Origin of the sequence: Sphingobium xenophagum NBRC 107872 (assembly GCF_000367345.1) — a bacterium.
In the GTDB taxonomy this organism is placed as follows: Bacteria; Pseudomonadota; Alphaproteobacteria; order Sphingomonadales; family Sphingomonadaceae; genus Sphingobium; species Sphingobium xenophagum.
This window is the reverse complement of record NZ_BARE01000016.1, coordinates 113765-171435: the sequence shown is the minus strand read 5'-3', so window position 1 is coordinate 171435 and position 57671 is coordinate 113765. Positions and strand designations below refer to the sequence as shown.

Sequence of the window (57671 nt, the reverse complement as noted above, 5' to 3'; positions counted from 1 at the left end):
TGGTGCTGAACCGGCCCAGCATCGTCGATGTGACCATCCGCGAATATCTGAACATGGCGGCGGGGGGCGATGCCGACAGCGCCGTCATCATCAAGGTGCTCGACATTGTCGGCCTCACGACGCGCATTTCGAGCCTGCCCAAAGGTCTGGACACGCAACTGGCAAGTTCCGGGTCGCCGCTCTCCATCTTGGAGGTGATGCAGCTCAAGGCCGCCACCGCGCTGATCAGCCGGCCCAAAGTATTGCTGCTGTCGCAGCTGTACGACATGATGCCCGACGGCCCCCTTCAGGCGACGTTACGGATGTTGCGCGAACAGGGCACGACGGTACTCTTGTTTACCGGAAGGCCCGAAGCCGTGCATCTCGACAGCTGCTATTGGCTGGGCGCGACGACGCAACATCGCTTTACCGACACGGCCGCCCTGTCACGGTTCCTGGTTGAGAAGGAGGCACAAGCGTGATGATCAGCGCGAGCCACCTGACGCATTTCCGCTCCCTTGCCAGCCTCAACCCGCCACGCTTGGTCATCGTCGTGGCCTGGCTGATATTCGTTGGCCTGTGCCTTGCCATCGCGATCCTCTTCGTTCCCTGGCGGCAGACTGCGCAGGGCGGCGGACAGGTCATTTCGCTCGACCCGGACGACCGGCCGCAGCAAGTGTCGTCGCTGGTGGAAGGCCGGGTGGACCGCTTCTTCGTTCAGGACGGGCAACTGGTCAAGGCGGGCGATCCGATCGTCAAGGTCGTTGATCTCGACCCCAACTTTCTGGAGCGACTGGCAGCGGAAAAGGCCGAAGTGCAGGCGCAGATTGCAGCGGTCGAACAGGCCCGCGCGGTCGCCTCGATCGACGTTGGACGCACCGGCCAGCTATTTTCCGAAGGGTTGGCCGCGCGGCGCGACTATGAACAGACGCAGATCAAGGTTGCGGACGCTAACGCCAAGCTTGCTGAAGCGCGGGCGAAGCTCAAGCAGATTGAAGTCCGGCAAATGCGGCAATCGGCGCAGATCGTCACCGCGCCGCGGGGCGGACGCATCCAAAATCTGAACGCGCAAGCCGGCGGCGCTCTGATTTCTGCGGGGACGGTGCTGGCAACCATCGCGCCAGAACAGATTGAGCGGGCCGTCGAACTGTTCGTCGACGGACGCGACATCCCCCTCGTCGACAGAGGGCGCCTCGTGCGACTTGAATTCGAAGGCTTCCCCGCATTCCAGTTCAGCGGATGGCCCGCCTTCGCGGTCGGCATCTACGATGGTCAAGTCCGCTCTGTGGACCCGACCCCGCGCACCGATGGACTGTACCGAGTTCTGGTCGAACCGCGGCCCGGAAAGCCGGCCTGGCCGGACCGCCGTTTCGTCCGCCAGGGCGGCAAGGTGCTGGGCTGGATACAGGGTGACAATGTAACGGTCGGCTACGAACTATGGCGCCAACTCAACGATTTCCCCTTGAACTTCGGGCAGGATCAGGTCGCGCAGAAGGCGCAGGAAACATCTGGCAAAAGCTCGATCGAAAAGAAGAAGTGACGATGCGGATCGTGATCGGCATGGCAGCGTTGCTAAGCGCTGCCGTACCTGCGACTGTGCATGGCCAAGAGAATGCAGCGCAGTCGTCGGTGAACGAAGCGGCCCGGCCGCTAACGCTGCAAGAAGTATTGCGGTCGTCAGCCCGTTCCGCGCCAGAAATCATCGCGGCACTGGCACGCAACCGTCAGGCCGAGGCGCGCGCGCTGACCGCCCAGGGCGCGTTCGACACTGTCTTTGCGGTCGAGGCGCGCAGCCGGACTCTGGGCTATTATGACGGCACGGAAATTGCCGGCAAGACCGAACAGCCGCTCAGCAACAATGGCGGCTATGTCTATGGGCAATACCGCGCGTCGCGCGGCGACTTTCCCATCTATGAAGACAAATCCTACACCAACCGGCTAGGCGAACTGAAAGTCGGCGGGCTCTATTCGCTGCTGCGCGATCGGCTGATCGACGAACGGCGTTCCGAGTTCAGGCTGGCCGCCAATGATATCGACATCGCTCGCTTCGAAACCAGAGCGACGAGCATCGGGGTCCAGGCCCGCGCGGTTGAAGCCTATCAGAAATGGGTCGCCGCCGGATTGAAGCTCAAGGCTTACGAAGCGCTGCTGGCGCTGGCGGGGGGACGTACCGACGGAATCGAGCGGCAAGTGCAGCTTGGCGCCAAACCCGACATCCTGCTGACGGAGAATGAGGCCAACCTGGTCAGGCGGCAGGCTTTCGTGGTCGAAGCCCGGCAGGATTTCCGGGCCGCTGCGGTAAAGCTGTCGCTCTATTACCGCAGCGCCGATGGCACGCCGGTTGTTGTCGACGAAGCGCGGCTGCCAGCCGATGCTAACGCGCTCGATGGCATCAGGTCAGATCCCGCCTTCAATCTGGAGGGCCGTCCCGACTTTGCAATCATGCTTGAGGAGATTGACAAGGCGACGGTCAAGCTCGCGCTCGCCCGCAACGACCTGATACCCCGGCTTGACCTTGGCGGAGAGGTCGCCAAGGATGTCGGACCGGCGGGCCTTGGCGGCACGAACCGGACGCCGCTTGAAATGATCGTCGGTATCACGTTCAAGATTCCGCTCCAGAACCGCAAGGCCAAGGGCAAATTGGCCGAAACACGGGCAAAGATCGATGAACTGTCGGTCAAGCAACAGTTTCTGGCCGAGAAAATCCGCGCCGAAGTCACCGCAATCGGGATAGAAGTGGACACGGCAAACCAGTTGGTCGCGACGACCGAAAAAGAGCTCGTGCTGGCGCAGCGGTTGGCAAGCGCTGAACGCCGCCGCTTCGCGCTTGGATCAAGCGACTTTTTCCTGGTCAATCAGCGCGAGGAAAGCGCGACGAACGCCGAGGTGAAGCTGATAGAAGCCCAAGCCCGCATCGCCGCAGCGCGCGCTGAACTCGCCGCGGCGACTGCCGATGAAGACGCGCTCGGCCTGGCCGTCATTTCAGAGTGATGAGGCAATATTAGCAATCGACCAATCGCTGCTGTGATGTCCTCCAGCAGGTCATGCAGCCCTCCGCGACCTTCTGGTTCCTTGCTTCAATATCTTTCATGGGATACGGACTCGAACCTAATCCGCCTGTTAGCTATGCCGCTAATCGGCAAATAATCTGTGGACATTGCGATAGGTTATGAAATCCACCCATGCCTCCAGCCTCGCGGAACTGGCAAAGATCGCTGGGGTCTCTGTATCCACAGTGTCGCGGTCCTTGTCGGGCAACCCGATGATCGCTCGCGCCACCCGCGAACGGATTGAGGCGCTGGCGCAGGAACATGGGTTTCAGATCAACCGCGCGGCACGGAACCTGCGGCTTGGACGCACCGGCGCGATCGGTGTGATCCTGCCCCTTGGCCATGAAACGCAGCAGCATCTGTCCGATCCTTTCTTCATGAGCCTGATCGGGCCGCTGGCCGATGCGCTGGCCGACCGCGGCTATGACCTGCTGCTCACACGCGTCATTCCCACCGACGGTCAGTGGCTGGACCGGATCGTCGATGGCGGGCGGGTAGATGGCGCGCTGCTGATCGGTCAATCAGACCAGATCGACGTGATCGAACGGGTAGCAGCGCGCTATCAACCGCTCGTCGTCTGGGGTGCGGCGGTCGATGGCTATGCCCAACTGACCGTAGGGTCGGACAATGTTGCGGGTGGCCGGATGGCGGCGGACCATCTGCTGGCGCAGGGCCGCAGCCATCTTGCCTTTTTCGGCAATCCCGACGTCCCCGAATTCGCCGCTCGCCATGCCGGTTTTCGCGCGGCGCTGGCGCAAGCTGGCAAGGGCGAAGGCCTGCTCCTTCCCGCCCATCTGACCACCCAGGCATCCTATGACGCCATCCGCGCCTTCCTGGCCGATCATCCGCCCGTTGACGGGATCGTCGCGGCGTCGGACGTGATCGCCATGAGTGCATTGCGCGCGCTGGGCGACGCGGGACTGCGGGTGCCGCACGACGTTTCGGTTGTCGGCTATGACGATGTGATGGTCGCGTCCCAGACCAACCCGCCGCTCACCACGATCCGGCAGGATGTCGCGCGCGGAGCGGCGCTGATGGTACAGCTTTTGTTCGATCGGCTGGCCGGAACGCCCGCGGAATCGGTCTGTATGGCACCGACACTGGTACAGCGCGCGTCCGCCTGACGATCAGGCCGGAATAGCCGCGCGCGCAGCCGGACGCTCCCGAATAGCCAGTGTCGCGATCGCTGCCAACAGCATCAACACCCCCGCCAGCATCAGCACATGACGCGGATCGCCGCCCAGCAGCGGACGGTAGATCAGCGGCATGGTCAGGCTTTCGATCATCATCGGGATGACGATGAACATGTTGAAAATGCCCATATATATTCCAGTGCGGGCCGGCGGAATGCTGTCGGCCAGGATGATATAGGGATTGCCCATCATGCTGGCCCAGCCCAGCCCGATGCCGATCATGGGGATGAACAGCATCGCCTGGCTGGAGCAATATGGCAGCGCCAGCATCGCGATGCCCGATGCTGCCACGCTCACCGCGTGCACAGGTCTCGCGCCCATCTTGCGGGCGATCGGCACCATGGCGAAGGCCGCGATGAAGGCGATGAAATTATAGAAGCCACCAATCTGTCCGTTGACCAGCACTGCCTGACGAAAGCCGGCGCTGCCTGAATCGGCCGTATCATAAAGCGAACGGGCGATGGCGAAGGCGACGAACTGCCAATAGCAGAACATCGCATACCATTGAAACAACATGGCGATGGCAAGCTGGCGCATCGGCACGGGCATCTCGACGATCGCCTGCTTCAGGTCGCGCAGCGTGGTCCGGGCGGACAAGGGTTCGGCCCGCATCGCGGCGATTTCCTCTGCGCTCAGCGGCAATTCCGGGACACGCAGCACCGACCAGAGGATGGTCGACAAGGACAGGACCGCGCCGACGATGAAGGCGATCCGCGTGATCACCGGAATGCCCGACGGGTCGACCGCATCGGCGTTCAGCCCGCCCCAGACCAGCAAGGATGGCGCCAGATAGGAAAGCGTCTGGGCCAGCCCTGTGAACGCGCTTTGTGTCAAAAAGCCGAGCGGTCGCTGCGCCTGGTCCAGCCGATCGCTGACATAGGCGCGATAGGGCTCCATCGTCACGTTATTGGCTGCGTCCAATACCCATAACAGGCTGGCCGCCACCCACAGCGCCCGGCTGTAGGGCATGGCGAACAGGCACAGGCTGCACAATATCGCTCCGATCAGAAAATAAGGGGTACGCCGGCCAAAGCGGGTGACGGTACGATCACTCATCGCGCCGATGATCGGCTGGACAAGCAACCCCGTCATCGGCCCGGCCAGCCAGAGCAGCGGCAAGGACGCCTCGTCCGCGCCCAGATAGGAATAGATCGGCCCCATATTGCTTTGCTGCAAGCCGAAGCTGAACTGAAGCCCCAGGAAGCCCAGGTTCATCTGCACGATCCGCCCGAGCGAAAGGTGCGGCTTGCGGGGTGTCGGGTCGCTCATGCTCTTTACCTCTCCGGTCTGGCGGACTGTTGCCGTCATTACAAGTCCATCTGTATCAGTTTCTCAATCGATTGCAATTCCGCTTGCAAACGATTGAGAAAAATATCATCACAGGATCAGGCCGGATCGAATCGGCAGGGAGAGAGATGATGAAGATGCGGATCATGGGACTATTGATGACCTCCAGCATGGCAGTTACGGTGCCTGCCTATGCGCAGCAACAAACTCTAGCTGAGGATCAATCCCCTCCATCAGACGAAATCGTCGTTACCGCGGTTGCCCGCGGCCAGAACCGGCTCAACAGCAGCGTCACGGTCAGTTCGCTCAGCAACGACGACATCGCCAAAGCAGCCCCGCGTTCGGTCGCTGAAATCTTCCGCAACCTGCCTGGCATTCGCTCCGAATCTTCCGGCGGCGAAGGCAATGCGAATATCTCGGTTCGCGGCCTGCCGGTCGCGTCGGGCGGCGCGAAGTTCCTGCAGTTGCAGGAGGACGGCCTGCCCGTGCTGGAATTTGGCGACATCACCTTTGGCAATGCCGACATCTTCCTGCGCTCCGACTTCAACATCAGCCGGGTTGAATCGGTCCGCGGCGGATCGGCCTCGACCTTCGCATCCAATGCGCCCGGCGGCGTCATCAACATGATTTCAAAGACCGGGGAGCAGGAAGGCGGAGCCATTCAGGCGACAACTGGCATCGACTATCGCGACTATCGCCTGGACTTCGACTATGGCGGCAGGATCAGCGACAGCCTGCGCTTCCATTTCGGTGGCTTCTATCGCCAAGGCGAAGGCCCCCGCCAGGCAGGCTATGACGCCAACAAGGGCGGCCAGATCAAGGCGAACATCACCAAGGAATTTGCTGGCGGCTATATCCGGCTCTACGGCAAATATCTGAACGACCGCGCCATCGGCTATCTGCCCAATCCCGTGCTGGTGACGGGCAGCAACAGCAATCCCAAATATCAGGATCTGCCCGGTTTCAGCATCAACAGTGACACGCTTCATTCGCGTTACTTCCGCGACAATGTGACGCTGGACGGTCGCAACAATCTGGTCACGCGCGACATTCGCGATGGCCAGCATCCCTTGGTTTACGCAATCGGCCTGGAATCGCAGTTCGAACTGGGCGATGGCTGGAACGTCACCGAACGCTTCCGCTATTCCGACGTGTCGGGCGGCTTCAGTTCGCCCTTCCCCTCCGCCGTCGACACCGGATCGGCCATCGCGACTGCGCTGGGTGGTGCCGGATCGACCCTGACCTACGCCAATGGTCCAAAGGCTGGTCAGGCTTTTGCGGGCAGCGACTATCTGGCACAGATTGTCCTGTTCGACGTCAAGATCAACAGCATGAACAACATCACGAACGACCTGCGCGTCAGTCGGGATTTCGACACCAGCATCGGCAAGCTGACCGCGACCGCGGGCTTCTACAAATCGCGCCAGACCATCGCCACGGATTGGCTGTGGACGTCGCATCTGTTTGAAGTAGCCGGCGGCGGCAATGCGGCGCTTGTCAACCTGACCAACGCAGCGGGTCAAGCGCTCACGCAAAATGGCACCTATGGCTATGGCGCAACCTTCTTTGGCAATTGCTGCCGCCGCAGCTATGATGTCGACTATAACACCAACGCTCCTTTTGCGTCCTTGAGCCTTGCTACTGGCGCTCTGACCCTGGACGGCAGCCTGCGTTATGATTTTGGCGACGCCAAAGGCACGATTGCGGGATCGGATCTGGGCGGCGGGCGCGTCGGCGTCACCAGCCGCGACATGAATGGCGATGGCGTCATTTCGATCCCCGAAACCAATGTTGCGGTGATCCCGACGCCAAGTGCGCCGGTCGACTATAGCTATGAATATCTGTCTTATTCGTTCGGCGTCAATTATCGCCTGGCCGACGATGTCGCGCTGTTTGCACGCTATAGCCGGGGTGCGCGCGCCAATGCCGACCGGCTGCTGTTCGGTCCGGCCGTCAGCACTGTCACCGGCAAGCTCACCGATAGCAGCGCAGCGGTCGATTTCGTCAAGCAACTGGAAGGCGGCGTCAAATATCGCAATGGCGGTCTGACCCTGAACGCCACGGCTTTCCACGCCAAGACCGAGGAACAGAATTTCGAAGCGACGACCCAGACGTTCTTCAACCGCAACTATCGCGCTTATGGTCTGGAACTGGAGGGTGGCTATCGCGCCGGCCCGTTCAGCATCTCGGCAGGCGGCACCTATACCGACGCCAAGATCGCCAGCGACGTGCTGAACCCTGCGGTGGTCGGCAATCGCCCGCGCCGCCAGGCCAAATTCCTGTATCAGGTGACGCCGCAATATGACGCGGGAATCGTCACTGTCGGCGCGAATGTCATCGGGACGTCGAGCAGCTACGCACAGGACAGCAACCAGTTGAAGCTGCCCGGCTACACGCAGGTCAATGCCTTCCTGACGGTCAGGCCGATGGATCGCATCCAGCTTTCGCTCAATGCCAACAACCTGTTCGACGTAAAGGGTTTCACCGAAGCGGAGGACGCCACCATTCCCGCCAACGGCATCGTCCGGGCGCGCTCTATCAACGGTCGCACCGTCTCCGCCTCGATCCGGTTCGACTTCTGATCCCCTCTTTCCGGGGCGTTTGACGCCTGTGGAAATCATGGTCTCCGCCGGTGACTGCACGCACCGGTGGAGACCATGGCCTGACCTCCCTGTCCATGGATGCCCGACAATGACTAGCCACTGGACCGCCGCCCATGTCGCCGCGATCGATCGCGACACCATGGCTTGCGCGCCGCTCTTCCCCAAGCCGCAGCCCCTGATACCGGGGGTCGACCTTTGGGATTATTGGCCCGTGCAGGAAGAGGACGGCTCGCAGGCGGTGATAGCAGGCGGCACTTTGTTCATCCTGCTGTCCGCCCCCGCATTACTGGATCCCGAAGCCCGTCATGGCATGGCCCGGTTGCGACTGATGCACCGGGTGGGCAACGTCTGGCGCGATCTTGGCCTGTTGTTTGAAAACGGCTTTTCACCGGGTAGCCGCGAATGGTCCGGCTCCGCGATCGTATCGGGCGACCATGATCATATCACGCTCTATTACACCGTTGCCGGCACGCGCGGCGAACAGGTGCTCAGCTACAGCCAGCGCTTGTTCGAAACGCAGGCCACCTTGTCGGTAGTTGGCAACGCCATCACCCTGTCCGCCTGGTCGACCCCGGTGGAGATGCTGGTTCCCGACGGTATCGACTATATGCGCGACATGGAAGGCGGCGGGGCGATCGGCACGATCAAGGCCTTTCGCGATCCCGCCTTCTTCCGCGACCCCGCCGATGGCGCTGCTTATATTTTCTTTGCCGCGTCGCTTGCGCGATCGGCATCTTTCTGGAACGGGGCCGTCGGCATGGCTCCGCTTATGCCCGATGGCCAGTGGCAACGGCTGCCGCCCCTGATTTCGGCCGACGGCCTCAACAACGAACTGGAACGACCGCACGTCATCGTCCATGGCGGTCGCTACTATCTCTTCTGGTCCACGCAGCAAAAAGTATTCGCAGACGGCGGACCGACTGGCCCGAACGGTCTTTATGGCATGACGTCCGACAGCCTTGACGGGCCATGGCGGCCAATCAACGGCACCGGCCTTGCCTTCGCCAATCCTCCACGGGCACCCTTTCAAGCCTATAGCTGGTTCGTGCTGCCAGACCTGACAGTCCAGAGTTTCGCTGATATGACCGGGATCGCGCATGTCCCGGTCGATCCGGCGGAGGCTCGCCATCATTTCGGCGGCGCTCCTGCACCCGACTTGCGGTTGCAGATAGAGGGGGACCGAGTATGGCTGGCATGATGGTGGGCGAACCGCTGATCGCGGGGATCGAGTTGGGCGGCACCAAATGCATCGCCACGCTGGCGCAAGGCCGCGTCATCCTTCAGCAGCGACGCTGGCCCACCGGAACGCCGGACACGCTGAACTTCATATCGGACGCGCTGGCGCAATGGGCCGAACAAACGCCGTTCGCCGCCATCGGCATCGCCAGCTTCGGGCCGTTGCACCTGGACGCCCGCGCGCCGAATTTCGGCCATATGGGCAATACGCCCAAGCCCGGATGGGCAGGGTGCGACATTTATGGCCACTTCGCCCGCCGCTTCGATGTCCCGATAGCCATCGATACCGATGTTGCTGGCGCCGCGCTGGCGGAGGGCATGTGGGGCGCATCGCAAGATTGCGCGGTCCACGCCTATGCCACGATTGGCACTGGCGTTGGCCTGGGGGTGGTCGTGAACGGGCAGGCTGTCCATGGCCATTTGCATCCCGAAGCAGGCCATATGCGGATTCGGCGACAGCCCGGCGACCAATTCGCGGGCGCCTGCCCCAGCCATGGCGATTGCCTGGAAGGACTGGTCGGCGGGCCGGCATTGGCTGCACGCCTGCCAATGCCCGTGGCCGAAATGGCCGATGATGATCCGCATTGGGACCAGATCGCCGGCGATATCGCTGAATGGACGACGATGCTGATCCTGGCCCTGTCGCCGGAGCGGCTTGTCATGGGCGGCGGCGTCATCCAGGCTCGCCCGAAACTGCTTCCCTTGATCGCCGGGCAATCGGCCAAGCTCCTCAACCGCTATATCGAGGATCTGGACGCGCCCGCGCTGGAACAATTGATCGTGGCGCCCGGCCTGGGCGCAGATGCCGGTCCATTGGGCGCGATCCTGCTCGGCCAGCAAGCCGCGATGGCGCGAGGCAATGGATAGGCCAGCGATATGGGTGGCATTACAGAATGCATCGGTGCGCATTTCTCAGCCCAACAGATCAGCCGCGAAAGCTGGCAGGATCAATCCCCAGCTTTTGCAGCCGATAGTAGAAGGTCTTTCGTGGCAAGCCGAGCGCGGCGCAGGCACGGGTAACGTCGCCCGCCGCCTCGCCCAGGGCCTCCTCGATGAGTTCGGTTTCGAACGCGTCTAGCCTGCTTTTAAGATCCGTCGGTCCCGCGCTGGCGCTGGCGCCCAGATCATGGTCGCCCAGGCCGAGTACGAAATTTTCAGCAAAGCGCATCAACTCGCGGACATTGCCGGGCCAGTCATGCTTTTCCAAATGTCTGAACGCGCGGGCTTCCAGCTTGGGCGGCGTCACGCCGAGCCGCGCCGCAGCCTGAAGAACGAAGCGTCGGGCCGCTCCTGCTCCCTGGCGTGCGCGGCTTTTTTTGACCGTCATCGAGTGACGGTCGAGGAAGCGCCAGATGGTGCTCGGTGCAAATACGGCTCCATACTCCGATCGCAGCATCTCGGCCAGTTCAACCAGCGTGATGTCCACCTGCTCCTCGATCGCACCGAGAATAACATCGCGATGGGCTTCAATCCGCCGTGACCGCATGTCGCCGCCCTGCGGCTTCGCCCGTGTCGATCCGGTCTCTCGCCATTCGCGAACCCAGCGAACCGCGCTCGCCGCCGCAACTCCAAAACGCTCGGCTGCCGCGCGCCGTGACAAACCGCCATCGACCGCCAAAATCACCCGCGAACGCAAATCCTCTGAGATGGACTTCGTCATGCCAGGCTGGCCTCGTCGTCCAGCTGACATGATGAATCAGATTTTCCAGTCTAAGGAAAGACCCTCGATCCAATCAGATCGGATTATGCTCTAAATGCCCAACCTCCCGCAGCATTGGCGTAAAGGTTCATCCCCAGACGGGACCAGCGCGGCACTGCGCTGGCCTGAACGAAAGAGGATAGTCAAGCGGCGGAATGTATCGGGCGTTTCGTCGTTTTTCCTACGATGACGACTGCTGTTGCGCTGGCGATTGTGAGGAAGGCTATGGGAAGCAGCGCCAGCACATAACTGCCGGTTGCCTCATGGATCAGGCCATAGACATTCACCATCAAACCGCCGCCGATCAGGTTGGATGTCGCATTGATCGCAGCGATGCCGGCGGCAGCGGTGCTGGCCGACAGCCAGGTCGACGCCATGCTCCAGAACGGTCCCTTGAAACAATAGGCTCCGACCAGAACGAAGGTCAGCAGCAATACCGTCGGGGCAAGGCCCGCCACGGCAAACGTCCCGATCGTCCCGACAGCGATCAGAAGCAGCGGCAACGCCGTGTGCCAACGCCGTTCGCCGGTCTTGTCCGAATGACGGCCCCAAAACACCATCGCCAACGCCGCGACGCCGTAAGGCACCGAATTGACCAGACCCGTCTCAAGGTCGGTAAGGCCGAAGGATTTGAGCAATTGCGGCTGCCATACGCCCAGCACGCTGCCCGCCGCCGAAGCGCCGGAACAGGCGATGACCATCGCCCAGAAGGCAGGCGTACGGATCAGGCGCCAGGCCGATCCGCTGACCAGTGGCTTGTCGTTCCCCTTTGTGACCAAAGCGTCCGTGAGCCATGCGCGCTCGTCGGCGTCCAGCCAATTTGCCTTTTCGGGCCGGTCCGTCAGCAGCTTGAGGCAGGCGAAGCCCAGAAGGACGGTGGGAATGCCTTCGCAAATGAACAGCCATTGCCATCCACGCAGCCCCGCCAGGCCGTCCATCGCCAGCAGCAAGCCGGACAGTGGCGATCCAACGAAGCTGGAAACAGGGATGGCGATGGCGAACATCGCCAATGTGCGCCCGCGATAGGCCGGGGGCATCCAGTAGGTGAGATACAGGATGACGCCGGGGAAAAAGCCCGCTTCGGCCGCGCCCAGAAGAAAACGCATGACGTAAAAACTGTGCGCGTCCCAGACGAACGCCATGCAGGTCGACACCATCCCCCATGTCACCATGATCCGGGCGATCCAGTAGCGGGCGCCGACCTTCTGCAGCATCAGGTTGCTGGGCACTTCCATCAGGAAATAGGCGACAAAGAAGAGGCTTGCGCCAAAGCCGAACACCTTGCTGCTAAGGCCAAGGTCGGCATTCATTTGCAGCGATGCCATGCCGACGTTCGCACGGTCGATGAAGGCCATCAGGTAACAGAGCATGAGAAATGGCAGGAGCCGCCACGTCACCTTCCGCATGGTTCGCATCTCAAGCGCGTTGGGACTCATCATCGTCTCTCCTGCGGCCATCGCGATCCTGTGGCCTGCTTGTTAACCCATTAGGGCGATTTCAGACGCGCGCCATCGCGGCGTTGACATGATTGCGCGGGTCCAGCCGTCCGCTATCCAGATAGTCCGCGATTTGCTCGACGCAGCTTATGCCGACACGGATGCGGGCTTGCAGCGTATTGGCGCCCACATGCGGGCTGCCTACGACATTGTCGAATGCCCAAAGCGGATGATCCGCGCCGACCGGTTCGCTGGCGAACGTATCCAGGCCCGCGCCACCGATCGCGCCAGCGCGCAGCGCCTCCACCAACGCGTCCTCGTCGATCAGTTCACCCCTCGCCGTGTTGATAAGGATGGCGCCATCCTTCATCTGCCCCAGAGCGGTCGCGCCAATCAATCCGCGATTGTCCGCGGTCAGGGGGCAATGCAGGCTAATGATGTCGCTGACCTGCAACAGCGTCTCCACGCTGTCGACGGCAATGGCACTCGCCGGCAAAGCGTCGCTAGGCAAATAGGGATCGTACACCCGCACGGTCATGCCAAATGGCGCAAGCAGGGCAAGAAAGGCGCGGCCAATAGCGCCAAGTCCGACAAGGCCGATCGCCTTGCCAGTGAGTTCCGTCCCGGCATAGGTCGACTTGTCCCAATGTCCGGCGCGAAGGCGGCGATCGAGATACGCCGTCGATCGGGCCACACTGAGCAGCAGCGCCAGCGCCTGTTCTGCGACCGACTGCGCATTTGCGCCGCCAGCGATGACGACGGGAACGCCCCGCGCAGCGGCTTCATCCAGATCGATGCCGTCCACCCCGACGCCATGCTTGGCGATGATCCGCAAACCAGGCAGGCCCTGCAGTGCTTCAGCCGGGACTTTGCCCATCCGGATAATCAGCGCCTTTGCATCGCAGGCGGTGACATGGGCAATCAGTTCGTCGACCGAAGGATATGGATCACAGGACGCCAGCATGAGCCCTCGCGCCTTGGCGACAGACATCGCCGCCGGTGAAATCTTGCCGCCGACAATCAGGGCGGTGGGGCTTGCCATTGTGACCTAAATCCTCGTCCCGGTGCACGATAATGCGCCGACTTTACTGTAGTCGACCTATTTTGCAACGACGTTTCAAAACAATGTTGCGATAATATATGAGGTTTTTCAGGCGCTGGTCGCCCTGCTACTTCGCGGTCTCAACAACCCGCCTGGGGGGCTGACCGCTCAGGATCGGATTCAGGCTCCCCGGCGCGGCCTTGAACACCGCCTCGTCGATGTCCGCGCTGAGGCAGGCACGCCACTCAGCGTCATAGCGCACCACGCCCTCGCGACCGACGACATAGGGGTTGGGATCGCCAGCCTTGCGTTTCTGCAACGCTGCGACCCTCACCAGACCGTCATCGCCCACAGTATGGTTCGACAGCACGACATCGGCCTGCATCAGGTCGGTATAGTCAGCGAAATGATTGAGAGAGCGCCGAAATTCCAGCAGCGACGCCACGTCGCGCGGCGAACCCTGGCCGCCAAACAACGACGCCATGTGCGGTACGCCCTTGTCCTTGACCGGGAACAGCAACGATACCGTGCCCGGCGTATGACCGGGGGTCAAAAGCACCGTCAGCGTCTGGTCGCCCAGCGTGATTGTCTGGCCATCGGTCAGGTAGAAGTCGTCCGCAGCCTTCACCGGCAACGTCCCCCACTTCACCTCGGCGGTCCAGTCCGCCTCGCTCATCGCCAGTTTCGCGCCGGACAATGCCTTCAGATAGGCCGCCCCGCCAAAATGATCGAGATGATTGTGGGTGATGAGAATGATGCGGATGCGCTTGGGGTCCAGGCCCAGCGTCTGCATGTTCTTGACGATGACGTTCCTGGCGTCCTCCTCGGTCGTCAGCGCATCGAGCAGAATGATCCCATCCTTGGTATCGATCGCCCAGATATTATTTTCTCCGGTCCCTATCGAATAGACGTTGTCGAACACCGCAATGGGCTTTGGCATCGCCGCCCTGACGGGCTTGCGCGTCCGCACTGCCTGGCACCGATAGTAGAGCGTGACGGGCCAGAGCTTGCCACCTGCTTCTGCGGCCATGTCTGCATAGGCGCGCGCGCCGGGCGCGGTATATCCGCCCATCTTGCGCATCTCTTCCACATTATGGATTTCCGGCCGTCCGCCATTGGGGTTGACGGAGAAGGACGATGCAGTGGGCTGCGCGACGGCGGGCGTCAGGGCCGTCGAAAGCGCGAGGAAGGCGGTAAGGGTTTGCCGGAAACGCATGGGGCTTCTCCTTTGCGGAAAGGGCTATCGGACCTGATGGCCCTCAATCTGTGCGATATGCCGGACGCGATCCGTCACGCGTTCGGCTAGCGACCGGCGCACCGGACGCCCGGCGATCAGCTTTCGCCATGTATTGTAGCTGATGCCGAACCGGTCATTGAGCGCCTCGTCGGTCTTTGCAGTCGCCAGCCTTTTCATCTGCTCGACAACCAAAGGGTCGATGAAGGTCTGGCCGACCGGAATTTGCCGATGGTCGAGGATGTCACTCATCACGCCCCCCAATCAGAACGTCGCGATCGGGTTGACCGGCACGCCGGTCCCGGTCTTGACCCGGATCGGCGCGGCGGTGAACAAAAAGCTGTAGCGCTTGAGCCGCGCTGCCTCTTTCGACAGCGGCCCCAGATCGGCATTGTCGATCAATGGCATGCCCAACGCCACCAGCGCGAAATTATGCACCGGCAGATAATCGTCGGGATTGTCGATCTTCGTCGTTTCAGGAAATGGCACGACGCTAAGCGCGGATTCGCTGCCCAGCAGGGCGATGTCCCGCTTCTTGAGCCACGGGATCACGGACGCATCGAGCCCAGCTGCCGACTTTGCGATCTCCCATGGCCCCTTGTCGGCTTCCCGTTCCCAGCGGCCGGTCCGAATAAATACAGCGTCGCCCGGCTCGATCCGTACGCCGGAGAATTTCTCCCACGCTTCCAGATCCTCGGCATAAATGGGGGTTCCCGGCTCCAGATAGGGCACGCCTTTGAGAAGCGGCATGTCCACCAGCACGCCGCGCGTAAAAACGCCATCGGCGACCGCCGCGATGCTGCCGCGCGTCAGGCCCTTGTCCATCAGCAGATGCTCGCTGGCGGCAAAGCCATTATACATCTTGCCGTCGAACAGATGGTGGCCCAGCGCGTCGAAATGCGTGAGATTATATCCATGGGCAGCGATGTTGAGCTGGTCGGTCGACCCGCTGGGCCGCTTGGGCGGGCCGGACAGCATCTTCTGCTGCACGGGCGCCCGTGTTGGCGGGGCGTCACCGTCGGGCGGCAGAAGGACGGGCACGATCTCCCGCTCCATCGACACGGCGATGCCCTGCTTCACCAGCGCCGCAGCCTTCTTGCGGACCGCGGGGGTGATGAGGTTGAGCGTACCCTTCTCGTCATCCGGGCCCCATCGGCCCCAGTTGCTCTGGCTTTTCTTCCATTGATCCATGGTCGCCTGCGTGACGCTGTGATCGGCGGCGACCGCAACAGTCGCCGCACCCATCATCAACAGTGCCAGTATGGTCTTCGAGAGAGGCGTCATGATCCGTCCTTTTTAGAAACTGGCGCGCACGCCAAAGCGGAACATCCGCCCGGTGGTGTCATAGAGGAAGGGATTGGTCACAATCACCAGATTGCCCGCCAGTGGCGCTATCCGGGGGTCGGTATCCAGGATGTTTCGGACATTCAGGTAAATCTGGCCGTTGCGACCAAGCTGCGGCAGTTTGTAGCTGATCTGTCCGTCCAGAAAGGCCTGCGCGGCGACGTCGCGGAAGCCAAGCTGGGCGGGGGAACGGGACTTGTCATAGGTTCCGCTGCCGACATAGCGGCCGATCAGCGTCAGGTTCAGGCCATCCAGCGTATAATCCAGTTGGCCCTGCGCCCGCCAGTGCGGCTGGCTGTCGACGATCGAACCCGCAACGTCGCGCGTGACCAGACCCGGTGCCGACGTGGTAAAATGGTTCACCCGGTTGGCGACCGCGCGCAGGTTGAGTTGGCCCTTCCACCAGTCAAACATGCTCGCCATCGGCACAGCGTAGGAGGCTTCGATGTCGATCCCGCTGGTCAAAAGCTGCGAATAGTTGATGGGGGACGAACGGAACCCGGTCAGGTTGCCATTCGCATCGCGGCTGCTGAGGGCGCAGAAATCGGCCGATCCCTCAAAACACTGGTCGAGCGCCACCTGATCGGTAACGGTCGCGATCGCGCCGTCGATCTTGATCCGATAATAGTCGACCGACAATTGCAGTCCCGGCGCCCAGGACGGGCTATAAACGCCGCCATAGGTCAGCGTGTTGGCGATTTCCGGCCTCAGATTGGGATTGCCCGTCGTCAGGCTCGAAATATTCGACGCGATCACATTGTTGCGGAAAGGGTCGCGAACGGTCGAAACACTCTGCCGCCCTTTCGAAAATAGCTCGTTGAGGTTGGGCGCGCGGATGTCCCGCGACCGGGTGATGCGCAACCGCAGATCCTCGATCGGCTTGTAAGTCAGGCCGCCCTTCCACGTCGTCACCGACCCGCTGGTGCTGTAATGCGTCCGGCGCACGGCAGCATTGGCTTCCACCAGGCGCAGCATCGGCATGTCATTGGCCAGAGGCACGACCGTTTCTGCATAGAATTCGCGGATGCTGTAGGCGCCGGACCAGGGTTGCTGGTTACCGATCTTGTATCCGTTCAGCAGCGACAGCGCGTCCGATTCCACGCGCGCCGTTTCGCGCCGATATTCGGCGCCAACCGCCAGAGAGACCGGCCCGGCCCAGGTCGAAAAGGGTTCGCCCGACAGGTTAAGGGCCGCCGCCTGCTGCGTGGTGCGGATATAGGCAGGGCTGTCGCCATTTACATAGGCTAGCGATGCCGAGGACGGACTGCCGACGCCGAAGGGATTGAACGGCACACAGCCATTACCGGGACTTGTCAGCGTCGAACGGCACAGGATGCTACCGTCAGGCGCCCGTACCGCGTCTGTCGCCAGATTGAAGTTGGTGATCTTGTTGGTCGTCTTGACGATGTTGGTGTTGCGGTTCTGGCCCCACTGATAATAGCCGTCGAGCTTCCAGTCGCCGATCCGCCCTTCAAAGCCGCCAACGAGCCGGGTGGTCCTGTTGCGGTTGTCGGTATGGGTTTTGCCATCTTCCAGATCCCAGCGGGTCATGGTGAGGCTGGTGACGCCCGATGCGATCATCTGGTTGCGAATGCTATCGGGCAGATAGGCATTGTCCTGACGGATCGTGATGAATGCAGTCTGCGCGGCATTGCTGTTATGGACATTGGGGCCATTGATATAGTCCGACCGCACTTCGCCATAGCTGCCTTCCCCGAACAGCGACCATTCAGGCGTGATGTCGAAACTGGCGCGGGCGAAAATGGCCTTCCGGGTCAGCGGGCGGTTGATCTGCTGGATGTTCGCATTGTCGACGCCCGATCCGCCGACCTGGGTGCCTGCCGTGGTCAGGGTGCCGAAATCAAAGGCCTGCGGCACGCCGCCGGGGCCAAAGCTGATGCCCCGGAAGCTGGCGTTCGCGGCGGCCGTTCCGCCATTGCCATTCAGGATAAGCCCGCCATAGCTGGTGACGAGGCGGACGTTGGGCGAGAGAATCTGCGTGGGATTGGCTTCCGTTCCATTGCCGGTCGGATTTGTGATGACCTGATAGCCGCTGCGCGCCCAGTCGCGTGCGTCGCCACGAATGCCCTTATTCTCGAAATATTCGCCGCTGACGACCAGATGGCCTCGACCGCCGGCAAACGCCGTTCCGCCTGTCAGCGTCGCGACAAATTCATGATTGTCGTCATGCGATGTCAGGCCATATTGCGCGCTGGCCTTGATGCCTTCGTATCGGCTGTCCAGCACGAAGTTGACCACGCCTGCCACCGCGTCCGATCCATAAGCAGCGGACGCGCCGCCGGTCACGACATCGACCCGTTGAATAAGGGCGGACGGTATGAGGTTGGCGTCCACGCTGCCGGTGATGTTCGTGGATACAAAGCGCCGTCCATCGACCAGCGTCAGCGTGCGGGTGGCGCCCAGCCCTCGCAAGTTCAGGAAGCTCTGGCCGCCCCCTGCGCTGCCTGAGTTGCGCTGCGTGCCGGACGTATTGGTGAGCGCAGGCAGCGTACGAAGCGCCTCCGACACAGTCGAGGGCGAGGATTTCGCAAGTTCGGCGCTGCTGAGCGCCGTTACAGGGGTAGGAGAGGTAAAGCCCGGACGCGCGACGCGCGATCCGGTAACAACGATGTCCGCTGCGCTAGGCCCGGCATCTGTTGCACCCGCTTCGGGGGCGCGAGGCAGCTGCATCGAGCTGTCGTCGTCCTGAGCAGGCGCGGCTGCCGACTGGGCCGATGCAGGTGCGGAGCACATGAATATGATGGCTCCGACAGCGGTCGTGGCTGCCAGTGCGCGGCGAACAGGGGTCATATTGTATCTCCTCTCCAAACGCTCGAATTCGAGTCGGCCACGATCTCTAAGCCATTTTCACTGAAACGCAACGACGTTTCAAAATATGATTGCAATCACTTTCCTGGCGATTATGAGAGCGGCAACGGCAAACGCTATCGGGAGGAGAGGTTCATGAAATCGGCAGTCATTGCGTCCAAATTTGGAAAATCCTTATTGCTCGGCTCGGTCGCCGCATTCGTGGCGGTACCCGTCGCCTACGGCCAGGCGACGCCGGAGGCCGCTGCTGTAGCCTCATCCGAACAAGGCGCGATTGACGCAGGCGACACCGCGCCCGACGCTGGAACGAGCGACATCATCGTTACCGGCTCGCGCATCGGCCGCACCGGCTTCACCACCCCCACGCCGGTCACGGTTCTCAACGCGGACCAGTTGAGCAAGGCTGCGCCGTCGACCATCGCCGATTCGCTTCGGACGCTTCCCGCACTGACCGCAACCAGCGGCCCGCAGCGCGCGACCGGCACACAGGGCGGCGGACAAAGCTTCCTCAATCTGCGCAACCTGGGCGCAGTGCGCACGCTGACTTTGCTCGATGGCCGCCGCTTCGTCGCTGCCAGCCAATTTGGCACGGTCGACGTCAACCTGCTGCCTGCCGGCCTTGTCCAGCGCGTCGATGTCGTGACCGGAGGCGCTTCGGCGGCCTATGGCTCGGACGCCGTTGCCGGCGTCGTCAATTTCGTCCTCGATACCAAGTTCGAGGGGCTGAAGGGCGAAGTTTCTACCGGCATCGCCGATGAAGGGGATAATCAGGAACTGCGTGGCTCGCTGACGGGCGGCATTGCGCTCGCCGATAGCCGGCTGCGCCTGCTCGGAAGCGCCGAATATTATCGGAACAAGGGCATTTTGGAAGGCGAACGGGCCTGGGCCCGGCGCGGGTCCAACCTCATCAACGGCCCGGCAGGCGGTCCTGCCCTGATCGCAGCGGAAGATGTGCGCGCGATCGGCAGCAACGGCGGCATGATCAGCACTGGCAACGGCGGAAGCGCGGCCCAGAATGCGCTGTTCCGCGGCATACAATTTGGTCCCGGCGGAACGGTGTTGCCCTATAATTATGGCTCATACACCACCGCGACACAGCAGATCGGCGGCGACGGCTTCAACACCGAATTCCTTCAGGAAATCAATCGTCCGCTGGAACGGGCCGCTTTCTTCGGTCGCGCCGAATATGAACTGACCGATCGGTGGTCGGTGTTCGGTGAAGCGTCCTATGGCTGGACCTATACTCGCTATTCAACCTCCGCCAATCGCCATCTCGCGACCAACCCGATAACGATTCGTCGCGATAATGCCTTCCTGCCCACGCCGCTTCGCACGCTGCTGTACGCCAACCCGCAGGTCACCTCACTGACGATGCTGCGCTGGTCGATTGAGGGCGGGCTGGCGGACGTGTCCGTGGATACCAAGACCGATCGCTACGTCACGGGCTTCGCTGGCGAGCTTGGTGGGCTCAAGGTCAATGGCTATTATCAGCATGGCCGCACCCGCCAGCAGACCGACGTCATCAACAATGAAATCACGCCCAACTTCACCCGCGCGGTGGATGCGGTCGTCAATCCCGCCAATGGCGCGATTGTCTGCCGATCGACGCTGACTGACCCCACGAATGGCTGCGCCCCGTTCAACCCGTTTGGTGTCGGTTCGCCTTCCGCCGCGGCGCTGGCCTATACGCGCGGTCTCAGCCGCACCGATTCGGTCTTCAAGGAAGATGTCGCGGCCATCAATATTTCGGGCACTTTGTTCGAAGGTTGGGCTGGCCCGATCTCCTTCGCCACCGGCGGCGAATATCGCAAGGAACAGGCACAGTTGGCCGTCGATCCGCTCTCGCAGGCCGGCACCTTCCTGTTCGCCAATCCCCAGCCTTGGTCCGGCAGCTATAATGTGAAGGAAGGCTATCTCGAAACCGTCATACCGCTGCTGAAGGATCTGCCCTTCGCCCGCGAACTCGAATTTAACGGTGCGGTTCGCTATACCGATTATTCGACCAGCGGCGGCGTCACCACCTGGAAGGCGGGCCTCAGCTGGACGCCGGTCAGCTCGCTGCGCCTGCGTGCCACCCGCTCCCGTGACATCCGCGCCCCCAATCTGTCCGAACTCTTCACCAGCGGCCGGACCCAGTCGGCGACGGTGGTGGACCCGTTCAAGAACAATGTCCGTACATCGGGCATTTTCATCACCACCACCGGCAACGCCAACCTGCAACCGGAAAGGGCGGATACGCTGACGTTGGGGGCGGTGTTCCAGCCGAGCTTCGTTCCTGGCCTCAGCATTTCGGCGGATTATTACGACATCAAGATCAACGACGCGATCGGGTCGCTGTCGGCGCAGCAGGGCGTTGACCAGTGCTTTGCCGGCAACCAACTGGCCTGTGGTTTCATCACCCGTGACGCAGCCGGAAATATCTCGGCCCTGACGGCCTATCCGATCAACCTCTCCACGCTCGTCACCAACGGCGTCGATGTCGAATTGAGCTATCGCGTGCCTTTCGCGGATATGTCCAACTCACTGTCGCTGCGCAGCATCATTTCCTATGTCGGCAAACTTGCGACGACGACACCGGGGTCGCCTTCCATCGACCGGGCGGGCGAAGTGGGTATCAATTCCAATCCGCACTGGCGCGTCAACGCCCAGGCCGATTTCACGCACGGCAATTTCAACTGGTTCAACCAGCTGCGCTTCATCGGCGGCGGGCGTTACGACAATACCAAGGGTCCGCAGGCAGTGAGCCTGCAGCACATCAAGCCGCAAGCCTATTGGGACATGCGCTTTGCTTATCGGTTCGAAGATCTGGGCAAGGGCGCGGAGATGTATTTCAACGTCCAGAACGTCCTTGATCAGGAGCCGCCCTATGCGCCGGGCGACGGATCGATCGCGGTGGCGACCAACACCCAGCTCTATGACACATTTGGCCGCGTCTATCGCGTTGGCTTCCGTTTCAAATTCTGATCGCGACTGGAGATTTTATGAGCATCGGTTTCCGAGTATTGCCCGTCGAGCGTCGCGTGCCCGCCGATCTGGTCAAGCGTGCCGCACAATTGCCGGTCGCGAATGTGAGCGACGCCATGAACCGCATGTTCGCTGGCGGCGCGGCGCTTCGCCCCATGCACGGCGGCGGCGTTCTGGCTGGACCTGCCGTCACCGTGAAGGCACGGCCCGGCGACAATCTCATGTTGCACCGCGCGCTCGATATTGCCGAACCGGGCGATGTGGTAGTGGTCGACGGCGGCGGTGACCTGAGCAACGCGCTGATCGGTGAACTGATGGTCGCCCATGCGGAAAGCCGCGGCCTTGCCGGCATTGTGATCTTCGGCGCCATTCGCGACGCCGCGGCGATCCGGGCGGGCAGCTTTCCGGTCTTTGCCGCTGGCATCACGCACCGTGGGCCTTACAAGGACGGCCCCGGCGAAGTGAATGTGCCGATCGCCATTGACGGCATGGTGATCCAGCCGGGCGACCTGATCCTTGGCGACGATGACGGCCTTATTGCCGTCACCATCGACGAAGCGGAGGCTGTGTGCGCCAAAGCAGCGGCAAAGCATGCTGCCGAAACCGAGCAGATGGCCAAGATCCGCCGGGGCGAAAATCCGCGCGCCTGGGTTGAAGAAACGCTCAAGCGTTTGGGTTGCGAAGGGATTTGATAGCCTGATCCCTGCCCGTCCGCTACAGCAGTCGAAGTTTCAGAGGGATTGCGATGGCGACGGACTTCAAGGATCGACCGGCACTGGAAGGCGTAGCCGCCCTTGAAAGAGGGCTGCTGCTGCTGACAAGCTTCAAACAGGGCGACGGCGTTCTTGGTCTTGCCGAGCTTGCCGAGCGCACTGGCCTGGTCAAAAGCACCATCATGCGCCTGGCCGTCTCACTGGAACGCTACAATCTCCTGATCAGGATGCCCGACGGCCAGTATCAGTTGGGCAGCGAGGTGGCTCGGCTCAACTCGATCTTCAGGGAAGGCAACGATCTTGAAAAGCATGTCCAGCCGATTCTCGCCAAACTCGCCTTTGAAACCGAGGAAACAGCGACATTCTATGTGCGTCAGGGAGATGTGCGGCTTTGCCTGTTTCGGGTAAATTCTCCAAGCAATCTGCGGCTCGACGTCCAGCCAGGCACACAGCGGCCGCTCGATGGATCGGCATCCGCGCAGTTGCTGCTTTTGTTCGAGAACTGGCCGGAGGTTAAACCCGCACTACCGCCCCTGCCCATTTATACCTCTGGCGTTACGACGCCGCATGTTGCCTCGCTTTCGGTGCCGGTGATCGGCCATGGCGACCGGCTCGTAGGTGCGCTCAGTATCGCAGGGCCCGAAGTGCGCCTGTCTGGGTCGCAGAAAAGACTGGCACTGCCTTTGCTACACGCTGGCCTCAACCTTTGTCGTTCCCTTGGGGGCAATGCCGAGGCAATCTATCGAGTGCCGATCGCGCTGGCGACATAGTCCAGCAGATCGGGCCGTGTCATTCCATTGATCGGACTGATCACGTTAAGCTGGGACGCCACGCCACGATGGTCGGGCCGCGAAGGCCATCTTGCCGATTCCATTGATTCACGGGTTTGGCGACGGCTTGGGCGGAGCCGCCCGGTTGCCTCCGAGGGCTGAACGCACAGCCGCTCGTCCTATATAAAGAAATCTTTATATAACTCTTGACAATTATGCCTGAATGGCGTCAAACGAGCCTGTCAAGGTTCCCCGCCTCAGGCATGATGGCGGGGCTAAGACGGGAAGCCGGTGGTGCCTTTTCGAGGCAGAGTCCGGCGCTGCCCCCGCAACTGTAAGCGGCGAGCGGCGGTTCCATTTCGCGTCACTGGGTTTTTGCAAGAAACCCGGGAAGGCCGGAACCACCGCGATGACCCGTAAGCCAGGAGACCTGCCTTCGGCGCCATAACTTTCCTCGGACGGGGGTTCCTCCGGTGGATCGCGCTTGAAGCGTTGCCCGTGCCGTAAAGCGCTATCCGGGTAATTCATGCCTTGCGCGTTCTTCTTTGGCCCTTCCGCCCGGCAAATGCAGGTGATCGGTCAATGCTTCCAATCCTGTTCCGCCTTGTTCGCTACCGACGAATGCGTCCGCGCGCCGTGCCGTCAGGCTGAGCCCTGACGGAAGCGGCGCGCCGCCAATCTCCCATCATTCAGCCCGCTAAAGACGGACGGCGTTCGCGCCGGACCGAAGGAGCCTTTGCATGCCCGCGACTTGCGCCAATCCTGCCCTTTCCCGCCACGACCACAGCACGCCGACTATCGCCACTGACAAGCAGCCATCAGGACATCGGATCATGACGGGCGAGGAGCTTACCTTTTCCATCACGCGCCTTCGCTTTGACGACGATTATCGCCCGTCGGATACCACGCGTATCACGACCAACTTCGCCAATCTGGCCAGAGGGGAGAACCGGCAGGAGAATCTGCGTGGCGTGCTGAAGATGATCGATAACCGTTTCAACGATCTAGCCGATTGGGACAATCCCGATGGGGATCGCTATGGCCTGGAACTGGATATCATTTCCGTTGCGATGAGCCTTGCCGCTGCCAACGGCCTCACGGCGTTTCCCATCATCGAAATCCTGAACACCAGCATCATCGATCGCAAGACGGACAAGCGCATCGCCGGGATCGTCGGAAACAACTTCTCCTCCTACCTGCGCGACTATGATTTCAGCGTGCTGCTGGCGGCGCACAATCGGGACCGGGCCGGTTTCGACACGCCGGACGGCTTTGGTGATCTGCACGGCTGTCTGTTCCGCCATTTCGTGCAGTCCGATACGTACAAGGCCAATTTTTCGAAGCCTCCCGTCATCTGCCTGAGCGTATCCAGCAGCAAGACCTACCATCGCACGGAAAACCGTCATCCCATTTTGGGCTTCGAATACCGGCAGAGTGAATTCTCGCCCACCGACGAATATTTCGCGAAGATGGGTCTTAAGGTTCGCTTTTTCATGCCACGGGGCAGCCGCTCGCCCATGGCCTTCTATTTTGCCGGGGATCTGCTCGGCGACTACAGCAACCTGGAACTGATCGGCACCATCAGCACGATGGAATCCTTTCAGAAGATCTACCGGCCCGAAATCTACAACGCCAATCGCACAGCGGGAACGCGCTTCCGGCCCAGCCTGACGCATCAGGACTTTTCGTCCACGCGCATTGACTACGACCGCGAGGAACGAAGCCGCCTGGGCATCGAACAGGGCCGGTTCGCAGAAGAGAATTTCATCAAGCCTTACGGCCAACTTCTCTCGCAATGGTCCGCCACACAAGCACCCAAGAACATGATCTGACCCAATAGAAAAAAAGGCCCTCCATCATGAATAGAATATTGCCCACATCGACCGCCGGCAGTCTGCCCAAGCCCTCATGGCTTGCGGAGCCGGAGAAGCTTTGGTCACCCTGGAAGCTGAAGGGTGATGAACTGGCCGTCGGCAAGCACGATGCCCTGCGCCTCGCCTTGGACGACCAGCGGCAGGCGGGGATCGACATCGTCGGCGATGGCGAACAGACCCGCCAGCATTTCGTCACGACCTTCATCGAGCATCTGAGCGGCGTCGATTTTGAAAAGCGCGAGACCGTCAGGATTCGCAATCGCTACGATGCCAGCGTGCCCACGGTCGTGGGCGCAGTCGCACGACCGAAGCCGGTTTTCGTCGACGATGCGACATATCTGCGAGCGCAGACCAGCCAGCCGATCAAGTGGACGCTGCCCGGCCCGATGACGATGATCGATACATTGTACGATGCCCATTACCGCAGCCGCGAGAAGCTGGCCTGGGAGTTCGCGACGATCCTCAATCAGGAGGCAAAGGCGTTGGAAGCTGCAGGTGTCGATGTGATCCAGTTCGACGAACCGGCCTTTAACGTGTTCTTCGAAGAGGCGAACGACTGGGGAATCGCTACTCTGGAACGCGCGATCGAAGGGCTGACATGCGAAACGGCGGTCCACATCTGCTACGGCTACGGCATCAAGGCGAATACCGACTGGAAAAAGACGCTGGGATCGGAATGGCGGCAGTATGAGGAGACCTTTCCCAACCTGCAAAAGTCCAAGATCGACATCATCTCGCTGGAATGCCACCGCTCCCGCGTTCCGCTGGACCTGATCGAACTGATCCGGGGCAAGAAGGTGATGGTCGGCGCCATCGACGTGGCGAGCGATGCCATCGAGACCCCGGAGGAGGTGGCCGATACGCTGCGCAAGGCTCTCCAGTTCGTCGATGCCGACAAGCTCTATCCGTCGACCAATTGCGGGATGGCACCGCTGTCCCGGCAGGTGGCGCGCGGCAAGCTGAACGCTCTGGGCGCGGGCGCCGACATCGTCCGCCGGGAACTTGAGGGCTAATGCTCCGCTAGTCGAACGCACGCGCTTCGCATGGGGGAGCGGACGAGACGGGTCATACGATGACCGCAATTCGCAAAATTCGCTGATTTGCAGAAATCCGTCCGCACCCCTTCGCCTTTTCAGCCATTTTCGTAAAGCCGCGCACCGCCGATAAGGCCCCCATGGCGCAGAATGGAGCGCCCCGACCCGATCCCGATGTCGATACCCTGATGGAAGACCCAGCGCCGATGAACGATGCCTATCGCAAACCGCTGCCCGGCACCGCAGTCGACTATTTCGACACGCGCGCCGCGATCGAAGCGATCCGCCCCGGCGCTTATGCTGGCCTGCCTTATGTCTCGCGCGTGCTGGCTGAGCAACTCGTCCGCCGCTGCGATCCTGCGCTGCTGACGGACGCGCTGACCCAGATCGTCGAACGCAGGCGCGATCTCGATTTTCCGTGGTATCCCGCGCGTGTCGTGTGCCACGACATTCTTGGCCAGACGGCGCTTGTCGACCTGGCAGGACTACGTGACGCGATCGCCGATCAGGGCGGCGATCCCGCCAAGGTCAACCCCGTGGTGCCGACCCAGTTGATCGTCGACCACTCGCTCGCGGTCGAATATGGCGGCTTCGACCCGCAGGCGTTCGACAAGAACCGCGCGATCGAGGATCGCCGCAACGAGGATCGCTTCCACTTCATCGAATGGACCAAGAGCGCCTTTGAGAATGTCGACGTGATCCCGGCGGGTAACGGCATCATGCACCAGATCAACCTGGAAAAAATGTCGCCCGTCATCCAGCTGCGCGATGGCGTCGCCTTCCCGGATACGTGCGTGGGCACAGACAGCCACACTCCGCACGTCGACGCGCTCGGCGTCATCGCCATCGGCGTCGGCGGGCTGGAGGCCGAAACGGTCATGCTCGGCCGCGCCTCGATGATGCGCCTGCCCGATATTGTCGGCGTGCGCCTGACCGGCCGCCGCAAGCCGGGGATAACGGCCACTGACATCGTGCTCGCAATCACAGAATTCCTGCGTCAGAGCCGCGTCGTCGGCTCCTGGATCGAGTTCTTCGGCGAAGGCGCCGACGGCCTCTCGATCGGCGACCGCGCGACGATCTCCAACATGTGCCCCGAATATGGCGCCACTGCCGCGATGTTCCACATCGACAGCCAGACGATCGACTATTTGTTGCTGACCGGACGCGATGCGGAGCATGTCCGCCTGGTCGAGGCTTACGCAAAGCACACTGGTCTGTGGGCCGATGATCTGCACGCCGCCGAATATGAGCGCGTTCTGGAGTTCGACCTGTCCACCGTAGTACGAAACATGGCCGGGCCGTCCAACCCGCACCGCCGCCTGCCGACGTCGGCGCTGGCAGAACGCGGCATCGCCGGCGATCTTGTAGAGGCCAAGGCGCAGGAGCGCGAGGGGCTGCTGCCAGACGGCGCCGTGATCATTGCTGCGATCACCAGTTGCACCAATACGTCGAACCCGCGCAACGTGGTCGCCGCCGGACTGGTCGCGAAAAAGGCGAATGCGCTGGGCCTAGCGCGCAAGCCATGGGTCAAAACCTCCTTCGCGCCCGGTTCCAAGGTTGCGCGGCTCTATCTGGAAGAAGCCGGGCTGCTGCCCGAACTGGAAAAATTGGGGTTCGGCATCGTTGCCTATGCCTGCACCACCTGCAACGGCATGTCCGGCGCGCTCGATCCTGCGATCCAGAGCGAGATCATCGAGCGCGACCTCTACGCCACCGCCGTGCTGTCGGGGAACCGCAACTTCGACGGGCGCATCCATCCTTACGCCAGGCAGGCCTTTCTCGCGTCGCCGCCACTGGTGGTCGCTTATGCGATAGCGGGCACCATGCGCTTCGATATCGAAAATGATGTGCTCGGCGTGGCGGAGGGCAGAGACATCCGCCTGGCCGACTTGTGGCCGAGTGATGAGGAGATCGACGCCATCGTGGCAGCCTTTGTGAAGCCGCAGCAGTTTCGCGCAATCTACGATCCGATGTTTGCCCCGCGTAGCCGCGACGAGGCCAGCCCGCTCTACGACTGGCGGCCGCAATCCACCTATATCCGTCGCCCGCCCTATTGGGATACCGAAGGCGTGGGCGCGATGGCTGCCTTCCCGCGAACCTTGAAGGCTATGAGGCCGCTGGCGATCCTGCCCGACAATATTACCACCGACCATCTCTCGCCATCCAATGCGATCCTCCCCAGTTCGGCAGCCGGCGAATATCTGGCGCGGATGGGGCTGCCGGAGGAAGACTTCAACTCTTACGCCACCCATCGCGGCGATCATTTGACCGCAATGCGCGCCACCTTCGCCAATCCGCAACTGGTCAATGAAATGGCCGTGGTCGATGGCGCGGTACAGAAAGGCTCGCTCGCCCGCGTAGAGCCGGAGGGCAAGGTCATCCGCATGTGGGAAGCCATCGAAACCTATCTGGATCGCCGCCAGCCCCTCATCATCATTGCCGGGGCAGATTATGGACAGGGCTCCTCGCGCGACTGGGCGGCCAAGGGCGTGCGGCTTGCGGGCGTGGAGGCCATCGTTGCTGAAGGGTTCGAACGCATCCACCGCACCAACCTCATCGGCATGGGCGTACTGCCGCTGGAGTTCCAGCCCGGCACCACCCGCCTGACGCTGGGCCTCGACGGCACCGAAACCTATGATGTGGAAGGCGAACGCTGCCCGCGCGCCACACTGACTCTGGTGATCCGCCATGCCGACGAAGCGATCACGCGCGTACCTGTGACCTGCCGCCTGGATACGGCTGAGGAAGTCTCGATCTATGAGGCAGGCGGGGTGCTGCAGCGTTTTGCCGCCGACTTCCTGGCTTGCGAAACGGCGACCGTCTGATGTCCCAGATCGCCATCCCCGCCACCTATATGCGCGGCGGCACCAGCAAGGGCGTATTCTTCCGTCTGGAAGATCTACCCGAAGCGGCCCGCATTCCCGGCCCGGTCCGCAACCGCCTGTTCCAGCGGGTGGTCGGCAGTCCCGACCCCTACGGCGCGCAAATCGACGGCATGGGCGGCGCGACGTCCAGTACCAGCAAGTGCGTCATCCTTTCGCCCAGCGCCCGCCCCGGCCATGACGTCGAATATCTCTACGGGCAGGTTTCCATCGACAGCGACTTTGTCGACTGGTCGGGCAATTGCGGCAATCTCTCGACTGCTGCCGGGGCGTTCGCGATCCATGCAGGCTATGTGGACGCCGGTTCGGATGGGGTGCGCACCGTACGCATCTGGCAGGCCAATATCGGCAAGACCATCATCGCCCATGTCCCGGTCAACGGCGGCGCGGTGCAGGAAACGGGCGAATTCACGCTGGACGGGGTGACCTTTCCCGCTGCAGAGATCGTGCTGGAATTTCTCGACCCTGCCGATGAGGGCGGCGCGATGTTCCCGACCGGCAACGTGGTGGACGATCTCGAAGTGCCTGACGAACTAGTCGCTGGCGGGCGGATCAGGGCCACGCTCATCGACGCGGGCATTCCAACGATCTTCGTCGATGCCAAGGATCTCGGCTATACCGGCACTGAACTGCGGGAAGCCGTAAACGGCGATGCGGCTGCACTCGCACGCTTCGAGGCACTGCGCACCATCGGCGCGCTTAAGCTGGGGCTGATCGGGACGCCAGAGGAGGCGGCGAAGCGCCAGCACACGCCCAAGATCGCCTTCGTCGCCCCGCCCGTCGATCATCGCACGGCAAGCGGCCGAAATGTGATGGCAGGAGAGATCGACTTACTGGTGCGGGCGCTCTCGATGGGCAAGCTGCACCATGCGATGATGGGCACTGCATCGGTCGCGATCGCGGCGGCTGCCGCCGTGCCCGGAACCCTCGTCAATCTTGCGGCGGGTGGAGGAGAGCGCAAAGCAGTCACGTTCGGCCACCCTTCCGGTACCCTGCGCGTCGGAGCCGAAGCTGCGCTGGTGGACGGCAATTGGACCGTTACCAAGGCGATCATGAGCCGCAGCGCCCGCATCCTCATGGATGGTCGTGTGCGCGTGCCAGCCGCTATCCTGGAAGGAGGACAGACATGATCTCCAACCGCCCGGAAAAGGGTCTCGACCTTTTCGGAGCCATGGTCAGCGCCGCCGCCGATCGCGCTTCCTCGCATCTGGTCGGCACGATCCGCTTTGCCAGATGCGAATCTGTCCAGCTCAACGAAGGCTTCGCCTCGCCCGGCGTCGATCTCGAAACCTGGCCGGTCAGCGCCGATCATCAGGCCATAATCGTCTCGGTATTCGCGACCGCGACACAGGACGGCGGCCGGACCATAGCCGCCAGTGGCCGCTTCACTTTCACCACGCTCACCCACAAACGGGACTATGCCGCATGAACGCCGAAACTGCCTTCAAACCCAAGAAATCGGTTGCGCTTTCGGGCGTCGCCGCGGGCAACACCGCTTTGTGCACTGTCGGCAAGACCGGCAACGATCTGCATTATCGCGGCTACGACATTCTGGAATTCGCCGAGGGGGCCGAATTCGAGGAAATTGCTCACCTGCTGGTCCATGGCGAATTGCCCACTGCACCGCAACTGGCCGCCTACAAGGCCAAGCTCAGGGGTCTGCGTGGGCTGCCCCATTCGGTGAAATCAGCGCTCGAAGCTATTCCGGCTGCCGCGCACCCGATGGACGTGATGCGCTCGGGTGTTTCTGCCCTGGGATGCGTGCTGCCCGAAACGTACGACCACAACCAACCCGACGCGCGCGATGTCGCCGACCGGCTGATGGCCTCGCTCGGCTCCATCCTGCTCTATTGGTATCACTTTGCCCACCATGGCCGCCGCATTGAGGTAGAGACCGACGACGACAGCATCGGTGGGCATTTCCTTCATCTGCTGCATGGCAGGCCTGCCCCGGCACGCTGGGTGCGCGCCATGCACACCTCTTTGATCCTCTATGCCGAACATGAATTCAACGCCTCCACTTTCACGGCGCGCGTCATCGCCGGCACCGGGTCGGACATGTATTCCTGCATCGCAGGCGCCATCGGCGCGCTGCGCGGGCCAAAGCATGGGGGAGCCAACGAAGTCGCCTACGAAATCCAGAAACGCTACGCGACCCCTGACGAGGCCGAAGCCGACATTCGGCGCCGGGTAGAGGCCAAGGAAGTGGTGATCGGCTTTGGCCACCCGGTCTACACGATTTCCGATCCGCGCAATGTCGTCATCAAGCGCGTCGCCAAGGCGCTGGCGGACGAGGCGGGCGCCCAGCGCCAATATGCCGTCGCCGAACGGATCGAGCGCGTGATGTGGGACGCCAAGGCCATGTTCCCCAATCTCGACTGGTTCTCGGCGGTATCCTACAATCTGATGGGCGTGCCGACCGCGATGTTCACCCCACTTTTTGTGATTGCCCGCACGTCGGGCTGGGCCGCGCATGTGATCGAGCAGCGCGTGGACAACAAGATCATCCGCCCATCGGCCAACTATACCGGCCCAGAAAACCTGCCTTTCGTGCCGCTCGCCCAGCGCAGCGAAGCGGCTTGAGGAGACACCCATTGCCCTATCTTCTCGCTGACGACCTTCCCACCGAATCCGCCGGCAAGCGCTTCCGCGCCGCGCTGGCGCGTCCGGGCATCTATCGGCTGCCCGGCGCGCACAACGGCCAGGCCGCGATCCAGGCGCGCAACGCCGGGTTCGACGGGCTTTACCTGTCCGGCGCGGCGATGACCGCCTCTATGGGCCTGCCGGACCTTGGCATTATCACCGTGGATGAGGTGACATTCTTCATTCGCCAGATTGTGCGCTCTTCCGGGCTGCCGCTGTTGGTGGACGGGGATACCGGCTATGGCGAAGCACTTAATGTCATGCACATGGTCCGCTCTTTTGAGGAGGCGGGCGCAGGGGCGGTCCATCTGGAAGACCAGATCCTGCCCAAAAAGTGCGGACACCTCAACGGCAAGGCACTCGTCTCCCCTGTCGACATGGCCACCAAGGTCGCCGCCGCGAAAAAGGCAAGCCGCGACATCGTGATCGTCGCGCGCACCGACGCCGCCGGGGTCGAGGGCTTCGATGCCGCTGTGGATCGCGCCAGGCTCTATGTCGATGCCGGAGCCGACGCGATCTTCCCCGAAGCACTGAACACTCGCGAAATGTTCGAAAAGTTCGCCGCAGCCCTCCCAAACACACCGCTCCTCGCCAACATGACCGAGTTCGGCAAGACCCCATTCTACACCGCCGATGAGTTCGAGGCGATGGGCTACAAGATGGTCATCTGGCCCGTCTCCTCGCTTCGTGTCGCCAACAAGGCGCAGAGCCTGCTCTATGCCGCGATTGCACGGGACGGCGGCGCCCATGCCATGGTCGATGCCATGCAGACCCGCGCCGAGCTTTACGAGACGATCGGCCTCCATGCTTACGAAGAACTCGACGCGTCGATCGTGAAGACGATCGTGCCCGAAGCGGTCCCGCAGGACTAGACGCTTCTGCTTTCCAGTATCCCTGCGTGAGGGTGGTCTTTCGATCTCGATGGATCGGAAGGTCGTTTCCATGCGTGCCAATCACGAGATTACAGGACCTCCGCCATGACCGCCATAGGCCGCGACACCTTGGGCACCCGCACCACCCTGACCGTCGAGGCGCAGGATTATGCTTATTACAGCCTCCCCCGCGCAGCTGAGCGATTGGGCGACATCAGCCGCCTTCCCTTCAGCCTCAAGGTGCTGCTGGAAAACCTCCTGCGCTTCGAGGACGGCGCTTCGGTCACGGTCGATGACATCCGCGCCTTCGTCGAATGGCAGCGGGACTATCGCTCCACGCGCGAGATCCAGTACCGTCCGGCCCGCGTGCTGATGCAGGACTTCACCGGGGTTCCGTGCATCGTCGATCTGGCCGCCATGCGCGACACCATGAACCGGTGGGGCGCCGATGCGTCGCGGATCAATCCTCAGATACCGATCCACCTGGTAATCGATCATAGCGTCATGGCAGATGAGGCCAGCACGGCAAATGCGTTCGATGCCAATGTCGCCATCGAATATGCACGCAATGCCGAACGCTACGAATTCCTCAAATGGGGCGCGGCCACGCTCGACAATCTGAAGGTCGTGCCGCCGGGCACCGGCATCTGCCATCAGGTGAACCTGGAGCACATCGCCCAGACTGTCTGGACCAGCGCGGACGAAAGCGCTGCACTGGTCGCCTATCCCGACACCTGCGTCGGCACGGACAGCCATACTACGATGGTCGGCGGCCTTGGCGTGCTGGGCTGGGGGGTGGGTGGGATAGAAGCCGAAGCCGCCATGCTGGGGCAGCCGGTATCGATGCTCATTCCCGAGGTCGTCGGCTTCCGCCTGACAGGCGCGCTGACCGAGGGCGTGACCGCGACCGATCTGGTGCTCACCATCACCCAGATGCTGCGCGCCCATGGGGTGGTCGGGCGTTTCGTGGAGTTTTGTGGCGCCGGGCTCGACGCCCTACCGCTGGCGGATCGCGCGACCATCGCCAACATGGCCCCGGAATATGGCGCGACGTGCGGCTTCTTTCCGGTTGATCAAGCGACCATTGCCTACCTGCGCCTAACCGGGCGGGATGAAAGGCGGGTAGCGCTAGTCGAGGCCTATGCGAAGGCACAGGGGATGTGGCGCGATGCGGCCGGCCCGGAGCCCGTTTTCACCGATCTGCTGGAGCTTGACCTGGCCTCGGTGCTTCCATCTGTTGCAGGCCCGCGCCGTCCGCAGGATCGCGTGCTGCTCAAGGATGTAGCCCAAGGCCTGCGCACCGAACTGGCAGGCGCCTACGGCAAGGCGGACGAACTGAACGCGCGCGTGCCCGTTAACGGCGCGGACTTCACGCTTGGCCATGGTGACATCGCCATCGCTGCGATCACCAGTTGCACCAACACCTCCAATCCCTCGGTACTCGTCGCGGCAGGTCTGGTCGCTCGCAAGGCACGGGCGCTGGGTCTGGTGCCCAAACCCTGGGTGCGTGCGACGCTCTCCCCCGGCAGCAAGGTGGTGACCGATTATCTTGTCCGCTCCGGCCTTCAGGAAGACCTTGATGCGCTGGGCTTCGCGCTGACCGGCTATGGTTGCATGACATGCATTGGCAATTCCGGTTCGCTGGAAACGTCGATCAGCGAGGCGATCAACCGGAACGGCCTTGTCACTGCGGCCGTGCTATCGGGCAATCGCAACTTTGAAGGCCGTATTTCACCCGATGTTCGCGCCAACTATCTGGCCTCGCCGCCGCTGGTAGTCGCCTACGCCCTGCTGGGTAGCGTGTCGCGCGACATTAGCACCGAACCGCTCGGCAATGGCAGGGACGGACAGCCAGTATATCTGCGCGACGTCTGGCCGTCCAACGCCGAAATCGCCGCCACTATCGCCACTTCGATCGATCCTGAGATGTTCGCCGCCCGCTATGCCGATGTTTACGAAGGCGACGCGCGCTGGAGGGCGCTGGCGGTCAAGAAAGGCGCTACATATGAATGGCCGACGTCCTCCACCTACATCGCGGAACCGCCCTTCTTCGAAGACCAGGATCGTCAGCCTGCGCCGGTGACCGATATCATCGCGGCGCGGTGCCTCGCCATCTTTGGGGATTCGATCACCACAGATCATATCTCACCGGCAGGATCGATCAAAGCTTCCTCCCCCGCAGGCCAATGGTTGCAGGAGCAGCAAGTACTTCCTGCAGATTTCAACAGCTATGGCTGCCGTCGCGGAAACCATGAGGTCATGATGCGCGGTACCTTCGCCAATATCCGCATCCGCAACGAAATGATGGGCGGTATCGAGGGTGGCGACACGATGTTGAACGGCGATAGCCTGCCGATTTATGAGGCTGCCATGCGGCACAAGGCGGCCGGGACGCCCCTGATCGTTATGGCTGGCAAGGAATATGGCACTGGCTCATCCCGCGACTGGGCTGCGAAAGGAACTGCGCTACTTGGAATTCGCGCGGTCATCGCCGAGAGCTTCGAACGCATTCACCGCTCCAACCTTGTCGGCATGGGCGTCCTGCCGCTACAGTTTACCGATGGGATGACCCGCAATCGTTTCTTCCTACGTGGTGACGAGCGATTTACCATTACCGGCCTCGCCGGACTGCAGCCGCGCCAAATCGTGACGGTCGAAGGGGAATGGGCGGATGGCCTACGCTTCAGCTTCAAGACGCTCTGCTGCATCGATACGACCGAAGAGCTGGCCTACTACCTGAATGGTGGCATCCTGCCTTACGTGCTGCGCAATCTCGCGGCCTGAGCCTTTCGCAAACATTTCAGATTGCGGCTAATGCAAAAATGCGCTGATATTCAACGATAACGAGATCGGGGCCTGAGAATTTGCGAATAATGCGAAGAGCGACAGATTGATGCGCAAGGCCTTTATGGGCGTGCGATTGCGGCGGCTGCGGGAGGAAAAGAAGCTCAAGCAGATCGAACTGGCACAAGCGCTCGGTATATCAGCCAGTTATCTCAACCAACTGGAACAGAATCAGCGGCCGCTGACCGTGCCGGTGCTGGTGAAGATCAACGCCGTATTCGGTATCGATGTCCAGCTCTTCTCCGACGACGAGGAAGCGCGGCTCATTACCGACCTGCGCGACGCCCTGTCGGATGGGTCGGATACAATCTCGCTGGCCGAAGTGCGCGAACTGGCGATGAACATGCCCGCTGTTGGTCGCACGCTCATATCGCTGCATCGGCGCTATCGCGAAGCCTCGGAACGGTCCGAGGCGATGGCTGCGCAGCTAGGGGACGAATGGGTCGCCGGCGGCCCGCCGCGCATGCCTTTCGAACAGGTGCGCGATTTCTTTTACGCTCGCCACAATCACGTCGAACCGCTGGATGAAGCGGCCGAACGGCTTTACCTGCAAGCCGGTTTGACACCGCGAACCATTCATAACGGCGTGATCGCGTGGCTCAAGGAGCGCCATGGCGTACACGTCCTGTGTGACGACAGCGATGCTGAGAACAACTGGACGCAGCGTCGCTACGATCCGTTGACCCGCACGCTCCATGTTTCGGCCAATCTGAATACGGGCCAGCAGACCTTCCAGATGGCCACGCAATTGGGCTTCCTGGAACTGGGCCAAGAGATCGACCGATTGGCAAATGATCCGGTTCTGACTGGAGAGGAAGCGCGCAGGCTGGCGCGGATCGGCCTTGCCAACTATTTCGCAGGTGCGCTCATTCTGCCTTACGGCCCTTTTCTGGCGGCGGCGGAACAGGAGGCCTACGACATCGAGAAGCTCGGCCGCCGCTTCGGTGTCGGCTTCGAAACGGTTTGCCACCGCCTTTCCACGCTGCAGCGCACGCAGGCACGCGGCGTGCCATTCTTTTTCATCCGGGTTGACCGGGCAGGGAATATCTCGAAACGGCAGTCCGCTACCGATTTTCACTTTTCCCGCGTGGGCGGCACCTGCCCGCTGTGGAACGTCTATGAAGCTTTCGCACAACCCGGTCGAGTGCTGACCCAAGTGGCGCAGATGCCGGACGGGCGCACCTATCTATGGGTGGCCCGCACGGTGGGCAGCGGCAACGCGGGTTACACAGAGCCGAGCAAGACTTTCGCTGTCGGCCTTGGCTGCGATATTCGCCATGCCTCCCGTCTGATCTACGCGCGCGGGCTGGACCTTGCCGATCCCGCCATGGCGACGCAAATCGGGGCCGGTTGCAAGGTCTGCGAGCGGCCAAACTGCCTGCAACGCGCTTTCCCACCAATTGGTCGCCCCGTGACGGTGGACGAAAACCGTAGCTCAGCCGCGCCATATCCGGTGGACTAAGGCGCGGCACTCAAACAGTCTCAGCCACGCCAAACCGCCACCGGAACAGGTCGTCCGCACGCGGGATCGTACCAGCCCCTTGTGATAAGTCGTCAGGCGGGTAGCAGGGCGCGATTGCCCTGTGCTTCGGCGCGGCCATGATCCACGACCGCCTCGCCTATCAACAACAGGGTTGGCTCCCTGTCGCTGACGGCCTGAACCAGGAAGGCGAGCGCGGAGAGTTTGCCCCGGATGAGTCGCTCGGTCGGCAGGGAGACGTTGACCGCGACCATGACCGGCGTGTCAGGGTGCCGCCCCGCATCGATCAGATTACGGCTGATCTCGCTCGCCGCCGCGCGGCCCATATAGATGCCAAGCGTCCCACTGCTCGCAAGCGCCGGCCAGTCAAGCGCGAGCGGCTCGCCAGCCATTACATGGGCGGTCACCAGCGTCAGCCCGCGCGCGACGCCGCGCAGCGTGAGTGACATATGGCCGCTCGCTGCCGCTGCGCTCGCCGTGGTGATGCCGGGGCAGATGTGGACGGGGATGCCTTCACGGCCCAGATGCGCCATTTCCTCAGCCGAGCGGCCAAAGATGGACGGATCGCCGCCCTTCAGTCGGACCACGCGCCGCCCCGCCTTCGCCGCCGCGAGCAGGAGGTGGTTGATGCTTTCCTGTGCTTTGCTGTGGCGGCCCGACCGCTTGCCGACACCCACCCGTTCCACGCCTGGCGGGATCAGGCCAAGCACCCCCGGCCCTACCAGTGCATCGTAAAAGACGATGTCGGCAGCAGCGATCAGCCGTTCGGCCTTGCGGGTCAGGAGGTCTGGATCGCCAGGCCCCGCCCCCACTAGCCACACCTGTCCGGGCGCTATCGGGGAATCTGGCAAATCATTCGGCTGCATGGAGCGTCTCCTGTTGTGCCTGCGCCAATATGCTGGCCAGCGCGGGGCGGCATGATCCGCAATTGGTTCCTGCCCCCAAAGCTGCGCCGATCGCGGACACATCAACCAGACCCTGTTCACGAATGGCCGTGACGATCATGTTCAGGCCAATGTCGAAACAGACACAGATGATGGCTCCCTTGTCGGGCTGGTTCCCCGGCCCGCGCGCCGCCAGCACCGATGCACCGACTCCCTCGACCGCGAGTTGGCCGATCAGCCAGTCGCGGCTGGGCAATATGCCGTTACGGGTGACGATCAGTACGCCCGCCAGCCTGCCGTCGCGGATGATCGCGACGCGGCGGGTGCCGCGCGCCCGATCGATCGCCTCGACCCGGTCACCCTTGGGCAGGCAGGCTTCCAGCCGTGCCGGATCGCCATTGCCCGCCACTTCGTAGAGCGCGCCGCCCGGCACGGTGATGCGCGTCGCCCATAGGCATGGCACGCGGACGGGTTCGGCCCCGCGCAGGATCAGAAATCCCTTCCATTCGGTGACGAGCCTTTCGACCCGGACGGGGGTGGATTTGAACCCCGGCTGGCCCGAATGGGGATCGACCAAGGGGCGCGGCAGCAGGCCGGTGCGACCGCCGCTCGATTGCTGGTCGGTCCAGTGGATCGGCGTAAAGACTTCGCCGGGGCGCTGGCCATCGCTGATCCGCGCGCGGAACAGACTTTCCCCCTGCGGCGTCGATACGCGGGCCAGATCACCATCGGCGATGCCCAGCCGAGCGGCATCGTCTGCATGGATTTCGACCAACGGTTCTTCCCGGTGTCGCGCAAGTTTGGGGCTTAGGCCCGTGCGGGTCATGCTGTGCCACTGATCGCGGTAGCGCCCGGTGTTGAGCGTCATCGGCCAGTCCCTAAGTGGACCCTGCAGGTCCATTTGCGTCACCAGCACCAGCCGCGCCTTGCCGTCGGGGGTCGAAAAGCGCCCGTCGGCAAAGGGCGTGCCGCCCCAGCGGAAGGGTTCCATCGCATCATAGGCGTCATTGCCGATCGTCGCTTGCGCCCGCAGGTTCAGCAGCCGCGCGCCATCATTCTGATAGGCGGTCAGCCGGGCATGTTCGCGCCAGATTTCGGCAGGACGATCATAGGCGAAGGCGTTGCGCCAGCCCATCCGGCGGGCAACCTGCGTCACGATCCACCAATCGGGCATGACCTCGCCGGGCAGCGGCATCAGCGCGCGCTGGCGGCTGATCGTACGGTCGGAATTGGTGACAGTGCCATCCTTTTCACCCCAGGCCGCAGCAGGCAGGCGGACATGGGCGTGGACAGCGGTATCGGTGGTGGCCATCACGTCCGACACGACCAGGAACGGCACCGTTTCCAGCGATTCGCGGACGCGATTGGCGTCGGGCATCGACACGGCAGGATTGGTCGCCATCACCCACAAAGCCTTGATCCGGCCTTCGTTGATGGCGCGGAACATGTCGACGGCCTTAAGCCCCGGCTTGGTCGCCATGGTCGGCGCAGCCCAGAAACGCCCGACCCGCGCAACATTGTCCGGTGCGAAATCCATATGCGCGGCTATTGTCGAGGCAAGTCCCCCAACTTCGCGCCCGCCCATGGCGTTGGGCTGACCGGTGATAGAGAAAGGCGTCGCGCCCGGCTTGCCGATACGACCGGTGGCGAGATGGACGTTGATGATCGCATTTACCTGATCCGTGCCGCGGATCGACTGGTTGATCCCCTGGCTGAACAGGGTAACGGTGCGCGGCGTCGCGGCGAACAGCTCATAAAATTGCTGGAGCAGCGCAGGCGAGAGGTCACAGGCTTTCGCCGTGGTCCACAGGTCATGGCCGGTGCGAATATGATCCCAGAAACCGTTGGGCGCGCTGACGCTGTCGCGCAGAAAGTCCACGTCAATCAGCTTTGCCTGATCCATCCAGGCCAGCAGCCCGTTCATCAGCGCGACATCGCTGCCGGGCCTCAACGCCAGATGCAGGTCCGCGCCCTCGCAGCTTTCGGTGCGGCGTGGGTCTATCACCACCAGTTTCGTCCCGCGCGCGGCGCGGGCGGCCTGTATCCGCTGATAGACGATCGGGTGGCACCAGGCGGTGTTGGACCCGATGAGGACGATCAGGTCGGCTTTGTCCAGATCATCATAGCTGGCGGGCACCACATCTTCGCCGAAGGCTCGGTTGTGTCCCGCCACCGCGCTCGACATGCACAACCGGCTGTTGGTGTCGATATTGGCCGATCCGATAAAGCCCTTCATCAGCTTGTTGGCGACATAATAATCTTCGGTCAGTATCTGGCCGGAGACATAGAAGGCGACGCTGTCCGGCCCATGCCTGGCGATCGTGTCGCGGAACCGCTTGGCGACCAGATCCAGCGCCTTGTCCCAACTGGCCCGCCGGTCGCCGATCATCGGATGGAGCAGGCGGCCTTCAAGGCCGACCGTCTCGCCCAGATGGGTGCCCTTGGAACAGAGCTTGCCGCCATTGGCCGGATGCGCCTCATCCCCCCTGATCGTTACGGCGCGGCCGCCGGTCGGCGTCGCCGCGATGCCGCAGCCGACGCCGCAATAGGCGCAGGTGGTGCGGATCGCCTGCCTCATCAGGCAGCCACCTTCGTCATTTCGGGCCGCGCGATCCATATACGGCCATCCTCCTGCTTCACCGCGATCGTCGGGGTGCAGCCTTTATCCTCGCCCTGCGCCTCGCCGCTTTTCAGTGCGATGTTCCAGTTATGCAGCGGGCAGGCGACGCTCTGGCCATGGACGATACCCTGGCTCAGCGGCCCCTTTTTGTGCGGGCATTCATTGACCAGCGCAAAAATCTGGTCGTCGCCGGTGCGGAATACGGCAATTTCTTTCTCGCCACCGATGTGAACGGTGCGGGCACCGCGCGGTGGAATGTCGGCCAGCGTGCCGATGTCGATCCAGTCGGTCATATGTCTCACTCCGCCGCGATGGAAATGGGGCTTAGGGGCTGGTGCAGGTCGCTATGGACGCCGGCTGCACGCTCCGCCCACGGATCATCCTGCATGAACTGCTGCGAAAACAGGAAGCGGGCGCGCAGCGCCTCTCGCCCGGCATCGTCCTCGACGATGCGCTGCTTGACATAGTCGATGCCGACCCGCTCGATCCACGGCGCGGTACGCTCCAGATAGCGGGCTTCCTCGCGATACAGCTGGGTAAAGGCCGCACAGTAATCGAGCGCTTCCTGTTCGGTCGCGACCTTACACAACAGGTCGGTGACGCGAACATGGATGCCGCCATTGCCGCCGACATGCAGTTCATAGCCTGAATCCACGCAGACGATGCCGAAATCCTTGATCGTCGCTTCCGCGCAATTGCGGGGGCAACCCGACACCGCAATCTTGAACTTGTGCGGCATCCACGACCCCCAGGTCATCCGTTCGGTCTTGACGCCAAGGCCGGTCGAATCCTGCGTGCCAAAGCGACACCATTCGGACCCGACACAGGTTTTGACGGTGCGCAGCGACTTGCCATAGGCGTGGCCGGACACCATGCCCGCCGCGTTCAAGTCCGCCCAGACGGCGGGCAGATCTTCCTTCCTGATGCCGAAAATATCGAGCCGCTGGCCGCCGGTCACTTTGACCATCGGCGCGTCGTATTTTTCGACTACATCGGCGATCGCGCGCAGTTCGCGCGGGTTGGTGAGGCCGCCCCACATGCGCGGGACGACCGAATATGTCCCGTCCTTCTGGATATTGGCGTGCATCCGTTCATTGACGAAACGGCTCTGCTGATCGTCGACATAGATGCCGGGCAGCGCACACAGCAGATAATAATTGAGCGCCGGGCGGCACGACGAACAGCCGTCGGGCGTGGACCAGTGCAGCTTTTGCATCACTTCGGGGATGGACCGCATATCTTGCGCCACGATTTCGCGGCGGACATCGTCATGGCCGAAACTGGTGCATTTGCACATCGTTTTGGGACCGGACTGCACCTCATCACCCAGCGTCAGCGCAAGGATATTTTCGACCAGCCCTGTGCAGCTGCCGCAACTGGCCGATGCCTTGCACCCTGCGCGGACCGCATCCAGGCTGCACGCGCCCTTTTCGATGCAGGCGACGACCTGGCCCTTGGAAACGCCGTTGCAGCCGCAAATCTCGGCATCGTCCGAGAGCGCTGCAACGGCCGCCTTAGGGTCCAGCGCGCCCCCTCCGGAGGCGAAGGCTTGGCCGAAGATCAGCAGGTCGCGAATGTCGGCGACATTTTCGCCGCGCTTCAACAGATCGAAATACCAGCCGCCATCGGCCGTATCGCCATACAGGACCGCCCCCACGACCTTGTCGCCCTTCACCACGACACGCTTATATATGCCGCGCGATGCGTCGCGCAGGACGATGTCCTCGCACCCCTCGCCGCCGGAAAAATCGCCCGCGGAAAAGACGTCCAGACCCGCGACCTTCAGCTTGGTCGACGTGACGCTGCCCTTGTAGCCACTATGCTGATCGGTCAGGCCATCGGCCAAGGCGCGGCACATATCCCACAGCGGCGCGACCAGGCCATAGACATTGCCGTCATGTTCGACGCATTCGCCCACAGCCAATATGGCGGCATCGCTGGTGACCATATGGTCGTCCACCTTGATGCCGCGCCCGACATCCAGCCCCGCATCGCGCGCCAGCGCGACCGACGGGCGAATGCCTACCGCCATGACGACCAGGCTGGCGGGGATTTGCGTACCATCCTTCAGGCGCACGCCCTCGACCTTGCCATTTCCATATATCTCGGCCGTATCCGCGCCGGTCAGGATCGTCTGGCCCCGCCCCTCCAACGCACTCTTGAGCAGCCAGGCCGCCGCTTCGTCGAGTTGCCGTTCCATCAGCGTGGGCATGATGTGCAGCACCGTCACCTTCATGCCGCGCAGGGTCAGCCCATGCGCCGCTTCCAGCCCCAGCAGACCACCGCCGATGACCACGGCGTCACCGCCGTGATTGGCGGCATCCAGCATCGCATCGACATCCTTCATGTCGCGGAAACTGATGACGCCGGGCAGATCCTTGCCGGGCACCGGGATGATGAACGGGTCGGACCCGGTGGCAATTAGCAGCCGGTCATAGCCGATGGTGCGACCTGACCGGCTGATAACGGTCTTGCGCGCACGGTCGATCGCCGACACCGGATCGGACGTGATCAGGGTGATGCGATGATCGTCATACCAAGCGCGGTCATTGATGATGATGTCCTGAAACGTCTTTTCCCCCGCCAGCACCGGGGACAGCATGATCCGGTTATAGTTCACATGAGGTTCGGCGCCGAAGATGGTGACGCGGTAGCGCGCCGGGTCACGCGCCAGCAATTCCTCGACCGCCCGGCACCCGGCCATGCCATTCCCGACCACCACCAGATGTTCGCGCACATCTTCCATCGGGACGCCGATGTCGTCCCCGCTGTCCGTCACCGGACTTGAACCGCCCTGAAATTCCATCCTCGTCACTCCGGAAAACAAAAAAGCCGCCATCCTGACCCCCGGTAAGAACCGAAAGTCAGGATGGCGGCTTTGCCATCATATGCGCCTTGCCGATCCGCCTGTGGACCGCTTCGGCTATGGTAGGAAGGGCAGCATCGCCCTCTTGCGTTGCACCATAAACGGAATCGCCGATACGCTCAAGCGATTCCGTTCATGATCGATCAATAGGACCAATCAGCCTGAAGCCACAATTTCTGCGTGTCCGTCGCCATGGCCTTTGCATCATAGCGGGCGTAGCGGACGGAGAGCGCCGTTTTCTTCACCTTCGCAGATGCAATAAGGTTGATCTCGTCGCCATAATGCTGGTCCAGCCGATCGCTGTCGAACCGATGCCATACAGCCATCAACGCCGTACCGGAAAACGGGCCTAGCTGCTTCCATCCGTAGCCAGCACCAACATAGATGTCGCGAATGCCGTTGCCTGGCGTCGTGAGGAATTTGTCAGCCCAGCCCTGAAATTTGAAATTGGTACCAAGCGGCGTCTGGAAACTGGTCAACGCAGCGCCGCTACTCGCGCCCAGGACTTCGTAACCAGCGTTGAGTTTCCAGCCCTTCACGTCCAGCGTCGCATCGGCCAGCCAATAATCCGCGCTGTAGTTATTGGGGTTGGCGTGATGGTCGGCCTGCTTGGCATAGCTCAGCTGATAGGAGAGTTTCGCCGCCTTGGACAAAGGCTGCGTCCCGGCCAGCCGCACACCATAGGTCTGGCTGGACAGGCGGAATGCCTGCACCGCCGCTTCATCCTGATCGACCAGATAGGCAAAGCCGCTCAGCGTCCCGACCGACGTGACGTAGGACAGGTTGGCGAAGATATTGTCGCCGCTCACCGCCTGCTGCCGCGCGCCCTTGCCCTGGAAACCCCAGATGGTGCGCACGCTCCACGCATAGGACAGGTCCAGTTTCAGCCCCTGCGAGGGGGTCAGTTCCATCCGCATCGCGTCGAATGTCTGGCCATTGTTGCGGAACGCGACATTGCCGACAAACCGTTCGTCGTCCAGCGCGATCCGCTGCCGACCGCCGGTCAGCGTGACCAGCTTGGTCTTGTACTGAAGCTGGGCGATATAAAGCGCGACATTCTCTGGATCGGCTATGATCGGCCGCGTCGCCGCCCCGTTCAGCCCATCATAATATCTGTCGACCACCGCCAGATTGCCCTGCCCGATGACTGTTGCGCTCAGCGCGCCGCTGGTCGCGACCAGCCCGGCACGGGCGCGGATGGTCAACGCGTCGGACTTGTCTATTGTCAACCCTTCCTGATCGGCATGTTCGTAACGCAGGCGTGCTTCGGCCACCGGCTTTATGCTGATGTCCTGGGCCTGGGCCGCGGACATGACGGTCCCTGCGGCGGCCGATATGGCCGCCGTCGCAATCATATATTTCATGGATGTCATCCCCCCTCGGATGATGGTGCGACCAGTATAAGGGGGCGGCCTTCCATGAAGGTCCGCCCCCTCCCCTCCAAACGTCAGCTCAGATTCGGGCGCCCGTGCTCCAGGTTGCGCGCCACCGGGCCTTGACCAGCGCCAGCCCAGCAAAGGCGATGACCGCCAGCCCCGCAAAGATCAGGAAACCGGCCGAAAAGCTGCCGGTCAGTTGCTTGGCAAAGCCCAGCGAACTGGCGAGATAGAAGCCGCCAATGCCGCCTGCCATGCCGACGAGGCCGGTCATCACGCCGATTTCCGCCTGAAACCGCTGCGGCACCAACTGGAACACCGACCCGTTGCCCGTGCCGAGCGCCAGCATGGCGATGACGAACAGGCCCAGCGCAGCGCCCAGCGTGGTGGCGAAGGCAACCCCCGCCAGTGCAATCGCGGCGACGATATAGACCATCATCAGCGCCTTGACGCCGCCAATCCTGTCAGCCAGCGCGCCACCCAGCGGACGGACCAGCGATCCGGCGAAAACGCAACCCGCGGTGCAATAGCCCGCCATCACCGGGGTCAGGCCAAACTGGTCGGTGAAGTAGATCGGCAGGCTGGCGGCAAGGCCGACGAACCCGCCGAAAGTGACGGCATAGAAGGCCATCAGCAACCAGGCGTCGGCCTGTTTGAGCGGCTGGAAATAATCGACCATCTTCTTGGCCGGGGGCGCATTGGGCGCGTCCTTCGCCATGATCATGTAGATGACAAAGACGATGCTGAGCGGGATGCAGGCAAGGCCCAGCACAGCGTTCCAGCCGAACAATTTGGCCAGGCCCGGCGCGAACAAGGCGGCCAGCACGGTACCCGAATTGCCCATGCCGGCCAGACCCATCGCCTTGCCCTGATGTTCGGCGGGATACCAGCGGCTGGCGAGCGGCAGCGCGATTGCGAAGCTTGCTCCGGCAAAACCCAGCACTACGCCCAGCGCCAGCGTGCCTTCAAAGCTGTTGATGCCCAGCGCCCAGGCGGTGAACAGGCCGATGATGACAATGACCTGGCTGATCGCGCCAGACAATTTCGGGCCGATCCGGTCGACCAGCAGGCCGTTGACCACGCGCAGCAGCGCGCCCATCAGCGTCGGCGTGGCGACCATCAGTCCCTTTTCAGCGGGCGTCAGCATCAGCGTCTTGGCGATCATCGGGGCTAGCGGCCCCAACAGCACCCACACCATGAAGGCCAGGTCGAAATAGAGAAATGCCGCGATCAGGGTCGGCGTGTGGCCGGCCTTCCAGAAGCTGGTCGTAGCGACGGGTTGCTGCCCTTCGCCCTCCCGGTCCCAATATGCAGTTGCCATGATAGGTCACCCCCAGGTTCGAAAATGAACAAAAAAAAGCCGCAGGCCGGACATTCCCGATGGGACGTCCGGTCAGCGGCTTTGCTGTGTGATAGATCGGAATGGCGGTCCCGACCTTGGGATGACGCATTCCTGTTCAACGCGCATCGTCGCGCGGTTACAATCTTATCTCGCGATTCGCGTCATGTTGCAAGGCACAATTTTTCGCCGGAAATCAACGCAGCGGCGCAAAACCGCTCAGAAATTCGTCGATTCGTTCGGGGTCAAACACCCGCTTGTCAAAGAAGCTGTCCGGCCCCAGCGTCAGCTCGCCCCGGCGCGATCCGACCGCCAGCGGCGCGGCGACCGCCCCCTCCAGCTTCATGCTGGCGCCGGGCATCGGCACATTGCTGTCGGCCAGCGCGCGGCGGAATATGTCGGGGCGGAACACGGCCCCGGCCCGCGCTGCCATATCCGGATCATGATCGACCATGCCCCAGCGCACCAATTGCGAATATATCCACAACGCCTGACTGCGCCATGGAAAGGGCGTTGCTTCCCGCCCGAACAGCATGAAATCGGGACTGACGATCGAGGGTTCGCCAGCCCGCGCGACAAGCGTGCCAGAGAGGGCGCGATCGATCAGATAGGCGGGCTGGTCGACATAATCCGGTCGGGCCAGCAAATGCGTGAGGTCGTCGCGGTGCGCTGGATCATCGCACCATGCCGCCGCCCGCACCAGCGCCCGCAGCAGTCGGTCGACGGTTTGCGGATTCTCCTCCAGCCAGGATTCGCGGAAAGCCAGCACCTTTTCGACGCCTCGTCGCCAGATGCGCTCGCCGATCGCCACGGTTTCAGCGAGGTCCGCTTCCACCGCCGCGCTGCCCCACGGTTCGCCCGCGATGAAACCGTCTATCTCGCCCGCGTGCATCGCCTCGACCGTCAGTGACGGCGGCAGCACGCGCAGCACGACATCGCGATCCGGGTCCACGCCCGCGCTCGCCAGCCAATAGCGCAGCATGATCGCGTGGCTCGAAAAACGGTGGACGACGCCAATCACGGGCTTACGCCGCCACAGGCCGATCGCGGCGGCAAAATCATGCGCGGTGCCCAGCGGATCGGCCAGACGGCTGGCGATAACCGGCTCCAGCGCCTTGGCGAAATCGCAGGCCATGACCAGCATATTGCCGTTGACGTTCAGCTTATAGGGCGCGGCCAGCGCGGCGGGCTGCTGGCTCAGCCCCAACGTCACCGCTACGGCCAGCGGCGCCAGCATATGCGCGGCCTGCACCTGGCCAAAGACCAGCCGGTCGCGCAGCGTCGCCCAACTGGTCGTGCGCACGAGATCAAGGGCAATCCCCTCCTCCTCGGCAAAACCCCGCTCCCGCGCCGCCACCAAAACGGCGGCATCGGTCAGCGGCAGGAAGGCGATGCGCAGCCCTGTCGTCATAGTCCCCCTCCCAACAGGTCGCTGGCGGTAATCAGTGCCTGCGCCACTTCCACGATTTTCTTGCCCTGATTCATCGCTGCCGTCCGGAGCAGCGCATAGGCATCCTGCTCGCTCAGCGACCGCTGGTTCATCAGGATGGACTTGGCGCGGTCGATGATCTTGCGGTCGGACAGCGCGCTGCGCGCCTCTTCCAGTTCGCTCTGGATCTTGGCAAAGGCGTTGAAGCGCCGCACCGCCAGTTCCAGCACCGGCTTGACCCGCTCCTTGCGCAATCCGTCAACCACATAAGCCGACACGCCCGCATCGATCGCCGCGCCGATCATCGCCTCGTCCGACTGGTCCACGAACATGGCGATCGGCCGGGCGAGCGCACGGCTGACCGTCAGCATCTCCTCCAGAGTATCGCGACTGGGACTTCCAAGGTCCATCAGAACCACATCGGGGGCCATGCGTTCGAGGCGCGCGACAAAGCCGCCGCGCGGCGGGACGATATGAATATCGTCATAGCCCGCTTCGTGCAGCCCCTCTTCGAGGACGCTGGCCCGCAGCCCGCTGTCATCAATGATCACGATTCGCATGGAGCTGACTCGCCGGACATGGGGACGGCAGGTCGGGCAACGGCAAGGCAAGGTCAAGAGGAGAAGCCATGAATGCCGTTCCCTTCGCCCCAGATGGCCCTGTCACTCCTGCCGGCGAATATCGTCAGGAACTTTGGCCGGAACCTACCTTGTGCGCCTTTCCGCAGGCTAATGAATTCCCCCATGGTCGTCTAACGCCGCTACAACACTATCAACGACTTGCGCTATCATAGCGTCATAGTCGGTCGGGAACCAAGGCGTCTGTTCCTCCTCGGCTCTCCCGACTTCCGAAAAAGCAGAGAGGCGGAAGCGCCGCTTGACTTCACCATGCCAGAATATAACGTTATCTCATATCTGATCGGAGACATGCGTTGCGAGCTGCGGCTTTGTTTTTTTGCCATGCCATGGCGGCTGCGATCCTGATCGCACCGGCGGCGGTCGCGCAGCGTCCCGATAATTTGAAACCGTCAGAATCGATCTGGAAGCCAGCGGCTGCGCCGCCGGGCGGCATATCCTGGGCCGTGCTGGAATCGACCAAGGAAATCCAGCGACGCCAAGCTGGCACCATCTATTCAAAGCCTGCCTTCTCGCCGAAGGTCAAGGCGCTGAAAGGCAAGCGGATCAAGGTCAGCGGTTATGTCATGCCGCTTCAGAACAGCCCCAAGCAGACGCATTTCGTACTGCTCGCCTATCCGCCCGATTGTCCTTTCCACCTGAACCCGGCACCCAATCAGTTTGTCGAGATCAGGACCAGTGCACCCATTGCGGTGCGATCGGGCGTACAGTCGTTCGAGGGACAGTTGATCTTGAGTGGCGAAGACGAAAGCGGCATTTTCTACCTTATGAAGGAGAGCCGCGAGATTTGAGCGCGGCGTCGAAAGGACGTGATTTATGCGAGGTCCAGTTTCAATCGGCGTTCAGCTCGCCTCGGCCGCGTCGCTGCTCGTCGCGATGCCGGCCATGGCCTGCGATATGCACGGATATGGCTTCGGGGAAGCGGATATTTTGGCCGCGATCGACTATACTGGCCTGTCGTACAGGGAACAGCTCGCCGCGCAAGAGGAAGCGCTGGCTCGCTATGAACAAGAGAAGGCGGCCGAACTGGAACGAGCCAAGACCGCCTTCGCTTCACGCTTCAAGGTCGATCCCGCACCGGTCGAAATGGCGCAGCAATAAGCCCGTATTGACGATGATCAGCCATGGCTGGTGCAAAAATGAACTGCCTGCGCCTGATGCTTGATCGCAAAGCCCATATGCCTATTGCCGAGTAAGCTGCGGCTGGCAGAATCATGCGGTCACTGGCTTGGCCTGTCTCTGAACAATTTTGCCCATGGCAACGCGCTAATCTGATCGGAGCGGGGGCGGCTCATCCCGACACATAGCTGAACATAGGTGATCGTCTGCGCCGAATGTAGCTGCGCCGGACGCCACGAAGCAGCGATGGCAACAGAACCAGCAATATAAAATTACACGCACAATATGTTATGGTATAACATATTGTGCGATATGAGATCATCTTGCATGTGCAAGAAGGCGGATCGGAAGCGGCTTTGCCTGTCCAAGGCAGAGCATATCGGAGTTGGCGAACGAATGTTTACGGAAGATATGGTGCATAACGCGTTGCAGACATGGTGCGACAACGTCGTCGCAGTCGGCAAGGCGCATTCCGAAGGCGGAGACGCCCGCGCTGTCGCGGTACAAGTCCTGCACGATAATTATGACTATGATAATGGCAAGGTTCTGTTCAAGCCGACCCTGACCTTTGGCACGCAGACCTATCGTCCCACAAAGGAGGGGGCGCTCGCCTATTTCACGGGCGGCGACGAGAATTTTCCCGACGACAAAGGCTTCAAGCTCAAGCCATGGGTCAAGGTCTGGTATAGCAAGGAGGATTTCATCCTCCATGGCGATCTGGCGATCGTGCAATGCAACGTGCATTTCATAGGTGGAGATGACAGCCACATCTTCGTGAACAAGAGCTTCGTGTTCAAGGAATGCGATGATGGCAGGGTCCGGATCATCTTGCACCAATCGTCTTTGCCCTATCAGCCATGACTTCAAGGCGTGGCAACACGGATGTCGCCTTATGGCAAAGGGCCGCTGTGTGATGGATCAAACAATGATTCATTATAACCCGTTGAGAAAAAACAGCTTCTCCAGGATGGAATGGGATTGTGGCGGGGGGCATATTTCTGTCCCCCAACAAAACGCCGCGATGTGTGGAGCGATATCGTGACGCGCGCCAAGATGGAGCAACTGGTCACGATTGCAGGCGACCGCGCCTCGCTAGACCGCATTGCGAGCCCCGATGCGGCGCTGGCAATCTGGTGGCGCCAACTACCGGAGACGCTCAGAGTGGCTCTGGCGGAACTGGACCTTCATTCCATTGCCGACATCTCCGTCGACATTGATTTCAACGGTTCAGTTGCCGCCGCTTTGCGTACTGCTGGATATCCCGAAGCTTCTGTTATGGCCTTGTCCTCCGACATCGATCTGCTTGTCAGGCGCCATGCCGCGCTGACAGGAGAAGATCGCCTGCACGTCCAGCTTGCCGTGGTCGAGAGCGATCCTTGCAGCCGCTTTCGGGCAGACTGTACTACATTGCGTCTGCAATGCACCTATCTCGGACCCGGCACACAATGGTGTTGCGTCGACGGTCAGGACGCGATCTGCGAAGTCCCAACCGGGTCAGTGGGTGTATTCAAAGGCCGATCGCTGCTCGACCCCCCAGCCATTCTCCACCGCCCACCGCGATTTGGCGCTCCGCGCCTGGTGCTGACGATCGATCCCGCCGGGTCTTGCTAAGCCGAACGGAATAATCGCGATTATATTGTAATGCCGATCCTACTCGCGCCCGATCGGATAGAGCAGATAGCGATCATCGAAATAGGGCGTACGCTCATAGAACCAGGCGAGCCGCGCATTACCATCGGCTGCGAATGCAGGATCGGCGGCCAGCTTGGCTTCGAATTCCTGCCTGAGCGCGGCATTCTCGCGCAGCACCCGCTCTGCCAGCGGCGCGATCGCATAGGCTTCAATATATTCGGTGCGCTGGAGCATGCCGGGGAAGAAATTCCAGGCAAGCACGCCATCCGCGCTCTCCGGCTCAAGCAACGCCGCCGCGAGCAAACCAAGCGGCTGATCGGACGGCACCCGCACCGATCCCGCCGGGAATGTCTCGCTGCGGCGGCCATGCGTGAAACCGCCTGCCATGAGCGGCACCCTTCCCTCGATCGCGGCACCCAGCTTCGGCTCTGCGATACGCACCATGTCCAGTTCGATGGTGCGCGGCGCATCGATGGTCTCGAAACGAATCCCGTGCAGCTTCAGTCGTTCGATCACTTCGGGCGCGGTCGCAGGCACCCACCAGGCCTTCGGCAACCGGACCGATTGGTCGGGCTCCTCGCCGAACACCGGTATCTTCTGGGTGATGGGACGGCCAAGCCAGCGGATCTCCTCGCGCCCCGAAGCAGCCGACCGATAGCGATCATGCGCGATACCGAGGAAATCGACAGTGTAGATCGGGTCCTTCAGCGGCTTCCACTTGACCACGAGATCGGCAGGACGCTCGGCTCGATCGGCATCGATCGCCGCGCGGAGGCGTGCGCCTTCATTACCGGCCAGCCGCAGCGCTTCCTCAATGAAAACATATGTGCCGAGCACACGCTGGCGATAGGGTCGCAGCGAAAGTGTCTCGATCAGGATCGTCGGCACGTGGCGATAGTCGCCATAGCCGGTCGAATAACGCGGCGTGTCGGGATCGTGACTGATGCCCTTGTCGGGATTGCGATTATCGACCGCGCTTACATAATAGCCTGGCGTGTGGCCCGCCCGCTTGAGCGCCGCGTCCATCGCGGGGCGCAGCCGCGTATCGAGCCAGCGACCGATGGCGGGCGATTTCGCATAATATCCGCGCCAGCCTGAAAAGGCATAAGCGACATCATATTGATGATCGATGCCGTCAGTGACGTGCAGGTCCAGATAGAGGGTAGGATCGAGCCGATTGATGAGGGCGATCATCGCCTGCATTTCGGGCGCATCGGCCTTCAGATAATCGCGGTTGAGATTGAGATTCTGCGCGGTGGTGCGCCAGCCCATCGAGCGCGGGCCGCGCTGGTTCGGGCGGTTCCATGGACTTGCGCGCTCATGCCCATCAGCGTTGAAGATCGGCACGAAAACCAGGTCGACCTTGTCGAGCAAGCCATCCTTGCCGCGATGCGCGATATCGCGCAGCAACATCATGCCTGCGTCCTTGCCGTCGATCTCGCCCGAATGGATGCCCGCCTGGACGAGCAGCACCGGCTTACCCCCGCCGCCCTTGCTCGCGCGCACGAAATAAAGGTCGCGCCCTTGCGCCGTCTTGCCGAAGCTCTCGATTGAAAGCATCTGCGGCGCGGAAGCGACCAACCGCTCGAGCCAGGCGCGCGTCGCGGCATAGTCCGGCGTGTCGACGAAGTTCATGCGCTCCGCCGGCGTAATCCACGGATCATTTGCGCCGACGATCAGCTTTTCGCTGGCGCCTTTCCATGGCGCGAGTGGGGGCAAAGGCGCCTCAAGCGACTGTGCCAGCGCCGGATGCGCGGCCATGAACAGGGCCAAAGACAGAAGTCGCCGCATTACAAATCCCCTTCACATCACATGCCCCAAGGCGCCGTGACAGCTAATATATTTGCCGGACTATCATAGAGGGTGCGGCCCTTGGGAGAGAAATAGACACAGGCTAGTCACGCCTGCACCAGCGTCGTCCATTCGCCGAGCAGCGGATTGGCGGACTGGTCGGCGGGGATGGCCGCGACCGGCGAGACGGCGGCGCAGGGAAGAGACAATGTCAGCATGGCAATGGTGGCGGTACAGGCAAGCAGGCGCGATCGCACGTTCAAACTCCGATTATATTGGGTGGTGGGGTCGAATCCGAAAAGGCGCGCTTCGCCTCATGCTCACGGTTCGGGTGATCATGGGTCGCGCAGTCCCGGCAGCATCCGTGCATCTCTACTACGGTCCGGTCGACGGCAAAGCCGAACCGATGCGCGCAATCCTGTAGCCGGGCAAACAGGTCTGGGTCCGACAAGATCTGGACGGCATGGCACTGATCGCAAATAAGGCATCCGTCGAATGACTGCTGCTTGAGCATATAGGCCGACAGGGATTCCACCCGATGGACCAGACCCTGATCGATCAGCCGCGCGAGGGTGCGATAAACCTGGTTGGGCACAATCGACTGGCCAGCGACTATGGACCGGTCAGAAATGTCGTAGGCGCTAATCGGCCGGTTCGATGCGGCAAGCAGGTTAAGGACGAGCGCGTCCAGATCTTCAGGCGTTCGCCGTGCGGCCAGGCGTAATTTGGGGTTGGCCCCGTTCAGTGAAGGAGGCGCGGCATGCATGATCACAACCGGGTTGGGTTTGGAAGGCCGGCATAAACGGTCTCTGCATCGAATGCGGCCCTATGCTCGACCCGCTCCAGCCGGATGGGAGCATCCGTCGCGACGCTGGCCAAGTCGACTTCGCGATAGAAGCATGACCTGAAGCCGACATGGCAGCTTCCAGGGCCGTCGATTGTCACCAACAGGATCAGGGCGTCCTGGTCATCGTCGATCAGGACATGTTCAACCCTTTGGGCAAAACCGCTATGCTCGCCTTTGCGCCACAAGGCGCGGCGACTGCGCGACCAGAAATGCGCCTGGCGCGTTAGCAATGTTCGCTCCAGCGCTTCGGCATTCATATAGCCAAGCATCAATATCATCTTGTCGTCGGCATTGACGACAATGACCGGCATCAGTCCTTCAGCATCGAAGCGGGGCGCGAGAGTCTCGCCCAGTTCGACCTGCTCGACGCTCGATCGTTCGGCAAATATTGTCATGACGCCATTTTCTCCGGAATGAGAGAGGGCGTACGATCGTTGAGCAGATCCTCGACATAGCCCGAAAGTTCGTAGCGGCGGATATGGTTGGTCAGCAGCATGAGCGTACCGCGCAATTCCTCGGCGCTAACATCGCGCGTGATGAAAACGAGCCGTGTGCGTCTGTCGTCAGAAGGCCAGTCATCGAGCAGCACCGGTGGATGAAAGATATGCTGAACACCGTGGATGACGACCGGCTTCGGCTCGCCGATCAGGTTCACAATGCCCTTGATGCGTAGGATATCCGGTCCCTTGAACATGGTGAGGATATCGAGCCACCGCTCGAAACCTTCGGCATCGAGCGGTTCGTCGAACGTCAGGCAAGTGGCGTGGATATGGTCATCATGACGGTTCAGGTCGTGATGATGATGGCCGTGGTGGTCATGGTCAAGGTCATGCTCGTGATCATGTCCGTGATCGCTGCCTGCATAGGCTTCGGCCCGAAGCCAGCGCTGGACATCGTTGGTCTTGGTCGCGGGATCGTAAAGACCTGCATCGAACAGCGATGCAGGATCAGCCTGTCCGTTGCTGACGGGAATGATAGGCGCGGCGGGATTGAGTGCACGCACTCGTCGCTCGATCGCGGCCCGCTCTTCGCCTGACGCGAGATCGACCTTGGTCAACAGGATTCGATCGGCCATGGCGGCCTGCTTGACCGCCTCCTCCTGCGCATCGAGCGTCGCCATGCCCGCGGCGGCGTCTACCGTCGCGATCACGCCGTCGAGCCGATAGAGCGTCGCTAGATCGCTGTCAGTCATCAGCGTGTGCAGGATCGGCGCAGGATCGGCCAATCCCGTCGTCTCTATCACCACACGATCGAACCAGCATGTTCCGTCACGCGCAAAGCGCCAGGGCGCATCGCGCAATGTTCGAAGCAAATCTCCGCGGATCGTGCAGCACAGGCAGCCGCCCATCATCTCGACCACCAGATCGTCGCTCGACCGGGTGATGAGGTCATGGTCCAGGCTGACGGCGCCAAACTCGTTGATGACGACCAGCGCACGGCTCATCTCTGGCGCATTGACCAGATGGTTAAGCAGCGTGGTCTTGCCGCTGCCAAGAAAGCCCGTCAGAACCGAAACCGGGATCAGCGACTGCGGACCGGCAAAAAGTGCGCTCATGCGATGCCTCCGGCAGCGAGTTCAGCGCGGGCTTGGTTAAACCAACCCCTCACATTATCGAGATGCGCTTCGCCCCACGTCTCGATGAAGCGCTGCGTTCCATAATCCCGCGGATCGGCGAGCGTTGCGATGCGCGCATCGACATAGCGGGGCGTCAGCGGAATCCGGCAAAGGACCGTGATGCAATGCTTCCACTCGTCATAGGAGCAGGGGATGATAGGCGGCTTCATACTCTTCTGTTTCCCTTCTTTGGCGCGCCGCTCTTGTGCAATGCCTTCCAGTTGAGACCATGTCCCAAGGCAAGGAGCAGAGCGCCAGCAACTGACAACATCGTCTCCATGGCGTCGGTGGGCGCCTGCAATGCCCCCAACGCCAGCAAAACAAGTCCCGGCAGCGCAATTGCCGTCGGCATGATCCTGCGATGGCGGCGATAGCCAGTGGTCAGGGCCAGGACGCTGGTGGGCACGGCCAGCGCAAGCGCCCAGAGATGAAATGATTCGGGAAACGCCAGAAAGGCTGCAAGGGTCGGCAGCAAGACGATCAGCAGCGGCAGGACCAGACAATGGATCAAGCACAGGATCGAGGCACCGATCGCCACACCGTCATATAATCGTTGCCCTTGCGTATTTACAGCCATGCCCGACTCCCATCAGCGCTGGACATCTCCTGCCCTAAATCCTATTCAGCGATGATATACCATATCTTTCAAGTCAAGGACCGTTTATGCCCGCGCAAGATTACCAACTGCCCATCATGCTGCTTGCCGCGGCAAAATCGCCGCTCTCAATAACGTCCTCGCAGATCGCGAGGAACTACGAGCGACGCCGCGCCGACGCTGGTGCGCTGCGCAGTCTATGAGTTCGGCGCGCGGGTCGAACGCGGTCCGGTCATATTCACGCTCACGTCATGTCGGGTCACGCCCGCTGATCGAGGGCAGCAGCCTGCGAGGACCTGCTACCACGCTCGTCAATTGCGAGTGAGCGGAACGATATTGTTATAGTTCGTGTGAGCGGGACCATAAACCAAAGTCGCGAGTTGCACCCAGGGGGAATGAGAACCGCCCGCCAGCATCAGGAGGACTAGATGAAGAGAATTGCATTGTTGTTGGCGATGGCCGCCGTCGTTCCAGCTATGCCATCAGCCCTTGCGCAGAGCGCTCCCGCGCCAGCCACCTTCACCTTGCCGCCGCTGCCCTATGCCGCGAGTTCACTTGAACCCGCAATCGACGCGCAAACCATGACCATCCATCACGACAAGCATCATCAGGCTTATGTCGACGCGCTTAACAAAGCTGTTTCGGCCGACCCGGCGCTGACGGGTCAGTCGCTCGAACAGCTTGTCGCAAAGGCGGGAACTTTGCCTGCGGTCGTCCGCAACAATGCCGGCGGGCATTGGAACCACAGCTTCTTCTGGAAATCTATGGCCCCGCCTGCGCAAAGTGGTGCGCCGTCACCAGCGCTCGCCGCCGCGATCAACGCCAGCTTCGGCTCGCTCGACAAGTTCAAGGCGGCGTTCAAAGCAGCCGGGACCGGGCGGTTTGGCTCGGGCTGGGTCTGGCTGATCGTCGGCGCGGACGGCAAGCTCGCCATTACATCGACACCCAATCAGGACAATCCGCTGATGGATGCGGCGGAAACGAAAGGCAAGCCGATCCTGGGCAATGATGTGTGGGAACATGCCTACTATCTTAAATATCAAAACCGCCGCGCAGACTATCTCGACGGCTGGTGGCAGGTCGTGAATTGGCCCGAAGTCTCGCGGCGCTATGCCGACGCGACGGCACGAAAGTAAATGCGCCGATCCGGGGTGTTGCTGGCCGTACGGCCAATTGCCTCCCCAAACTTTGCGGACGCAATTGTGCGCAGCGTTACGTCGCGCGCGGGATCTGCCAATCCGCCAGGCGCACTTTCTGTCGTTTCACGGGGCCGGTCAGGAATGCGGGATATTGCCTCCTGACCGTACCTGCCGTTCGCGGCATCCCTAAAAACGGAAGTCCACTTTGCCCCGGCGGCTTACGGGCACCAGCCGCCGTTCGTCTCTACGATCGACGAGGCTCAACGACCAACAATGATGATAGAGGCAAAATTTTATTCAGGATCAATGCCGGCCGCTGGTCGTTGACGAGATGCTGTTAAATTCGGGGGCGTTCATGGCCGATCTTGTGAAGACCTTTTTCAAGGCCGCTCGATTGGCGCGCAAGGGACGCCCGATCTCTGCGGCCCTGGCGATGAGCGATAGCGTCACCCCATCGGTCCGCCCGGCTCGCAAGCGGGCCAAAAAGGCCAAGCAAGCCTCGCCACGGACGACGGTGCCGGTCTTGCCCCGCCCCGCACCGGGCAGCTTCATCACGCAAGAGTTCCACTGCAAGCACGGTACCTTGGCTTATAAGTTTTACACACCGCACGGTTCGGCTCGTCGACGCATGCCGCTCGTGGTGATGCTGCACGGCTGCTCGCAATCGGCTGCGGATTTCGCTGCCGGAACGGGCATGAACGCGCTCGCCGACGAACTTGGTTTCCTCGTGCTGTATCCCCAGCAGTCTCAACGCGCGAACCTGGCGCGCTGCTGGA

At 61.9% G+C, this 57671-nt stretch carries 48 protein-coding genes and 1 riboswitch (2 of these 49 running past the window's edge); of the genes, 25 read left to right on the top strand and 23 right to left on the bottom strand.

The window, feature by feature from the left end:
* From SX1_RS09535 to SX1_RS09520, 4 genes are all read left to right on the top strand, one after another.
* A protein-coding gene (locus SX1_RS09535) for an ATP-binding cassette domain-containing protein (RefSeq protein ID WP_019052829.1) crosses the window boundary here: on the top strand, positions 1-461 show its 3' portion. It extends 1222 nt beyond the left edge of the window; only the last 461 of its 1683 coding nucleotides appear in the window; its start codon lies off the left edge, out of view; the stop codon is at positions 459-461.
* The gene (locus tag SX1_RS09530) at positions 461-1519 is read left to right on the top strand and encodes an efflux RND transporter periplasmic adaptor subunit (RefSeq protein WP_019052828.1); all 1059 of its coding nucleotides are present in this window, start codon (positions 461-463) and stop codon (positions 1517-1519) included. The genes SX1_RS09535 and SX1_RS09530 overlap by 1 nt, the downstream gene beginning before the upstream one ends.
* A 2-nt stretch (positions 1520-1521) precedes the next feature.
* Positions 1522-2970, top strand: coding sequence for a TolC family protein (locus tag SX1_RS09525; RefSeq protein ID WP_019052827.1), 1449 nt, complete (start codon positions 1522-1524; stop codon positions 2968-2970).
* A gap of 178 nt (positions 2971-3148) precedes the next feature.
* Positions 3149-4153 carry a LacI family DNA-binding transcriptional regulator gene (locus SX1_RS09520; RefSeq protein WP_019052826.1) on the top strand — a complete coding sequence of 335 codons (1005 nt, stop codon included), beginning with the start codon at positions 3149-3151 and terminating at the stop codon, positions 4151-4153.
* Between the two features lie 3 nt (positions 4154-4156).
* On the opposite strand, the gene SX1_RS09515 is transcribed toward SX1_RS09520, so the two are convergent.
* A complete protein-coding gene (locus tag SX1_RS09515) occupies positions 4157-5491 on the bottom strand; it encodes an MFS transporter (RefSeq protein ID WP_019052825.1) in 1335 nt (444 codons plus the stop codon).
* A gap of 146 nt (positions 5492-5637) precedes the next feature.
* On the opposite strand from SX1_RS09515, the gene SX1_RS09510 reads away from it, so the two are divergent.
* From SX1_RS09510 to SX1_RS09500, 3 genes are all read left to right on the top strand, one after another.
* A complete protein-coding gene (locus tag SX1_RS09510; protein WP_019052824.1) occupies positions 5638-8091 on the top strand; it encodes a TonB-dependent receptor in 2454 nt (817 codons plus the stop codon).
* 109 nt (positions 8092-8200) lie between these two features.
* Complete coding sequence (locus tag SX1_RS09505; protein ID WP_019052823.1) at positions 8201-9310, top strand: glycoside hydrolase family 68 protein; 1110 nt, start codon at positions 8201-8203, stop codon at positions 9308-9310.
* Complete coding sequence (locus SX1_RS09500) at positions 9298-10215, top strand: ROK family protein (RefSeq protein ID WP_019052822.1); 918 nt, start codon at positions 9298-9300, stop codon at positions 10213-10215. The genes SX1_RS09505 and SX1_RS09500 overlap by 13 nt, the downstream gene beginning before the upstream one ends.
* 58 nt (positions 10216-10273) lie before the next feature.
* Here the strand turns inward: SX1_RS09500 and SX1_RS23780 are convergent, their stop codons facing one another.
* From SX1_RS23780 to SX1_RS09465, 7 genes are all read right to left on the bottom strand, one after another.
* Positions 10274-11008, bottom strand: a complete 735-nt coding sequence (locus tag SX1_RS23780; protein ID WP_019052821.1) for a helix-turn-helix domain-containing protein — start codon at positions 11006-11008, stop codon at positions 10274-10276.
* 182 nt (positions 11009-11190) lie between these two features.
* Entirely contained in the window at positions 11191-12486 is a 1296-nt protein-coding gene (locus SX1_RS09490) for an MFS transporter (RefSeq protein ID WP_026149629.1), read from the bottom strand.
* Between the two features lie 58 nt (positions 12487-12544).
* Complete coding sequence (locus tag SX1_RS09485; protein ID WP_019052819.1) at positions 12545-13525, bottom strand: hydroxyacid dehydrogenase; 981 nt, start codon at positions 13523-13525, stop codon at positions 12545-12547.
* A 127-nt stretch (positions 13526-13652) separates the two neighbouring features.
* Positions 13653-14741 carry an MBL fold metallo-hydrolase gene (locus SX1_RS09480; RefSeq protein WP_019052818.1) on the bottom strand — a complete coding sequence of 363 codons (1089 nt, stop codon included), beginning with the start codon at positions 14739-14741 and terminating at the stop codon, positions 13653-13655.
* Positions 14742-14765: 24 nt separating this feature from the next.
* Positions 14766-15011, bottom strand: a complete 246-nt coding sequence (locus SX1_RS09475) for a hypothetical protein (protein WP_019052817.1) — start codon at positions 15009-15011, stop codon at positions 14766-14768.
* Positions 15012-15023: 12 nt separating this feature from the next.
* Positions 15024-16043 carry a cyclase family protein gene (locus tag SX1_RS09470; protein ID WP_019052816.1) on the bottom strand — a complete coding sequence of 340 codons (1020 nt, stop codon included), beginning with the start codon at positions 16041-16043 and terminating at the stop codon, positions 15024-15026.
* A 12-nt stretch (positions 16044-16055) separates the two neighbouring features.
* Entirely contained in the window at positions 16056-18914 is a 2859-nt protein-coding gene (locus tag SX1_RS09465) for a TonB-dependent receptor domain-containing protein (protein WP_255209730.1), read from the bottom strand.
* 153 nt (positions 18915-19067) lie between these two features.
* Here SX1_RS09465 and SX1_RS09460 point away from each other — a divergent pair, with 153 nt between their 5' ends.
* The 12 genes from SX1_RS09460 (at position 19068) to SX1_RS09405 (ending at position 36990) form a co-directional block, all read left to right on the top strand.
* Positions 19068-21896, top strand: a complete 2829-nt coding sequence (locus SX1_RS09460) for a TonB-dependent receptor domain-containing protein (RefSeq protein WP_019052814.1) — start codon at positions 19068-19070, stop codon at positions 21894-21896.
* Positions 21897-21913: 17 nt separating this feature from the next.
* On the top strand, positions 21914-22588 hold the full coding sequence (locus tag SX1_RS09455) for an RraA family protein (RefSeq protein ID WP_019052813.1): 675 nt from the start codon (positions 21914-21916) through the stop codon (positions 22586-22588).
* 53 nt (positions 22589-22641) lie between these two features.
* A complete protein-coding gene (locus SX1_RS09450; protein ID WP_017182468.1) occupies positions 22642-23379 on the top strand; it encodes an IclR family transcriptional regulator in 738 nt (245 codons plus the stop codon).
* 228 nt (positions 23380-23607) lie between these two features.
* Positions 23608-23831, top strand: a riboswitch (cobalamin riboswitch).
* A 288-nt stretch (positions 23832-24119) separates the two neighbouring features.
* Entirely contained in the window at positions 24120-25211 is a 1092-nt protein-coding gene (locus SX1_RS09445) for a DUF1852 domain-containing protein (protein ID WP_255209729.1), read from the top strand.
* A 26-nt stretch (positions 25212-25237) separates the two neighbouring features.
* On the top strand, positions 25238-26266 hold the full coding sequence (locus tag SX1_RS09440) for a methionine synthase (RefSeq protein WP_019052811.1): 1029 nt from the start codon (positions 25238-25240) through the stop codon (positions 26264-26266).
* 161 nt (positions 26267-26427) lie between these two features.
* Positions 26428-29112, top strand: a complete 2685-nt coding sequence (gene acnD, locus SX1_RS09435; RefSeq protein WP_019052810.1) for a Fe/S-dependent 2-methylisocitrate dehydratase AcnD — start codon at positions 26428-26430, stop codon at positions 29110-29112.
* Positions 29112-30299: a 2-methylaconitate cis-trans isomerase PrpF gene (gene prpF, locus SX1_RS09430; protein WP_019052809.1), complete on the top strand. Its 1188-nt coding sequence runs from the start codon at positions 29112-29114 to the stop codon at positions 30297-30299. The genes acnD and prpF overlap by 1 nt, the downstream gene beginning before the upstream one ends.
* The gene (locus SX1_RS09425) at positions 30296-30598 is read left to right on the top strand and encodes a hypothetical protein (protein ID WP_019052808.1); all 303 of its coding nucleotides are present in this window, start codon (positions 30296-30298) and stop codon (positions 30596-30598) included. The genes prpF and SX1_RS09425 overlap by 4 nt, the downstream gene beginning before the upstream one ends.
* Positions 30595-31752: a bifunctional 2-methylcitrate synthase/citrate synthase gene (gene prpC, locus SX1_RS09420; RefSeq protein ID WP_019052807.1), complete on the top strand. Its 1158-nt coding sequence runs from the start codon at positions 30595-30597 to the stop codon at positions 31750-31752. The genes SX1_RS09425 and prpC overlap by 4 nt, the downstream gene beginning before the upstream one ends.
* Positions 31753-31763: 11 nt before the next feature.
* Positions 31764-32684 (top strand): methylisocitrate lyase, encoded by a 921-nt coding sequence (gene prpB / locus SX1_RS09415; RefSeq protein WP_019052806.1) that lies wholly within the window; start codon positions 31764-31766, stop codon positions 32682-32684.
* Between the two features lie 105 nt (positions 32685-32789).
* Entirely contained in the window at positions 32790-35468 is a 2679-nt protein-coding gene (acnA, locus tag SX1_RS09410) for an aconitate hydratase AcnA (protein WP_019052805.1), read from the top strand.
* Between the two features lie 109 nt (positions 35469-35577).
* On the top strand, positions 35578-36990 hold the full coding sequence (locus tag SX1_RS09405; protein WP_019052804.1) for a short-chain fatty acyl-CoA regulator family protein: 1413 nt from the start codon (positions 35578-35580) through the stop codon (positions 36988-36990).
* Positions 36991-37082: 92 nt separating this feature from the next.
* Here SX1_RS09405 and cobA read toward each other — a convergent pair whose 3' ends face one another.
* From cobA to SX1_RS09365, 8 genes are all read right to left on the bottom strand, one after another.
* Positions 37083-37874, bottom strand: coding sequence for a uroporphyrinogen-III C-methyltransferase (cobA, locus tag SX1_RS09400; RefSeq protein WP_026149628.1), 792 nt, complete (start codon positions 37872-37874; stop codon positions 37083-37085).
* On the bottom strand, positions 37861-40470 hold the full coding sequence (locus SX1_RS09395; RefSeq protein ID WP_019052802.1) for a nitrate reductase: 2610 nt from the start codon (positions 40468-40470) through the stop codon (positions 37861-37863). Before SX1_RS09395 ends, cobA begins: the two co-directional genes overlap by 14 nt.
* Positions 40470-40805 carry a nitrite reductase small subunit NirD gene (gene nirD / locus SX1_RS09390; RefSeq protein WP_019052801.1) on the bottom strand — a complete coding sequence of 112 codons (336 nt, stop codon included), beginning with the start codon at positions 40803-40805 and terminating at the stop codon, positions 40470-40472. The genes SX1_RS09395 and nirD overlap by 1 nt, the downstream gene beginning before the upstream one ends.
* A 5-nt stretch (positions 40806-40810) precedes the next feature.
* A complete protein-coding gene (gene nirB / locus SX1_RS09385) occupies positions 40811-43318 on the bottom strand; it encodes a nitrite reductase large subunit NirB (RefSeq protein ID WP_019052800.1) in 2508 nt (835 codons plus the stop codon).
* Positions 43319-43521: 203 nt separating this feature from the next.
* Complete coding sequence (locus tag SX1_RS09380) at positions 43522-44742, bottom strand: alginate export family protein (protein WP_019052799.1); 1221 nt, start codon at positions 44740-44742, stop codon at positions 43522-43524.
* An 88-nt stretch (positions 44743-44830) separates the two neighbouring features.
* Positions 44831-46075 carry a nitrate/nitrite transporter gene (locus SX1_RS09375; RefSeq protein ID WP_019052798.1) on the bottom strand — a complete coding sequence of 415 codons (1245 nt, stop codon included), beginning with the start codon at positions 46073-46075 and terminating at the stop codon, positions 44831-44833.
* A gap of 214 nt (positions 46076-46289) precedes the next feature.
* Positions 46290-47504 (bottom strand): ABC transporter substrate-binding protein, encoded by a 1215-nt coding sequence (locus SX1_RS09370; RefSeq protein ID WP_019052797.1) that lies wholly within the window; start codon positions 47502-47504, stop codon positions 46290-46292.
* On the bottom strand, positions 47501-48082 hold the full coding sequence (locus tag SX1_RS09365) for an ANTAR domain-containing response regulator (protein ID WP_017182451.1): 582 nt from the start codon (positions 48080-48082) through the stop codon (positions 47501-47503). Before SX1_RS09365 ends, SX1_RS09370 begins: the two co-directional genes overlap by 4 nt.
* A 404-nt stretch (positions 48083-48486) precedes the next feature.
* Between SX1_RS09365 and SX1_RS09360 the strand changes: the two genes are divergently transcribed.
* The 4 genes from SX1_RS09360 to SX1_RS09345 all read left to right on the top strand — a co-directional run bounded on the left by SX1_RS09360 (position 48487) and on the right by SX1_RS09345 (position 50887).
* Positions 48487-48948, top strand: coding sequence for a DUF3299 domain-containing protein (locus tag SX1_RS09360; RefSeq protein ID WP_019052796.1), 462 nt, complete (start codon positions 48487-48489; stop codon positions 48946-48948).
* Between the two features lie 25 nt (positions 48949-48973).
* Positions 48974-49258: a hypothetical protein gene (locus tag SX1_RS09355; RefSeq protein WP_017182449.1), complete on the top strand. Its 285-nt coding sequence runs from the start codon at positions 48974-48976 to the stop codon at positions 49256-49258.
* A gap of 414 nt (positions 49259-49672) precedes the next feature.
* Positions 49673-50137: a metal-independent carbonic anhydrase family protein gene (locus tag SX1_RS09350; protein WP_026149627.1), complete on the top strand. Its 465-nt coding sequence runs from the start codon at positions 49673-49675 to the stop codon at positions 50135-50137.
* A 177-nt stretch (positions 50138-50314) separates the two neighbouring features.
* Positions 50315-50887, top strand: coding sequence for a DUF1826 domain-containing protein (locus SX1_RS09345; protein WP_255209728.1), 573 nt, complete (start codon positions 50315-50317; stop codon positions 50885-50887).
* A gap of 39 nt (positions 50888-50926) precedes the next feature.
* Here the strand turns inward: SX1_RS09345 and SX1_RS09340 are convergent, their stop codons facing one another.
* From SX1_RS09340 to SX1_RS09310, 7 genes are all read right to left on the bottom strand, one after another.
* The gene (locus SX1_RS09340; protein WP_019052793.1) at positions 50927-52699 is read right to left on the bottom strand and encodes a M14 family metallopeptidase; all 1773 of its coding nucleotides are present in this window, start codon (positions 52697-52699) and stop codon (positions 50927-50929) included.
* A 107-nt stretch (positions 52700-52806) separates the two neighbouring features.
* The gene (locus tag SX1_RS24220; protein WP_157410151.1) at positions 52807-52956 is read right to left on the bottom strand and encodes a hypothetical protein; all 150 of its coding nucleotides are present in this window, start codon (positions 52954-52956) and stop codon (positions 52807-52809) included.
* A gap of 2 nt (positions 52957-52958) precedes the next feature.
* Positions 52959-53465: a Fur family transcriptional regulator gene (locus SX1_RS09330; RefSeq protein WP_255209727.1), complete on the bottom strand. Its 507-nt coding sequence runs from the start codon at positions 53463-53465 to the stop codon at positions 52959-52961.
* A gap of 2 nt (positions 53466-53467) precedes the next feature.
* Entirely contained in the window at positions 53468-53941 is a 474-nt protein-coding gene (gene hisI, locus SX1_RS09325) for a phosphoribosyl-AMP cyclohydrolase (protein ID WP_019052790.1), read from the bottom strand.
* On the bottom strand, positions 53938-55101 hold the full coding sequence (locus SX1_RS09320) for a CobW family GTP-binding protein (protein WP_019052789.1): 1164 nt from the start codon (positions 55099-55101) through the stop codon (positions 53938-53940). Before SX1_RS09320 ends, hisI begins: the two co-directional genes overlap by 4 nt.
* The gene (locus SX1_RS09315; RefSeq protein ID WP_019052788.1) at positions 55098-55331 is read right to left on the bottom strand and encodes a hypothetical protein; all 234 of its coding nucleotides are present in this window, start codon (positions 55329-55331) and stop codon (positions 55098-55100) included. Before SX1_RS09315 ends, SX1_RS09320 begins: the two co-directional genes overlap by 4 nt.
* Entirely contained in the window at positions 55328-55699 is a 372-nt protein-coding gene (locus SX1_RS09310; protein ID WP_019052787.1) for a MerC domain-containing protein, read from the bottom strand. Before SX1_RS09310 ends, SX1_RS09315 begins: the two co-directional genes overlap by 4 nt.
* A 533-nt stretch (positions 55700-56232) precedes the next feature.
* On the opposite strand from SX1_RS09310, the gene SX1_RS09300 reads away from it, so the two are divergent.
* Complete coding sequence (locus SX1_RS09300) at positions 56233-56892, top strand: superoxide dismutase (RefSeq protein ID WP_019052786.1); 660 nt, start codon at positions 56233-56235, stop codon at positions 56890-56892.
* Between the two features lie 358 nt (positions 56893-57250).
* Positions 57251-57671: the start of an extracellular catalytic domain type 1 short-chain-length polyhydroxyalkanoate depolymerase gene (locus SX1_RS09295; RefSeq protein WP_255209726.1), read on the top strand. 614 nt of this gene lie beyond the right edge of the window; the window shows 421 of its 1035 coding nt (coding positions 1-421); it begins with the start codon at positions 57251-57253; the stop codon falls past the right edge of the window.

Bases quoted from the DNA above. Each gene is read 5' to 3' on its own strand.
- SX1_RS09375 (WP_019052798.1), bottom strand. From the start codon at position 46,075: ATGGCAACTGCATATTGGGACCGGGAGGGCGAAGGGCAGCAACCCGTC.
- SX1_RS09480 (WP_019052818.1), bottom strand. From the start codon at position 14,741: ATGCGTTTCCGGCAAACCCTTACCGCCTTCCTCGCGCTTTCGACGGCC.
- SX1_RS09530 (WP_019052828.1), top strand. From the start codon at position 461: ATGATCAGCGCGAGCCACCTGACGCATTTCCGCTCCCTTGCCAGCCTC.
- SX1_RS09475 (WP_019052817.1), bottom strand. From the start codon at position 15,011: ATGAGTGACATCCTCGACCATCGGCAAATTCCGGTCGGCCAGACCTTC.
- SX1_RS09470 (WP_019052816.1), bottom strand. From the start codon at position 16,043: ATGACGCCTCTCTCGAAGACCATACTGGCACTGTTGATGATGGGTGCG.
- SX1_RS09395 (WP_019052802.1), bottom strand. From the start codon at position 40,470: ATGAGGCAGGCGATCCGCACCACCTGCGCCTATTGCGGCGTCGGCTGC.
- SX1_RS09505 (WP_019052823.1), top strand. From the start codon at position 8,201: ATGACTAGCCACTGGACCGCCGCCCATGTCGCCGCGATCGATCGCGAC.
- SX1_RS09330 (WP_255209727.1), bottom strand. From the start codon at position 53,465: ATGCATGCCGCGCCTCCTTCACTGAACGGGGCCAACCCCAAATTACGC.
- SX1_RS09320 (WP_019052789.1), bottom strand. From the start codon at position 55,101: ATGAGCGCACTTTTTGCCGGTCCGCAGTCGCTGATCCCGGTTTCGGTT.
- SX1_RS09445 (WP_255209729.1), top strand. From the start codon at position 24,120: ATGCCCGCGACTTGCGCCAATCCTGCCCTTTCCCGCCACGACCACAGC.
- SX1_RS09460 (WP_019052814.1), top strand. From the start codon at position 19,068: ATGAAATCGGCAGTCATTGCGTCCAAATTTGGAAAATCCTTATTGCTC.
- SX1_RS09300 (WP_019052786.1), top strand. From the start codon at position 56,233: ATGCCATCAGCCCTTGCGCAGAGCGCTCCCGCGCCAGCCACCTTCACC.
- prpC (WP_019052807.1), top strand. From the start codon at position 30,595: ATGAACGCCGAAACTGCCTTCAAACCCAAGAAATCGGTTGCGCTTTCG.
- SX1_RS09315 (WP_019052788.1), bottom strand. From the start codon at position 55,331: ATGAAGCCGCCTATCATCCCCTGCTCCTATGACGAGTGGAAGCATTGC.
- SX1_RS09340 (WP_019052793.1), bottom strand. From the start codon at position 52,699: ATGCGGCGACTTCTGTCTTTGGCCCTGTTCATGGCCGCGCATCCGGCG.
- nirB (WP_019052800.1), bottom strand. From the start codon at position 43,318: ATGGAATTTCAGGGCGGTTCAAGTCCGGTGACGGACAGCGGGGACGAC.
- SX1_RS09380 (WP_019052799.1), bottom strand. From the start codon at position 44,742: ATGAAATATATGATTGCGACGGCGGCCATATCGGCCGCCGCAGGGACC.
- acnD (WP_019052810.1), top strand. From the start codon at position 26,428: ATGGCGCAGAATGGAGCGCCCCGACCCGATCCCGATGTCGATACCCTG.
- SX1_RS09455 (WP_019052813.1), top strand. From the start codon at position 21,914: ATGAGCATCGGTTTCCGAGTATTGCCCGTCGAGCGTCGCGTGCCCGCC.
- SX1_RS09440 (WP_019052811.1), top strand. From the start codon at position 25,238: ATGAATAGAATATTGCCCACATCGACCGCCGGCAGTCTGCCCAAGCCC.
- SX1_RS09500 (WP_019052822.1), top strand. From the start codon at position 9,298: ATGGCTGGCATGATGGTGGGCGAACCGCTGATCGCGGGGATCGAGTTG.
- SX1_RS09355 (WP_017182449.1), top strand. From the start codon at position 48,974: ATGCGAGGTCCAGTTTCAATCGGCGTTCAGCTCGCCTCGGCCGCGTCG.
- cobA (WP_026149628.1), bottom strand. From the start codon at position 37,874: ATGCAGCCGAATGATTTGCCAGATTCCCCGATAGCGCCCGGACAGGTG.
- SX1_RS09465 (WP_255209730.1), bottom strand. From the start codon at position 18,914: ATGACCCCTGTTCGCCGCGCACTGGCAGCCACGACCGCTGTCGGAGCC.
- SX1_RS09370 (WP_019052797.1), bottom strand. From the start codon at position 47,504: ATGACGACAGGGCTGCGCATCGCCTTCCTGCCGCTGACCGATGCCGCC.
- SX1_RS09515 (WP_019052825.1), bottom strand. From the start codon at position 5,491: ATGAGCGACCCGACACCCCGCAAGCCGCACCTTTCGCTCGGGCGGATC.
- SX1_RS09360 (WP_019052796.1), top strand. From the start codon at position 48,487: ATGGCGGCTGCGATCCTGATCGCACCGGCGGCGGTCGCGCAGCGTCCC.
- SX1_RS09450 (WP_017182468.1), top strand. From the start codon at position 22,642: ATGGCGACGGACTTCAAGGATCGACCGGCACTGGAAGGCGTAGCCGCC.
- SX1_RS09490 (WP_026149629.1), bottom strand. From the start codon at position 12,486: ATGATGAGTCCCAACGCGCTTGAGATGCGAACCATGCGGAAGGTGACG.
- SX1_RS09350 (WP_026149627.1), top strand. From the start codon at position 49,673: ATGTTTACGGAAGATATGGTGCATAACGCGTTGCAGACATGGTGCGAC.
- nirD (WP_019052801.1), bottom strand. From the start codon at position 40,805: ATGACCGACTGGATCGACATCGGCACGCTGGCCGACATTCCACCGCGC.
- SX1_RS09425 (WP_019052808.1), top strand. From the start codon at position 30,296: ATGATCTCCAACCGCCCGGAAAAGGGTCTCGACCTTTTCGGAGCCATG.
- acnA (WP_019052805.1), top strand. From the start codon at position 32,790: ATGACCGCCATAGGCCGCGACACCTTGGGCACCCGCACCACCCTGACC.
- SX1_RS09520 (WP_019052826.1), top strand. From the start codon at position 3,149: ATGAAATCCACCCATGCCTCCAGCCTCGCGGAACTGGCAAAGATCGCT.
- SX1_RS09525 (WP_019052827.1), top strand. From the start codon at position 1,522: ATGCGGATCGTGATCGGCATGGCAGCGTTGCTAAGCGCTGCCGTACCT.
- SX1_RS09405 (WP_019052804.1), top strand. From the start codon at position 35,578: ATGCGCAAGGCCTTTATGGGCGTGCGATTGCGGCGGCTGCGGGAGGAA.
- SX1_RS23780 (WP_019052821.1), bottom strand. From the start codon at position 11,008: ATGACGAAGTCCATCTCAGAGGATTTGCGTTCGCGGGTGATTTTGGCG.
- hisI (WP_019052790.1), bottom strand. From the start codon at position 53,941: ATGACAATATTTGCCGAACGATCGAGCGTCGAGCAGGTCGAACTGGGC.
- SX1_RS09365 (WP_017182451.1), bottom strand. From the start codon at position 48,082: ATGCGAATCGTGATCATTGATGACAGCGGGCTGCGGGCCAGCGTCCTC.
- SX1_RS09510 (WP_019052824.1), top strand. From the start codon at position 5,638: ATGATGAAGATGCGGATCATGGGACTATTGATGACCTCCAGCATGGCA.
- prpF (WP_019052809.1), top strand. From the start codon at position 29,112: ATGTCCCAGATCGCCATCCCCGCCACCTATATGCGCGGCGGCACCAGC.
- SX1_RS09485 (WP_019052819.1), bottom strand. From the start codon at position 13,525: ATGGCAAGCCCCACCGCCCTGATTGTCGGCGGCAAGATTTCACCGGCG.